This window comes from Microbacterium sp. H83, from assembly GCF_001650405.1.
Taxonomy (GTDB): Bacteria; Actinomycetota; Actinomycetes; order Actinomycetales; family Microbacteriaceae; genus Microbacterium.
Window position 1 is genome coordinate 55259 of record NZ_LWCU01000056.1, and the last position, 55460, is coordinate 110718.

The window sequence follows — 55460 nt, forward strand, 5'->3', positions numbered from 1 at the left end:
GGGCGGGGCGTGGCTGGCCGGCATCCCGGGAGTGGGGGCGGCGCCGCTGCCCGTCGGCGGCATCCTCGGCATCCCGGGCAATCCGTTCCAGGAGGACGTCCGCCGCATCATCGGGTGGTCGGGCGTGTGGCGCGCGTATCTCGACCGCATCCGCCCGCCGCTCACCATCGGCCACAGCCACAGTCTGGGCAGGCTCGTCGCGTCGCGCATGGGGCCGAAGGTGCGGGACCGCCTGGTGGCTCCGGTGACGACGGGCGTCTACTCCGCCTCCCCGGACGACGTCGACGTGGACGTCGCCGCGCCGGGGCTGAACTCCGCGCTGACCAGCGTCGGCTCGCTGTCGGGTGCCGTGCAGGCCCTGCGCGAGGAGGGCGCGGCCCGCGCCGCCGAGGCCAAGGCGAAGGCGCTGTCCCCGGGCGCGGCGGTCGAGGGCCTCGACGGCGGCATGGCGGTGCTCGTGGAGGCGCTCGTCGCCGACATCGAGAAGCTCGGCGGCGTGGTGCGCACCGGGGTCGCCGTCAGCGCGCTGGCGACGGCCGGATCCGGATGGAGCGTCACGACGGATGCCCTGTCGTCCGACCACGTCGCGGAGGACGACGGGGACGACCGGAGCGAGCCGCGGACGGAGGATGAGGACCTCGCGGCGGACGGCGTCGTGCTCGCGACGTCCGAGGACGTCGCCAGGGAGCTGCTCGCCTCGGCGGTCCCCGCACTCGCGCGCACCGAGCGGGCGGACGCCCCGGAGATCGAGATCGTCACCCTGCTGCTGACGTCCTCGGCGCTGTCCGGAGCCCCGCGCGGGACGGGCGTGCTCACCGTGCCGGGCAGCCACGCCGCCAAGGCGCTGACCCACTCGACCGCGAAGTGGGAGTGGGTGCGCGCCGCCGCCGGAGGCCGCCATGTGGTGCGCGTCTCGTTCGGCGCCCAGGGCGAGCCCGCTGCGACGGCGGGGATGGACGACGCCACGGCCGCGCAGCTCGCTCTGCGCGAGGCATCCGCCCTTCTCGGCGTGCCGCTGGGCGAGGACGATCTCGTCGCGTCGCACCGGTCGCGCTTCGTGCAGTCGCAGCCCGCGTCGATCATCGGCTCCGGCGAGAGACGGGCCGCGGCGAGGGCCGCGGTGCAGGCCGTCCCCGGGCTCGCGGTCGTCGGCGCCTGGCTCGCGGGCACCGGTCTCGCGCAGGTCGTGCCCGACGCCCGCGAGGAGGCGGATCGGCTGCGCCGAGCGCTCCTCTGGGAGTGAGCGGCGGACCGCGACGGAACCCCAAACTCCTTCTCCTGTCAACCCTCTGCGGATCAGATGCCGAAATCGGCATACAGGGCTACGCTGGACACCTGGAGAGGCGGTGCCGAGCCGCCGGTTCGCCCTCGGGCGTTCACACCGGAACAACGTGAGGAGACCCCATGAAAGGGAAGATCGGACTCGTCGTAGGACTCGGCGTGGGATACGTCCTCGGATCACGCGCGGGTCGCGCGCGATACGAGCAGATCAAGACGCAGTGGTTGAAGGTCTGGAACCTCGACCCCGTGCAGGAGCAGGTCGAGAAGGCCAAGGGCTTCATCGGCGACAAGGCCGCGGCCGTCCCCGGCGCGGTGTGGACCGGCGTGCAGAAGGTCGTGAAGTCGGCGACGGGCAGCGGCACCGCCGGACAGCGCCTCGACTCCGCGGTCGCCGCGGGCAGGAAGGCCGCCGAGGACGTCGTCGACGCGACCGAGGATGCGGTCGACGAGGCGAAGGATGCCGCGAAGAAGGAAGCCGCGAAGAAGAGCGACGCCAAGAAGTCGACCTCCTCGGGCTCGACCTCCTCGAGCTCGGCCTCCGGCTCGGCGGCATCGAACGGCTCCGGCGCCTCGAACGGCTCCGGCACCGCGAAGACTGGCGACTGACATGCCCCGCGGATACCGCGATCGCGCCGAGGACAGCCTGCTGTCCCTCATCGGCGACCTCCCGGAGCTGATCGGGAACCTCGTCAAGGCGGAGATCGACCACGCCAAGAAGTGGGTGTCCAAGACCGCCAAGGATGCCGGCATCGGCTCGGTGTGGTTCCTGGTCGCCCTGTTCTTCCTGTTCTGGGCCGTCCCGGTGATCCTCGTCTTCGCGATCGCAGGACTCTCCTCGTGGTGGCCCGTCTGGCTGTCGGCGCTCGCCGTGCTCGGCATCCTGATCCTCGCCGTGCTGCTGTTCGCACTGCTCGGCATCCTGAAGTTCCGCAAGGTGCTCGCCCGCGAGAATCCGGCGCAGGCCGTGGGCGACGACATCCGCATCGTGAAGGAGGCCGGCGATGACCAGTTCTGACATCACGAGGTCGCTGCCGAAGACGGCGGTCCCGGCCGGGATCGTCGACGCCAGAGACTCCGCTCGTGCGGAGCTGAAGGCGGCGCTCGCCGCGATCGAGGTGAAGGGCAACTTCCCGCGACGGATCGACAAGGCGTCCAAGCGCGCGGCCGCCCGCGCGCGCGTCTTCGCAGACCGCAACCCGGTCGCCGCGACCGCCGCGGCGGTGGCCGTCGCCGCCACGATCGGCGGTGCGGTCTGGGTGATCGCCCGCGCCCTCTCGCGCTGATCGCGCGCGTTCGCGACCACTCGGCAAAGGGGGCAGACTGGACTCATGTCCGATGAGCGCGAAGAGAACCCGTCCGGCTTCACCCTCTGGGCCGTCTGGCGACGCAACCCCGACGTCCCCGTCACGGAGTCGGACTCCACGGAGCTCGAGACGATCGTGTCGTACATCGAGGACTCCGGCGTCACGGTGCGCGGCTTCTACGACGTCTCGGGCCTCAAGGCCGACGCCGACCTGATGGTCTGGCTGCACGGCGACACGGCGGAGGAGCTGCAGAAGGCGCTGCGTCGTCTGCGCCGCACCGAGCTGCTGCGCTCACTGCTGCCCGTGTGGAACGTCATGGGCGTCCACCGCGACGCGGAGTTCAACCGCTCGCACGTCCCCGGCTTCCTCCGCGGCGTCGCGCCGAAGGACTGGCTCTGCCTGTATCCGTTCGTCCGCACGCCCGAGTGGTACCTCGCCCCCGAGGCGGACCGTCGTGCGATGCTCGCCGACCACGGACGCAAGGGCGCGGCGTTCACGGGAGTGACCGCCAACACGGTCGCCGCGTTCGCGCTCGGCGACTACGAGTGGCTGCTGCCCCTCGAGGCCGACGACGTCACGGATCTCGTCGACATGATGCGCGACCTCCGCTACACCGAGGCGCGGCTGTTCGTGCAGGAGGAGGTCCCGTTCTACACGGGACGCCGGCTGCGGTTCGACGAGATCGCGGACGTGCTGCAGTAGGCCCGTCATGAGCTCTTCCATCAACCGGTCCACCCCGATCCGACTGGGCACGAGGCGCAGCGCACTCGCCCAGGCGCAGTCGGGCCATGTCGCCGCCGCCCTCGAGAAGATCTCCGGGCGCAGGGTCGAGCTCGTGCCGATCACGAGCGAGGGCGACACGAACCGCGCCTCCCTGTCGGAGATCGGCGGTCAGGGGATCTTCGCGACCCGGCTGCGAGACGCTCTGCTCGCCGGTGAGTGCGACTTCCTCGTCCACTCGCTCAAGGACCTCCCGACGGCGATCCCCGAGGGGCTCGTGATCGCGGCGACGCCGGTGCGCGAGGATGCCCGCGACGTGGTCATCACGCGCGGCGGCACTCCGCTGCACCAGCTGCGCTCCGGCAGCAAGGTGGGCACGGGATCCCCCCGGCGCATCGCGCAGGTGCGTCGCCGGGCGCCGCATGCGGAGGTCGTCGATCTCCGCGGCAACGTCGACTCACGACTGCAGCGCGTCGCATCGGGCGAGCTGGATGCCGTGATCCTCGCGGCCGCCGGGCTGTCGCGCCTCGGCTCCGACTCCCCGCTCCGACGGGAAGAGCTCGGTCTCGCCGAGTGGCCGACCGCTCCGGGGCAGGGATCGCTCGCCGTCGAGACGCGCGCGGATGCCCCGGAGGAGCTGCTCGCTGCCCTCGCCGAGCTCGACGACGCGGACACCCGCCTGGCGGTGACGGTCGAGCGCGCGGTGCTCGAGGGGCTGGATGCCGGATGCCAGGCGCCGATGGCGTCGCATGCCGCGCTCGAGGGCGACGACATCCGCGTCAGATCGGTCGTCTACGCCCCTGACGGGGAGCGGCGGATCGGCCTCGACGTCACCGAAGCCCTGAACGGGGAGTATATTCGTCGGAACGGCAGTGGCAATGGAGCGGATGCTGCCGATGGTGCGGACCCGATGCACGCAGCACGCGAGCTCGGGTTGAGTGTTGCCCGTCGGCTGCTCGAACAAGGGGCGGCTGACCTTGTTTCCCGAGAGCATTCCTCATGACGAATTCGAAGCAGGACCGGCCGCTGGACGGCTGGCGTATCCTCGTGCCCCGTGGCGGGCCGTGGGGCGACGGTGTCGCGGCGAGCCTGCGCGCCCAGGGCGCGGTTCCCGTGGTGGCACCGCTGATCAACTTCGCGCCGACCACCGACCAGGCCGCGCTCGACGTCGCGCTGGCCCAGCTGGCCGACGGCGCGTTCGACTGGCTGACCGTGACGAGCGCGACCACGGTCGACGTGATGTTCGCGCACCGTGCCGTCGTGCCGCGCACGACGAAGATCGCCGCCGTCGGCGAGACCACCGCCGCCGCACTGCAGGCGGTCGGGTACGAGGTCGCCCTCGTGCCCGACGAGGACAACTCCGCCGAGGGCATGGCGGAGCAGCTCATCGCGCTCGAGACCGAGCCTCGCCGCATCCTGGCCCTGCGCAGCGAGATCGCGAAGCCGGTGCTCAGCGTGCTCCTGCAGGAGGCCGGCCACGACGTCGACAGCGTCGTGGCATATCGCACCGTGGGTGTCCCCGTGACCGAGCGCATCAAGCGCGACGTCGAGAACGGCCGCATCAATGCGATCCTCATCACGAGCGGATCGGTCGCGGCCCAGGTGCGCGAGCAGTTCCCGGAGATCCCCGACGACACCCTGCTCGCGGCGATCGGTCCGCGCACGGCGAAGGATGCCGGCAAGGCCGGTCTCCCGATCACGGTCATCGCCGACCGGCAGACCGTCGACGCGCTCATCGAGGCGGTGTCGAGCTTCACGCTCCCGCACGCGGCGGACGAGCTGGCGCCGTGAGCTTCCCCGAGACCCGGCTGCGCCGGCTGCGTCAGTCCCCGGCCGTGCGCGGCCTGGTGCGCGAGACCTCGCTCGAACCGCGGCAGCTCGTCCTCCCGCTGTTCGTGCGCGAGGGCATCACCGAGTCCGCTCCGATCGGCTCGATGCCCGGGGTCGCGCAGCATTCGCTGGACTCGCTGCGCGCCGTCGCGACGGAGGCGGCGGAGGCCGGAGTGGGCGGCGTGATGCTGTTCGGCGTCCCCGCGGTGCGCGACGCGCAGGGCTCGGGAGCCGACGACCCGAAGGGCATTCTCAACGTCGCCACCGAGGCTCTCGCGGCCGAGGTCGGCGACGCTCTCGTCGTGCAGACCGACCTGTGCCTCGACGAGTTCACGGATCACGGTCACTGCGGCGTCCTCGCCGCCGACGGCTCGGTCGACAACGACGCGACGCTCGTGCGCTACGCCTCGATGGCTCTCGCCCAGGCGCGCGCGGGATCGCAGCTGCTGGGGCTGTCGGGCATGATGGACGGCCAGGTCGCCGTCATCCGTCAGGCGCTGGATGCCGAGGGCTTCACCGACACGCTGCTGCTCGCGTATGCGGCGAAGTACGCGAGCGCTTTCTACGGTCCGTTCCGCGAGGCCGTCGACTCTCAGTTGAAGGGCGACCGCCGCACGTACCAGCTCGATCCGGGCAACCGGCGGGAGGGCGTGCGCGAGGCCGTCGTCGACGAGCAGGAGGGCGCCGACATCGTGATGGTCAAGCCGGCGATGGCTTTCCTCGACGTGCTGCGCGAGGTGCGCGACACCGTCGACATCCCAGTATGGGCGTACCAGGTGTCCGGCGAGTACGCGATGATCGAGGCCGCCGCCGCGAACGGCTGGATCGATCGCCGCGCGTCGATCCTCGAATCGCTGCTCTCGATCCGTCGTGCGGGTGCCGACGTCGTGCTCACGTACTGGGCGACCGAGGCCGCTCGCTGGCTGCGCGGCTGACACGAAGACTCTGGAAGGACCCCTGATCTGTTGATGGATGCTGTGACCGACCGCAACGACGACCTGTTCTCCGTCGCACGCACGGTGATCCCCGGCGGGGTGAACTCGCCGGTGCGCGCCTATGGATCCGTGGGCGGCACGCCGCGGTTCCTCGCCTCCGCACGGGGTGCGACGGTGACGGATGCGGCGGGCGGCGAGTACGTCGACCTGGTCGCGTCCTGGGGCCCGGCGCTGCTCGGGCACGCGCACCCGGAGGTCGTCGCGGCCGTGCAGGAGGCGGCGACCCGAGGTCTGTCGTTCGGGGCGCCGACGGAGGGCGAGATCGAGCTCGCCGCGCTCATCGCGGATCGGGTGCGGGTCGGCGATGCGCGACCCGTCGAGCGCGTGCGCCTCGTGTCGACCGGCACCGAGGCGACCATGACCGCCATCCGCCTGGCGCGCGGCGCCACGGGCCGCGATCTGCTGGTGAAGTTCGCCGGCCACTATCACGGGCACTCCGACGGCCTGCTGGCCGCTGCGGGTTCGGGCGTCGCGACCCTCGCGCTGCCGGGCTCGGCGGGAGTTCCGGCGCCCATCGCGGCGCAGACCCTCGTGATCGACTACAACGACCGGGATGCCCTCGAGGCGGTCTTCGCCGAGCATGGCGACCGGATCGCCGCGGTCATCGTCGAGGCCGCGGCGGCGAACATGGGTGTCGTCGCGCCGCTTCCGGGATTCAATCGCTTCATCGCGGACACGGCGCACGCGCACGGTGCCCTGATGATCCTCGACGAGGTGCTCACGGGCTTCCGCGTGCATCCCGCCGGCTTCTGGGGGCTGCAGGCCGATGCGGGCGAGGAGTACCTGCCCGACATCATCACGTTCGGCAAGGTCGTCGGCGGGGGGATGCCGCTGGCCGCGCTCGGCGGTCGTGCTGAGGTCATGGACCTGCTGGCACCGGTGGGTCCCGTCTACCAGGCCGGCACACTGTCGGGGAACCCGCTCTCGGTCGCCGCGGGACTCGCGACTCTGCGCCTGGCGACCCCCGAGGTCTACGCGACGGTGGACGCGTCGGCGGCGCGCCTCGCGGGCGCTCTCGACCGTGCTCTGACGGAGGCCGGCGTCACCCACGCCGTGGCGAATGCCGGGAGCCTCTTCAACCCGTCGTTCCGTGCCTCCGCTCCCCGTGACTACATCGAGGCTCAGGCGCAGGAGACCTTCCGCTACGCGCCCTTCTTCCACTCGATGCGCGAGCAGGGGGTGGCCCTGCCCCCGAGCGTCTTCGAAGCGTGGTTCCTCACCGCCGCACACGGCGAGGACGAGCTGGAGCGGATCGAGGCCGCCCTGCCCGCCGCCGCGGCTGCCGCAGCTTCCGCCTCACCTGCGCTGTAGGCACGGGGTTCTCCCGACACGCGCGAGCTGTGTCTCAGAAGGCCGCCGGCTCCTGCGCTGACGCCGTCGCAAGGGGGTGCTCGACGAACATCACCCGGCGGCGAGGCGAGTCTCGATATGTCCGCCCCAACGGACTGAACCAGTCGATGGTGCCGTCGGGCCGCTGCTGAGCGGTCCAGCGGTGCTCGTCGGCGACGTCGGGATGCTTGAGCGCATGGTGCGTCGCACACAGGTGAGCGAGGTTCCCGGTCTCGGTCCTCCCGCCCTTCGCGTGGTCGAACGTGTGGTCGAGCTGACTCCGATGAACCGGCATCCGGCATCCGGGGAAGCGGCAGTGCTGATCGCGCGCCCGTAGGAAGCGGCGCATCGGCTCGGACGGGGTGTACGTATCGGTCTCTCTGACGAGCCCCGTCGGATCGAGGAAGAGTCGCGACCATCCGCTGTTGCGGCCGGCGAGGTCCCGCGCGATGTCAGGGTGCAGAGGGCCGTGCCCGTCGAGCTGCGCCGGCCGCTCGTCGCATTCCGCGAGCGTCGTGCCGGCGACCGTGACCTGGATCCGCGCCCGGATGTTGTCGAGCCCTGAGCCGTTCGCCGCGCTCGGATCGGAGGCGAGCAGCAGATCGATCAGGAGGTCGGTGCGCACCTGATCGATCGTGCGCGTGTCTGCCGGCACATGCTCGACGTCGGGGCTGTGCTCGGGATCGAGGAGAGGATCGAGGAGTGAGTCGAGGAGAGGGTCGCCAGAAGGGTCGGTCGTGAAGGTGCCGTCGCCGAAGATGGCGTAGTCATCGCGAGCCGGGTCGTCCTGCGCGATGTCTTCGGGATAGACGGGGTTCTCGCCGTCATCGATCGGCTCGAGGACGGGCTCGCGGTCACCGCGGCCGCCGATGACGGCGCGCGCGAGCTGAGTCAGGCGGTCCATGATCGCAGCGGCCAGGTGCTCGGGGAGCACGATCGTGATCACCGCGAGACCGTCTCCGGCGGGACGCATCGTCACCGTGCGCTCGGATGCCGCACGCGCATGCCGTTGCTCGATCGTCGCCCCGGCGAGGGTCGCGGCCAGCTCGCGCAGATGCGTGCGGGTGCGCGCCGGCGTCTCGTTCTGCGCGACGATGACGGCGACCGTGTCGTAGAGCGGCAGCACGTCGGCATCCGCCGTGCCGTCGTCGATCGCCTCGCGGACGACCCCGGCGGCCCGCACGATCTCGCGGACATGCGCGACCGTGATCGCGCCCTCGCGGAACGCCGCGCGCACCTGCGGGTGGTGCCTCGCGAGGAAAGCGGCGTCGGTGAACGCGTACTCCATGCTGCCCTGCGAGACGCGCCCTGCTGCCGCGTACTCGGCGACCATCGACCGGTGGATCGAGTCGCGGTGGTACGCGTGCTCGGCCGCATCCGCCTGACCGAGTTCCATCCGCTCGGCCAGCAGATCGCTCGCTTCAGCCTCCAGCTGAGCGATGCGCCGGCGGGTCTCCACCCACGATTCGAGCAGTGCGCGACGCTGCTCGAGGTCGGTGTCGATGGTCGATGTCATACTCCGAGTCTAGTAGATTTGTTCGAAACTCGAGCGGAACATCGATATGGAGGACGCGCGATGGAGAGACCCGACAACGGATCGTTGCCGTCCTGTGAGCAAGACGCAGACAACTGGCAGGGCGCCGCTGGCAGACTGGTCGCATGGTGACGTTGCTGCTGGACCAGACGCAACTGGAGGTCGTGCTCTCGCCGATCGAGCGTGCCGCGAGCTTCCACCGGCAGAATCTCCGCCTCACGCGGGAGACCATCACCAAGGTGCAGCTCATCGAGGACGCATGGACCTGGCTCCGCGGCGTCCCGAATCCCGGCACGCACATCCCCGGAGTCCTCGCGGCGGGAACGTGGAAGGCCGCGGGCAGCGTCGATTTCGTGCTGATCCGTCGTCGCCGCCCGAGTGTCGTCATCGACCTCGAGGGCGACGAGCAGTACCGCCGCCTGATCCTGACGACCCGGCACGGCCTCGCGCTGACGCAGGCGCTCCGCCTCGACGTGTCGGAGGAGCCGGCCGACGTCGAGGAGATCGTCGCGACCGCTCCGACCCCTGTGTCGAAGGGGAGCCGACGGCCGGTCATCCGCCCGCGCCCGGCCTGAGCGCACCCCCGGACGACAACGCCCTCCATCGCCTTTCGGCGCGGAGGGCGTTCGTCCGCAGGAGGACGGATCGGTCAGTGGTGGTGGCCGTCCTGGTGGTCGCCGTCGTGGTGGTCGCCGTCGTGGTGGTCGTCGTCCCGGTGCTCGCCCTCGCGATGCTCGTCGTCCCGGTGCTCGCCGTGCTGTTCGACCTGGTCGATGACGCCCGTGCTCGCGACGGCGAAGTGCGCACCGTCCTCGTCGTTCTGCCCAGTGCTCTCCGCCGGCGCCTCGCCGAGCGGGTAGTCCCTCGGCTCGTCGTCGTAGTAGGCGCGCGCCGCGGCGGCGAGCATGGAGCTGACGGCAGCGGATCGGGGATCCTCGTCCGCGCTCTCGCCGGCGTCTTCGCCCGCGCCGGCGTCTTCGCCCTCGCTCCGGCCTGCGTCCTCGCCCTCGTGCGAGTCGTCCGTCGTCGATGCTCCGGACGACTCGTCGCCCGCGCGCAGGCCGAAGAAGATGTCGACACCCGACGCCCCCTCGCGCTCATCGTCCGCGGATTCCTCGTCCGAGTCCGTCGCAGCGGCCCCGGTGCCGAACAGGATGTCGTCGAAGGATGCCGCGGCCGCAGCATCCGGCGACCGGTCGGCCTCCGGCGACGGATCGGCGTCCTGATCCTGTCCGTCGGACCCCTCCGCAGCGGAAGCGGCATCCGACGCCGCCGCGGCGTCGGAGACGTCGTCAGCCTCAGCATCAGCATCAGCATCAGCATCAGCATCAGCATCCGCAGCCGCATCCGTAGGGGCGTCGGCGACCGCATCCGCTTCGACCGCCGTCTCGGGCGCCGCTTCGACGGAAGCCGCGGCCTCGGGTGCCTCGATCGCCGCCGTCTCGGGCGCCGCCTCGACCGCCGGGGTGCCGCGCCTGCCGCTGCGGACGAGTTCGATGAAGACGTCCTCGAGCGTGGGGCCGCGCTGCACCAGCGTGCTCAGCGCGATGCCTGCGGATGCCGCGATGGCTCCCACCCTGCCGGCGTCGCCGCCGCGGACGGTGAGGCCCGATCGCAGCACCTCGATCTCGAAGCCTGCCGCCGAGAGCGCGGCCGTGAGGGCGGCCCTGTCGGCCGCGTCGACCACGACCGAGCCCGACGCCGGATCGGCGAGCGTCTCGATGCCGCTGGAGAGGACGAGCTGTCCCTTCGACAGCACCAGCACGTTGTCGGCGACCTGCTCGATCTCGCTCAGGACGTGCGAGGACACCAGCACGGTGCGCCCCTCGTCGGCGAGACGGCGCATCAGGAGGCGCATCCAGCGGATGCCCTCGGGGTCGAGCCCGTTCGCCGGCTCGTCGAACACGAGCGCGCCGGGGTCGCCGAGCAGGGCGTGCGCGACGCTCAGCCGCTGACGCATCCCGAGCGAGAAGCTGCCGATGCGTCCTTCGCTCTCGTGCTCGAGGCCGACGAGCGCCAGGACCTCGTCGACGCGGGCGAGGGGGATGCCGTTCGCCTTGGCGGCGATCGTGAGCTGGCGGGCGGCGGTGCGACGCGGCCGGTACACGGTCTCCTCGAGCACGGAGCCGATCGTCCGCAGCGGGTTCCGCAGCTCGGAGTAGGCGACGCCGCCGATCGTCGCCGTGCCGCTCGTCGCGCGCACCTGCCCGAGCAGGATGCGCAGCGTGGTCGTCTTCCCGGCGCCGTTGGGGCCGAGGAAGGCGGTCACGGCTCCCGGCTCGATCCGGGCGGTGAGGTCGGAAACCGCCGTCACGTCATTGAAGCGCTTCGTCACGCGCGTGAACTCGAGCACCTGTCCGTCGGGCATCTGCGACCTCTCATTGCAGTGGGCAGTTCTTCCTATCCTGCCGGAAAAGCCCTGTAATCGCGTATTTATCGCACAAACCCACTCGAAGGCAAGAGGCGGACGACGGGGTAGCCTGGCACGCGTGACCGATTCCGCGACCGCTGACCGCATCCTCGCCCGCACCGAGGGAGCCCTCGGTCGGGTGACGCTGAATCGGCCGGAGGCGATCAACGCCCTCGACGTCGACATGATCCGGCGCCTCACCGAGGTGTTCGAGTCCTGGCGCCACGACAGCGACGTGCAGATCGTGCTCATCGACGGTGCGGGCGACCGCGGCATGTGCGCAGGAGGCGACGTCCGGGCGCTGCACGCGCAGATCGTGTCGGGCCGCGCAGAGGAGACCGCGGAGTTCTTCCGTGCCGAGTACGCGCTGAACGCCCTGATCGCCGAGTTCCCGAAGCCCGTCGTGGCCGTGGCGGACGGCATCACGATGGGCGGCGGCATCGGGCTCGCCGGGCATGCGCACATCCGCATCGTCACCGAGCGCTCGAAGCTCGCGATGCCGGAGACCCGCATCGGCTTCACCCCCGACGTCGGCGGCACCTGGCTGCTCGGCCGCGCGCCGGGTCGTCTCGGCGAGTACTTCGGACTCACCGGAGGCACCATGAGCGGTGCGGATGCCGTGCTGCTCGGCTTCGCCGACCACTTCGTCCCCTCCGACCGCCTCGAGGCGCTGCGCGAGGCGCTCGCGTACCGGGCGGATCCGACGGGGCCCGCCGAGATCGTGCTCCTCTTCGACGAGACGCCGGAGCCGTCCGCGCTGCCGCAGTCCCGCGCCTGGATCGATGCGGCGTTCTCGGCGGAGACCGTCGGGGAGATCGTGGACCGGCTGCGGGCGGACGGGTCGACGGATGCCGTGGCGACGGCCGACCTGCTCGAGAGCCTCGGACCCACGGCGCTCGCGGTCACCCTCGACGCCGTGCGCGAAGCCCGCGGGATGCCGCATCTCCGCGCCGCCCTGGAGGGGGAGTACCGCCGCGTGATGTGGTTCGTGATGCAGCATCCGGATCTCGTCGAGGGCATCCGGGCGCAGCTGGTCGACAAGGACCGCACCCCGCACTGGGATCCGCCGACCATCGCCGAGCTGGGGCCGGACGCCGGCGGACCGGCGCGGGCGTTCGTTCCGGAGCGCCCCCTCTTCTGACCCCCGGACGCCGTGCCCGGTTGTTCGCCGAAGTGCAGAAAGCGCTGGTGGGAACGCTTTCGTTTCGCTGTGAGCGAAGGTCCACCCACAGGGGGATACGAATGTCGGCGGATCGTGGCACTCTTGCTTGTGCGTGATCGTCGGCCCGCATTCGCCTGTCGGGAGATCCGCCGCTCCATCCTTCCTAGAAAGTCCGCCTGTGCTGGGAAAAATCCTCTTCCGCTATCTCTCCCGATATAAGTGGTTGCTCGTCGGAGTCCTGATCTTCCAGTTCGCCAGCGCTGCTGCGACCCTCTACCTGCCGCGCCTCAACGCCGACATCATCGACGAAGGCGTCGCGCAGGGCGACACCGACTACATCTGGCGCACCGGGGTGTTCATGCTCGCGGTGTCGCTGGGGCAGATCGTCGCCTCCGTCATCGCCACCTACTTCGCCGCACGCGCCGCGATGGGCGCCGGGCGCGACATCCGCGCCGACGTCTTCGGCAAGGTGAGCGGCTTCTCCGAGCGCGAGGTGTCGCAGTTCGGCGCCGGCTCGCTCATCACCCGCAACACCAACGACGTGCAGCAGGTGCAGATGCTCGCGATGATGGGCGCCACGATGCTCGTCACCGCGCCGCTCCTCGCCATCGGCGGCATCATCTTCGCGGTCCAGACCAACGCCGGCCTCAGCTGGCTCATCGCCGTCTCGGTGCCGGTGCTGCTGCTGCTCGCCGCGCTCGTGATCGGCCGCATGGTGCCGCTGTTCCGCAGCTATCAGAGCAGGCTCGACAACGTGAACCGCATCATGCGCGAGCAGCTCACCGGCGTGCGCGTGGTGCGCGCGTTCGTGCGCGAGCGCATCGAGGAGGAGCGCTTCCGCGGAGCCAACACCGACATCATGGTCGTCGGCCGCAAGGTGGGCTCGCTCTTCGTGCTGCTGTTCCCGCTGTTCATGCTCATCCTCAACGTCACCGTCGTCGCCGTCATCTGGTTCGGCGGCATCGAGGTCAACAACGGCACCGTGCAGGTGGGCACCCTGTTCGCCTTCATGCAGTACATCGGGCAGATCATGGGCGGCGTCATCATGGCCAGCTTCATGGCGATGATGATCCCGCGCGCCGCGGTCTCGGCCGAGCGCATCGGCGAGGTGCTCGACACCGCGTCGAGCATGGAGCGTCCGGCGAACGGCGTGACCGCGTTCGCGGCCCCCGGCGCCGTCGCCTTCGACGACGTCGAGTTCACCTACCCGGGTGCGGACTCGCCCGTGCTCCAGGGCATCAGCTTCGCCGCGCAGCCCGGCGAGACCGTCGCCATCGTCGGATCGACCGGAGCGGGCAAGACGACCCTGGTGTCGCTGATCCCGCGCCTGTTCGACGTCTCCGGAGGCCGCGTCCTCGTCGGAGGCACCGACGTCCGCGAGGCGGATGTCGAGTCGCTCTGGGCGTCGATCGGCCTCGTGCCGCAGCGTCCGTTCCTGTTCACCGGGACGGTCGCGTCCAACCTGCGCTACGGCAGGGAGGACGCGACGGACGAGGAGCTCTGGCACGCGCTGGAGATCGCCCAGGGCCGCGACTTCGTCGAGGAGATGCCCGAGGGCCTCGAGTCGCGCATCGCGCAGGGCGGCACGAACGTGTCCGGCGGGCAGCGTCAGCGCCTGGCCATCGCCCGGGCGATCGTCCGCCAGCCGCAGGTGCTGGTGTTCGACGACTCCTTCTCGGCGCTCGACCTCACGACCGACGCCCGACTGCGTCAGGCGCTGTGGCGCGAGCTGCCGCACGTCACGAAGATCGTCGTCGCGCAGCGCGTCTCCACGATCACGGATGCCGACCGCATCGTCGTGCTCGAGGGCGGCACGATGGTGGGCGTCGGCACGCACGAGGAGCTGCTCGAGACGAGCACCACCTATCGGGAGATCGTCGAGTCGCAGCTGGGGGTGGACGCATGAGCGAGCAGAACGCACCGCAGAGCCGTCGTCGGCGGGGAGCATCGGCCACGGCCGCGCCGGCCGTCGAGCCGGAGCTGACCGAGGAGGAGAAGTACGAGGCCGAGCTGGCCGAGCAGGCGCGTCAGAACGGCGGCGGCTGGGACAGCGTCGCCCCGGGCAAGGCCGACGACTTCGGCAAGAGCTTCGCGCGGATGATCGGGCTGCTCAAGCCCTCGGCCGTCTGGTTCGTGTTCGTGTCGATCATGGGCGCGATCGGCGTCGTCCTCACCGTGGCAGCCCCCAAGGTGCTCGGCGAGGCGACCAACCTCATCTACAAGGGCTTCATCTCGAACCAGCTCGGACAGCCGCAGGGCGACTTCCCCGGCTTCCCGGAAGGCACTCCCCAGGACCAGATCGTCGACCAGCTCCGGGCGGCCGGACAGGACGACTTCGCCAACCAGGTCGGTGCGCTGGGCGACTTCCGCGTCGGCGACGGCATCGACTTCGACGCGCTGCGCTGGATCATCGCCGCAGTGCTCGCGATCTACGTCGTCGCGGCCTTCCTCAGCTGGCTGCAGGGCTACGTCATCAACGTCATCATGGTGCGCACCATGTGGCGGCTGCGCGAGCAGGTCGAGGCGAAGATCAACCGGCTGCCGCTGTCGTACTTCGACAAGGTGCAGCGCGGAGAGCTGATCTCGCGCGTCACCAACGACATCGACAACATCACCCAGACCATGCAGCAGTCGCTGTCGGGCGCTCTGACCGCGGTGCTGACCGTCGTCGGCGTGCTCGTGCTGATGTTCTCCATCTCCTGGCAGCTGGCCCTGGTCGCACTCGTCGCGCTCCCGCTCATGGCGGTCATCTTCGGCGTGATCGGCCCGCGGTCGCAGAAGGCGTTCGGAACCCAGTGGCGCAAGGTGGGCCGGCTCAACGCCCGCGTCGAGGAGGCCTTCTCCGGCCACGCGCTCGTCAAGGTCTTCGGTCGCGAGCAGGACGCCCTCGATCGGTTCAAGGACGAGAACGAGGAGCTCTACCAGGCGAGCTTCAAGGCGCAGTTCCTCTCCGGCATCATCATGCCCGCGATGACCTTCGTCGGAAGCCTCACCTACGTGGGCATCGCCGTGCTCGGAGGGCTCATGGTCGCGAGCGGCCAGCTCCGGCTCGGAGACGTCCAGGCGTTCATCCAGTACTCGCAGCAGTTCACGCAGCCGCTGTCGGAGCTGGGCGGCATGGCCGCGGTCGTGCAGTCCGGCACCGCTTCGGCCGAGCGGGTGTTCGACCTCCTCGACGCCGACGAGCAGGAGGTCGACACGACCGACGCTCCGGCGCTCGAAGACGGCAAGGGCGTGATCGAGTTCGAGAACGTGCAGTTCTCCTACACCCCGGAGCGACCGCTCATCACGGACCTGTCGTTCCGAGTCGAGCCCGGACAGACGGTCGCGATCGTCGGTCCGACCGGCGCCGGCAAGACGACCCTCGTCAACCTGATCATGCGCTTCTACGAGCTCAGCGGCGGACGCATCACCCTCGACGGGCAGGACATCTCGGAGATCACCCGCGACGACCTGCGCTCGCGCACCGGCATGGTGCTGCAGGACCCGTGGCTGTTCGCCGGCACGATCCGCGAGAACATCCGCTACGGCCGATCGACGGCCACCGACGAGGACGTCCTCGAGGCGGCCAAGGCGACGTACGTCGACCGATTCGTGCACGCACTGCCCGAAGGGTACGACACCGTCCTCGACGAGGACGCCTCGAACGTCTCGGCCGGGGAGCGCCAGCTCATCACGATCGCCCGCGCCTTCGTGGCCCAGCCGTCGATCCTCATCCTCGACGAGGCGACGTCGGCGGTCGACACGCGCACCGAGCTGCTGCTGCAGCACGCGATGGCGGCCCTGCGACAGGGGCGCACGTCGTTCGTGATCGCGCACCGGCTGTCGACCATCCGCGACGCGGACCTCATCCTCGTCATGGAGCACGGCGACATCGTCGAGAAGGGCACGCACGACGAGCTCATCGCCGCGCAGGGCGCGTACTGGCGGCTGTACCAGTCGCAGTTCGAGCAGGCCGCGACCGACATCGACGCCGAGGACGCGCTCACCGACTCCACGCCGGTGGTCGTCAGCGGAGAAGCGGACGAGGCGGCGACGGCACAGGTGGGCGCCGCGGTCGGCCCGCAGATCCCCACCGCGGAGGCGGCTGCCGCCGAAGCGGTGGTCGAGAGGCCGACTCCCGGCGACCGCAGCTGAGACGCTCCGCTCCGCCGGACGACACGATGCCCCGCCCCGACAGAGTTCGGGACGGGGCATCGTCGTCGGTGGGCGCGATCGGCGCGGACGGCGGCCTGGGTCCGGCGGGCGCGGTCGGCGCGCATGATCGGCGCGCGCGGCGACGGGTGCCGCTGGCAGGGAGCGCTCGGTCAGCGCTGGGCGTCCGTCACCCCGAACAGTTCCAGCGGGTGCGTCAGGCGCCACCACGGGCTGGGTCCGTCGACGTCCTCCGCCAGTGCCAGAGGGATCGTCACGGTGTTCAGGGGGCCGACGCTCGTGACCGTGCCGATCTCGTCGCCGGCCTCGCGGTGATCGCCGAGTTCGAACGTCGGCGTCACCTGCGCGTCGGCGCCGTTCCACAGGACGATCTCCGTGTCCTCGTCCGTGACGACGTCGACGCTGGTTCCCCAGATCGTCTCGACCGTGCCGATGACCGTGCCCTCGGGGATCGTCGGCTCCTGGGTCGTCAGGGCCGTCTCCACCTGGGCGAACAGCGCGCGCGTCTCGGCGAGGCGCTGCTCGTCGTCGCCCTGACCGAGCACGGCCGCGTACAGATGCACCGTCGTGTCGTCGACGGTGATGTCCTTCGCGGTGAGGAGATTCCAGCTCTCGTCGAGGGTGCCGGTCTTGACGCCGACGACGCCGGCATCCGCGAGCATCCCGTTCGTGTTCACGACGGTCCCGGCGCCGGGCAGATCGACCGCCGGCGTCCCCACGATCTGGGCGAAGACCGGGTTCTCCATCGCGCGCTCGGCGAGCGCGACCAGGGCCTCCGGCGTCGCGGTGTTGCGGGCGTCGAAACCTGACGGCGTGACGATCGTGATGCCGTCGAGGCCGCGCGAGTCCAGCCACGCCGCGGCGGCCTGGGTGAAGGCGGCCTCGGAGCCCCAGATCTCGCGCGCGAGGCGATCGATGTAGTTGTTCGCCGAACCCAGCAGGGTTCCCTGCAGCAGCTGATACTCGGAGAGCGTCCCGCCGACGGGCACGTCGAGTGCCGACTGATCGGAACGCCGATACTGCCAGTACGACAGGTTGTCGGCCCGGGTGAACGCGAACTCGGGCCCCTGCTCGCCGACCGCGAGGGGCATGCGATCCAGCACCATCAGGCTGGAGACGACCTTGGTCACGCTCGCGATCGCCGCCTGATCGAGTGACGACGTCGTCGTCCCGAGTCCTCGGACGCCGACAGCGGCGCTGCCCTGCGCGGGCCACAGGATCTCCGCGACGGGCGCGACCGGTGCCGCGATCTCGACGGCCTGCACCGTCGGCGCGACCTCGTGCAGCGGCCACAGCAGCGTGGCGCCGGAGTAGGCGCCGACGAGACCGATCAGGAGGCCGACCGGAACCAGGACGCCGGGACCGGCCGCGCGTGAGCGGAGCCTCGCGCCCTGCAGCACGGACGCCTCGCGCGGGCCGCGATCCGCGTCGTCGATCTCGGCGGTCGCCGACCGTCGGCCGATGTCGGCCGTCTCCACCCAGGTGAGCGCGGTCGCACCGCGACCGGCCTCGGCCCAGCGGGCATCCGGCTCGAGCGCGGCTGCACCGTCGAGCCCGAGGCTGCGAGCGGCATCCGACCCCGCCGACCCAGCCGACCGGTCCGACGCATCCGCCGCGTCCGACAGGGCCGTCGCATCCGACCCGTCCGACGGGTCCGACGCGTGCGCGGGCGAGGCGGCCTCGACGGAATCAGGAGCGGTCACCTCATCACGGTACCCAATGCGCGCCCAGAACCACGGCGTCTCCGCAGGAGCGCGCACGAGTGTCGGCACTGGGTAGAATCATCCGTACAACCACGGGAGTCCGGCGAGCCGGGCTGAGAGGGAGCGAATCGCGCTTCGACCGTCGAACCTGATCTGGGTCATGCCAGCGCAGGGAGGAGTCACTGATGAGCACATCCACGTCCGGATCCGCCACCGGATCCGCATCCGCCTCGACCACCCCGGCCGGAGGTCTCCGTCGCCCGGAGCTCTGGCGCTGGCGAGTGGTCGACATCGTCGTCGCGAGCGTCATCGCGGTCGCCTGCGCGATGATCTTCCTGCTCTGGAACGTCGGCTACGAGGTGCCGAGCAGCATCCTCAAGCCGCTGCTTCCCGGGGTGCAGGGCCTTCTCGCAGGTCCGTGGCTGATCGCGGGCGTGCTCGGAGCCCTCATCATCCGCAAGCCGGGCGCCGCGCTGTACACCGAGCTGGTGGCTGCGGTCATCTCCGCGCTCGTCGGCAATGCGTGGGGGCCGCTCACGATCGTCTCGGGCGTCGTCCAGGGCCTCGGCGCCGAGATCGTCTTCCTGCTGTTCCTCTACGGCGTCTGGCGTCTGCCCGTCGCGATGCTGGCCGGCGCCGGTGCGGGGCTCGCGTGCGGCATCAACGACCGCATCCTCTGGTACGCCGGAGCGGACACCCTCTTCACCTCCGTCTACATCGCCTCGACGACCATCTCCGGAGCGATCATCGCCGGCCTCGGCGCGTGGCTGATCGCACGCGGCCTGGCCGCGACGGGGGCGCTCAGCCGCTTCGCCGCCGGGCGCGAGGTCACCGCACGCGTGTGAGTCGCTCCACGACACCCGCCGCCCTCGACGCCCGCGGTTGGGGGTGGCGGTACGCGACGCGCCGGCGCTGGGCGGTGCGCGACATAGAGCTGCGCATCGAGCCGGGTGAGAGGGTGCTGCTGCTCGGGGCGTCCGGATCCGGCAAGTCCACGCTGCTGCAGGGGTTCGGAGGCGTGCTGGGCGGCGCGGACGAAGGCGAGTCCGAGGGCGCTCTGCTCGTCGACGGGCAGGCGCCGACGCAGGCGCGCGGTCGCGTCGGGATGGTGCTGCAGGACCCCGACACGCAGACGATCCTCGCTCGCGTCGGCGACGACGTGGCGTTCGGATGCGAGAACCTCGGCGTGCCGCGCGACGAGATCTGGCCGCGGGTGCGCGCCGCGCTCGACGCGGTCGAGCTCGACGTCGACCTGGACCGATCGACCGCGGCCCTGTCGGGCGGGCAGAAGCAGCGCCTCGCGCTCGCCGGGGTCCTTGCGATGCGTCCCGGCGCCCTCCTGCTCGATGAGCCGACCGCGAATCTCGACCCTGAGGGAGTGCGGGAGGTGCGGAATGCGGTCGGTGCGGCGCTCGACGCCACCGGAGCGACCCTCGTCGTGATCGAGCACCGCATCGACGTCTGGCTGCCGCTCGTGACCCGCGTGGTCGTGCTGGGCGCCGGCGCGACCGGGACCGTCGTGCTCGCGGACGGGACCCCGGACGCCGTCCTGGGCGCGCGCGGCGACGAGCTCGCGGCATCCGGGGTGTGGGTGCCGGGGCATCCGCCGTCCGTGCCCCCTCCGCCCGCGCACGCACCGGGGGAGCTGCTGCTGCACGCCGACGCGCTGACCGTCGCGCGGCGCCGCGGGCTGCCGGTCGCCGGGCCCCTCGACGTGGAGGTGCGCGCGGGCGAGGCGCTGGGGATCACCGGGGTGAACGGAGCGGGCAAGTCGACGCTCGGTCTCACGCTCGCCGGTCTGCTCCCCGCGGAGAGCGGACGCGTCAGGGCGACGACCGCGCTCGCCGGAGCGGACGGCCCCGATCCCTTCCGCTGGTCGTCGCGGGCGCTGCTCACCCGCATCGCCACCGTCATGCAGACTCCCGAGCACCAGCTGCTCGCCACGACTGTGCGGGACGAGCTCGCCGTCGGCCCGCGCGCGCTCGGACTGCCGGAGGCCGAGGTGACGACCCGCATCGACGAGCTGCTCGACCGCCTGCGGCTGCGACCCCTGGCCGACGCGAACCCGTACACGCTGTCCGGCGGAGAGAAGCGGCGCCTCACCGTGGCATCCGCGCTCGCCACCAGGCCCCGGATGCTGGTGCTCGACGAGCCGACGTTCGGGCAGGACGCGACGACCTGGGCGGAGCTCGTCGCGCTCATCGCCCGCCTCCGCGACGAGGGCACCGCGATCGTGGCGATCAGCCACGATCAGGCGGTGCTGCACGCCCTGCACGCCCGCCGGGTGGAGGTCGGTCGATGATCGATCCGCTCACTGCGCGCGTCGAGCGGTCCGGGCCGATCGCCCCCCGTTCCGCCCTCGCGAAGCTCGCGGCCGCGCTGCTCATCGCCCTGCCTCTCGTGCTCACGATCGACGTCGTGTCGGCATCCGTCGCGCTGCTCCTCGAGATCCCGCTGCTGCTGTTCGCCGGTGTGCGCGCGCGGGAGTTCTGGACGAGGACGGCGGTGCTGTGGATCGCGGCTCCGCTGAGCGCGGTGACCATCGCCCTCTACGGCGCGACGAGCGGCGCCGTCCACTTCGAGTGGCTGGTGATGCGGGTGAGCGACGGGTCGCTGGCGCTCGCCGCCGCGACGGCCGTGCGCGTGCTCGCGATCGGCCTTCCCGCAGTGGTGCTCTTCCTCACCGTCGACCCGACCGACCTCGCCGACGACCTGGCGCAGCGTCTGCGACTGCCGTCGCGCTTCGTCGTCGGCGCCCTCGCCGGGATGCGGATGCTCGGGCTGCTCGCCGACGACTGGCGCGCGCTCGGGCTCGCGCGGCGCGCGCGGGGCGTCGCCGACGTGGGGCGGATCCGGCGCGCGTTCGGCATGGCGTTCGCCCTCTTCGTCCTCGCGATCCGTCGCGGATCGTCGCTCGCCACCGCGATGGAGGCGCGCGGCTTCGGGGGCACCGGCGACCGGTCGTGGGCGCGCGAGTCCCGCTGGGATGCGAGGGACACGACGCTCGTCGCGCTCGCAGCCCTCATCCCCGCGCTCGCGATCGCGAGCGCGGTCGTGACCGGAGCGTGGAACTTCATCCTGGGCCCGTCGGTCTGACAGGGCATCTTCAGCTTTCTCATAGCTGGAATGCCGATGTATTCGGTAGCATCGAGTGAACCCAAGGGGAGTACTCCACCACGGGCGGCTCGTCATTACGGATGTCCCTGCATCCCGGGTCCCCGGTCCTCGTCCACGAGGATGGAGAAGACCTTGACGTCGACATCGTCACGCCATCGTCTCGGAGCACCCAGTGAACATCACCCCCCTCGTGTGGATCATCACGATCGCCGTCACCATCGCGTTCTTCGTGTACGAGTTCTTCGCGCACGTCCGCAAGCCGCATGAGCCGACCATCGGCGAGTCCGCGCGCTGGTCGGCCTTCTACATCGGCCTCGCCCTGCTGTTCGGCGTCGGCGTCGGCGCCGTGTCCGGGTGGACGTACGGCGGCGAGTACTTCGCCGGCTATCTCACCGAGAAGGCGCTGTCCATCGACAACCTCTTCGTCTTCCTCATCGTGATGGCGGGCTTCGCGGTGCCGCGGATCTATCAGCAGAAGGTGCTGATGATCGGCATCGTCATCGCGCTCATCATGCGCGGTGGATTCATCGCACTCGGCGCGACGCTCATCGAGAACTTCTCCTGGATCTTCTACCTCTTCGGCGCGCTGCTGCTGTTCCTCGCCTACCGCCAGGCCTTCGCGGAGGGTGACCACAACCCCGCCAACGGCCGCTTCATGCGCTTCGTGCGCCGCATCCTGCCGATCAGCGACGACTACAACGGCGACCGTCTCACCGTCAAGCGTGACGGCAAGCGCTTCTTCACGCCGATGTTCCTCGTGATCATCGCGATCGGCTTCGTCGACCTCATCTTCGCCGTCGACTCGATCCCCGCGATCTACGGACTCACCGAGGAGGCGTACATCGTCTTCACGGCCAACGCCTTCGCGCTCATGGGTCTGCGCCAGCTGTACTTCCTCATCGGCGGTCTGCTCGAGCGCCTCGTGTACCTGGCTCAGGGCCTCGCCGTGATCCTCGCCTTCATCGGCGTCAAGCTCGTGCTCCACGCGATGCACGTCAACGAGCTCCCGTTCATCAATGGCGGCGAGCCGATGCTGTGGGCCCCGGAGATCCCGATCTGGTTCTCCCTCGTGTTCATCGGCGCCACGATCGCCGTGGCCACGATCGCGAGCCTCGCGAAGACCCGCAAGGACGACCGCCGCGCGGCCCTCGACTCCACCTCCGGCACCCTCACCACCGACACAGAGAAGGAACACTCGTGAACCAGTCGCGCCGCTCCGACGCGTCCGCAGACCCCGATAGACCCGGCGCCCGAACGACCTCGGGCACCACTCCTCCCTGCGAGGTGACCCGCTGATGGGCGACCTCGTCTGGAACATCGCTCTCGTCATCGTGTTCGTGCTCGTCGGCGGCGTCTTCGCCGCCACGGAGATGGCGCTCGTCACGCTGCGCGAGAGCCAGATCAACGCGATCGCCGCCCGCGGCCGCCGCGGCCAGAAGGTCGCGGGGCTCGCACGGAACCCCAACACCTTCCTCTCGGCCGTGCAGATCGGCGTCACGGTGGCGGGCTTCGCCTCCGCCGCCTACGGCGCGACGTCGATCGCCCCGTCGGTCGCGCCGCTGTTCACGCAGCTCGGCGTCGCCGAGCCGCTGGCGCTGACGCTCGCCACCGTGCTGCTGACGCTCGTGATCGCGTACCTGTCCCTGGTGCTCGGCGAGCTCGTGCCGAAGCGCCTCGCGATCCAGCGCAACGCGCAGTTCGCCTATGCGGTCGCGCCGGTGCTCGACGGCTTCGCCACCGTGATGCGGCCGGTGATCTGGCTGCTGTCGGTGTCGACCAACGCGCTCGTGCGCCTGCTCGGCGGCGATCCGCACAAGACCGCCGACGAGCTCAGCGAGGAGGAGCTCCGCGACATCGTCGCGACGCACCAGAGCCTCCCCGACGACGAACGGCGCATCCTCGACGACGTGCTGTCGCTGCGCGACCGTCAGGTCAGCGAGGTCATGCGGCCACGGCCCGAGGTCGTCGCGCTCGACGGCGCGGCGACCCTTGCTGAGGCGATGGCGCAGGCCAGGGAGCTGCCCTTCTCGCGGTACCCCGTGGTCGACAAGTCGCTCGACGACATCGTGGGCTTCGTCCACGTGCGCGATCTCTTCGAGGCCGCCGTCGAGGACTCGGGCCGCCCGGTGTCGCAGCTCATGCGCCCGGTCGAGTACCTGCCCTCCACCGCCCGCGTGCTGCCGACGCTGACGCGCCTGCGCGCCGAGGGGCATCACATCGCCGTGGTCGTCGACGAGTACGGCGGCACCGACGGCATCGTCACCCTCGAGGACCTCGTGGAGGAGGTCGTCGGCGAGATCTTCGACGAGTACGACGCGGAGGAGCGGATGCCGGATGCCGGCGGCGCTCTCGACGGCCGTCTCAACCTGCAGGACTTCGCCGAGATCACCGGCATCGCCCTGCCCCGAGGAGCCTCCGACACCGTCGCCGGGTTCGTCACCGAGATGCTCGGTCGCCTCGCCGTCGTCGGCGACGCGGTCGATGTGCCCGGAGCGACGATCCACGTGACCGCGGTCGACCGGCGACGGATCGCCGAGATCCGCGTCACGGTGCACGAGGAGTCGGACGCCGGCGGCGGGGCCGCCGCGGCGGCAGCCGTCGGCGACTGACCCGAGGCTCAGGTCTCGTTCCAGAGCCGGCGATAGTACGCGAGGCGCTCGCGGTCGGGCTCGACGCCGTACGCCTCGATGAGCAGATCCTCCCACCCGGGACCGTGGTTCCACACGGTGCTCATCGAGGCGACGGCGATGTCGGCCCACCGGTCGGCAGCGCCGAGCGCGGCGAGATCGACGTGCGCGACGGGCCGCCCGTCGTCGTCGAGCAGGGTGTTGGGCATGCAGGCGTCGCCGTGGCACACCACCAGCCGATCGATCGGCGGCGGCGCGCGGAGGTCGTCGGGCACGTCGATGCCGCGGACGGCGGCGTTCGCGATGCGGGACGCCGGGTCCCAGGTCCAGCGGCACTCGTCGACGGGCAGGGCGTCGTGCAGTGCGCGCAGCCCTGCCCCCACCGCCCGCACGGCCGTCTCCGGGTGATCGCGCCACCGCGGATCGACCGCGCTGAGTGCGGGGACGGCCGCGGTGACGAGCCACTCGTGCGCGGCATCCTCGCCCTGGTCCCTGACCTCGGGCACCGCGATCCAGCGCCCGGCCCACCGCATCCGCTCGGCCTCGTCGCGCATGTTCGCCTCGGCGTCGCGCGGGCCCCACTTGATGAAGCGGCCGTCGTCGGTGCGGAACGTGAGGCCGCCGATGCCGTTGCGCCAGACCGGGGTCAGTCCAGCCCCGGCCGCGAGAGAGCGCACCACCGGCGGCACCGCTGTCGAGGCCAGGGGGATGCTCATGCCTCCAGCCAACACCGTCGGGAGATGTCGCACCAGCGAACGTATATCGGAATGCGAATATTCTCTCGGTTCCGCCTGCTCGTCTGCGGTTAGTGTCGGTCCCGGTCGCCGTCGGCGGCCGCCTTCCATCACATCGACACACCAGAGGTATCCGTGCGCGTTTCGTCCCGGTCCCCGTGGTGGCGACGACACGGCAGCGATGCCGATGCCGCGTCGTCCACCGCCGAGGATCCGGATCTCGTCCAGTTCGAGCAGTGGATCCGGGCCGAGGCCGACCCGGAGTCCGGGGCCGCCGGGTATCCGACCGAGGAGCCGGTCGAGGACCCCGTCGAGGAGCCGGTCGAGGATCCCGTCGAGGCGCGCACGACCACAGAGGAGTACCAGGACATGAGCTCACTTGACGACGCGCTGCAGCAGCTTCTCGCGATCGAGGGCGCGACCGGCGCCGCCATCGTCGACTACGCCAGCGGCATGGCGCTCGCCCAGGGCGGCAATCCGTCGTTCGACCTCGGCATCGCGGCCGCCGGCAACTCCAACGTCGTGCGCGCCAAGCTCACCACGATGCGCGACCTCGGGGTCACGGACGAGATCGACGACATCCTCATCACGCTGACCTCGCAGTACCACCTGATCAACGTGCTCGACGCGCAGAGCGCCAGCGGGCTGTTCATCTACCTCGTGCTGAACAAGAGCGGCGCCAACCTCGCGCTGGCCCGTCACAAGCTCAAGGCGATCGCCGCGCAGATCACGATCTGAGCGCAGCGCCCGACAGGACGACGCGTCCACCCGATACGCGTCACATCGAAGGGGGAGGGGCCACCACCCTCCCCCTTCGGTGCGCCTGCGGTGCGCCTGCGGTGCGCCTGACGATGCGTCCGGCGGTGTCGTAGGCTCGGACCGAGCTCCGCGCCGACCACCGCGCGGTGCCTGGAACTCGGAATCAGATACGCTGGGACTGAGTCGCACACGTTCGAAGGGGAACCGCATGCAGATCCAGGGCTCCAGCGCTCTCATCACCGGAGGCGCCTCCGGTCTCGGCCTCGCCACCGCGCGAGCGCTCGCCGCAGCGGGCGCCGTCGTGACCATCCTCGATCTCCCCACGTCGTCCGGCGCATCGATCGCCGAGGAGCTCGGGGGCGTGTTCGCCGCGGGCGACGTCACGAGTCCCGAGGACGCGGCGGCCGCCGTCACCGCCGCGCAGGCCGCCGCCCCGCTGCGCATCGTCGTCAACTGCGCGGGCATCGCCCCGCCCGCGAAAGTCCTCGACCGCGAGGGGAACCCGGCGGTGCTCGCCGACTTCGAGCGCATCGTCCGCATCAACCTCGTCGGCACCTTCAACGTGCTGTCCCAGGCGTCCGCCGTGATCGCGAAGAACGATCCGACCGGCAGCGGCGATCGCGGCGTCATCGTGAACACCGCCAGCGTGGCGGCCTTCGACGGCCAGATCGGCCAGCCCGCCTACTCGGCGTCGAAGGGCGGCGTGCACGCGATGACGCTGCCGGTGGCGCGCGAGCTCGCCCGCTACGGCATCCGCGTGTGCACCATCGCCCCGGGCATCATGGAGACGCCGATGCTCATGGGGCTGCCGCAGGCGGCGCAGGACTCGCTCGGCCAGCAGGTGCCGTTCCCGTCGCGACTCGGCCGCCCCGACGAGTACGCCTCGCTCGTGCGTCAGATCGTCGAGAACGACTACCTCAACGGCGAGACGATCCGCCTCGACGGCGCGATCCGCATGGCGCCGAGATGACCGAAGGAGAACCCATGTCCCTGGCAGGCAAGACCATCCTCATGTCCGGCGGCAGCCGCGGCATCGGACTCGCGATCGCGCTGCGCGCTGCGGCCGACGGCGCGAACATCGCGATGCTCGCGAAGACCGACACCCCGCACCCGAAGCTCGAGGGCACCGTGCACTCCGCCGCCGAGCAGATCCGCGCCGCAGGCGGTCAGGCCCTGCCCATCGTCGGCGATGTGCGCGACGACGACGACATCACCGAGGCGGTGCTGAAGACCCAGGGCGAGTTCGGGGGCATCGACATCGTCATCAACAACGCCAGCGTCATCGACCTGTCGCGCTCGCTCGACCTGAACGCCAAGAAGTACGACCTCATGCAGGACGTCAACGTCCGAGGCACCTTCATGCTCTCGCGGGCGGCCGTGCCGATCCTCAAGGACGCCGAGAACCCGCACATCCTGTCGCTGTCCCCGCCCCTGAACCCCACGCCGAAGTGGCTCGGCGCGCACACCGGATACACCCTCGCGAAGTTCGGCATGACGATGGTCACGCTGGGTCTCGCGGCGGAGTTCGCGCGCGACGGCATCGCGGCCAACACGCTCTGGCCGCGCACCACGATCGCGACCGCCGCGGTGCAGAACCTGCTCGGCGGCGACAAGGTCATGGCTGCCAGCCGCACCGCCGACATCTACGCCGACGCCGCCTACGCGGTGCTGCGCAAGCCCGCCGCGGAGTACACCGGCCAGTCGCTGATCGTCGAGGACGTGCTCGAGGCCGACGGGGTCACGGACTTCTCGGGATACGCCGCCGTGCCGGGCACGCCCGACGACCGGCTGTTCCCCGACATCTTCCTGGACTGACGCCCGCGCCGCGGCTCAGAACAGCAGGTAGAGAGCGCCCGCGATCGTCAGCGCGATCACGATCCGGTCGAACAGACGCTGGTCGAGGCGCCTCGCGACCGCGAGACCGACGAGCGCGCCGACCACGACGAGCGGCGCGAGCACGGCATCCATGAGAAGCACTGTCCCCGGGAACAGACCGAGCCCGGCGAGGAACGGCACCTTCACGACGTTGATGATCGCGAAGAACCACGCCGACGTGCCGAGGAACACCTGCACCGGCGTCCGCGTCGCGAGGAAGTACATCGACATGACGGGCCCGCCGGCGTTCGCGACCATCGTCGTGAACCCGCCGAGCGTGCCGTAGGTGCTCGAGAGCAGGATGCCGCCGCGCGGTGCGTCGACGCCATCCGCCCTCTCCTGTCGCCGGCGCCGCCACAGCGTGATCGCGATCATCACGAGCAGGATCACGCCGATCGCACGGCGGACGATGCCGTCGCCGGCCAGCGCGAGGAACGCGAACCCGGCGATCAGCCCGGCGACCACCGCCGGGGCGAGTCGCAGCAGTGTCGGCCAGTGCGCGTGCCGGCGGTAGGCGATGAGCGCGAACACGTCGCCGACCATGAGCAGCAGGAGCATCGCTGCGGTCGAGGTGCGGGCGGGCAGCACGGCCGCGAACAGGGCGATCGCGAGGATGCTGCCGCCGGGCAGCGCCGTCTTCGAGATGCCGATGGTGACCGCGGCGAGGCCGAGCGCGGCCCACGCCCAGAGGTCGAGTGCGATCATCCTTCGAGCAGGGCGGCGATCGCGTCGTAGCCGCGTGACGCGGCGAGGTCGTGCGGCAGCACGCCGTCGCCGTCGCGGATCGAGATGTCGGCGCCGCCGTCGATCAGAGCCTGCACGACCGCGACGTACGCGTCGGAGCCGTCGCCGAGCACGATCGCCTCGTGCAGAGCGGTCCAGTTCAGGTTGTTGACGTGGTTCGGGTCGACCCCCGCGTCGAGCAGGATCTCGACGGTCGACAGCAGTCCGCGCTCGGATGCCGGGATCAGCGCCGTGCCGCCGAAGCGGTTGGTGCTGCGCAGGTCGGCGCCGTGATCGAGCGTCCGGCGCAGGATCTCGTCGTGTCCTCGGGCGCCGGCGTACAGGTAGGCCGAGTCCTGGAGGTCGTCCTTCGCGTTCACGTCGGCGCCGGCCTCGATCAGCACGCGTGCCGCGTCGACGTGGTTCGCCTTCGTGGCGGCGACGAGCGCCGTCATGCCGCCGTCGCCCCGCGCCTCGATCTCGGCTCCGGCGTCGAGGGCGACGCGCACGGCATCGGCGTCCCCTGCGGCGGCGGCGGCGAGCAGGTCACGGGTGGCGACGGTCATGGCTGACTCCTTGGTGGTCGTGGGGTGAGAGGCGGGCCGGGTGGCTACGAGCGGTGCGACGTCGGGTGCGCATGCGGTGAGCCCGAGCAGGACGAGTCCCAGCGCGGCGGTCGACGCCGCCGCTCTCATCATCGAACGCTCCATGCCTCTGGTATACCAAAATACCGGGGGTGGCCGCGCTGGGGGCGGTGTTCACAATTCAGCATGGATGGCCGCGATCGGCCCGAAAGGATGCAATCGGGCGTGCGCGCGGAGAACCGTGCTGAATTGTGAACCGCGTCCGAGGGAGAGGCCGCGACGCCGGGCCGAACCGAACCGGTCGCGACCGGTCGCGACCGGCCCTCAGCCGCGGGCCGCGGCCAGAGCTGCGGCGAAGCGCTCCGAGCGCTGCTCGATGTCGGCCCAGTCGCCGTTCGCGATCGAGGTGCCGTTCGCGAGGTCGCCGCCCGCCCCTACGGCCACCGCTCCGGCGCGGAACCAGTCGGCGAGGTTGTCGGGGTTCACGCCGCCGGTCGGCATGAGCGGCGCATCCGGGAACGGGCCGCGCAGCGCGCCGAGGTACGAGGGGCCGCCGAGCGAGGCGGGGAAGATCTTGACCACGTCGACACCGAGCTCGAGGGCGCCCATGACCTCGGTCGGGGTCATGGCTCCGGTCATCACGACGCGTCCGGTGTCGAGCATCGTGCGGGTGAGGGCCGGCAGGGTCCCGGGGCTCACGAGGAACTCCGCGCCCGCGTCGGCGGCGAGCGCGGCCTGCTCGGCGGTCGTGACCGTGCCGGCGCCGATGTACGCGGCGTCGCCGTGGCGGGCGATGAGCTCGCGGATCACGGAGGGGGCGTCAGGAGTCGAGAACGTGACCTCGATGCCCGTGATCCCGCCACGGATGATCGCCTCGGAGGCGTCGAGCGCGAGCTCGGGGGAGGGGGCGCGGAGGACGGCGAGCACTCCGGTGGCGCGGGCGCGGTCGAGACGGTCGGGCATCGGGGCTCCTTCGGTGGGGGATGCGTCCATTGTCGCGGACGACAACCTGTAATTACAAGCTGCGGCCGCCTCAGAGCGGATCGCGTCGCCCCGGCATCGGCCAGTCGTCGATCAGATCCTTCGACGCCTTGAGTCCCAGCCCGGTGTGCTCGCGCAGTAGTTTGATCGCGGCGATGGGCTGTGCCTCGGCGACCAGGCGATCGATCTCGGCGACGGCGTCGGCGGGAAGCGTCGAGCGCACCGCTTCGGCGTCGTGCGGCTGCGGCGGGACGACCGGGATCGCGGTCGTCCCCGGCGCGAGGCCGACCGTCCAGTGGTCGATGCGCCGCTTCGCCGACGCCAGGCTCTCGCCCGTGTGATCGCGAAGGACCTTGATCGCCGCGATCCTGTTCTCCCGGCGCACCAGATCGTCGATCTCGGCCACCGCGTGCGGGTCGAGGGTCGCCGGTGCTGCGCCGTTCGCGTAGGTCTCGGCGACGTCGGGGACCTTCGGGCGCATGCTGCGCAGGGCGGCGGAGAGCAGAGCGATCAGGATGATCGCGCCGATGACGATGCCGATGATCCACACGAGGTCCATGGGCGACAGTCTAGAGACGGAGGTGGGCCCTCCAGCCGTCTCCCATCCGCTCGCCGGTACCCTGGTAGGTATGACCGAGAACCCCCGTACGCGCGAGACGCGCCCCCAGGCGGCATCCGCGTCCCGTTCGGGGGCCGTCCGATCCACCAAGACGCCGCAGGTGCGCCCCGCGACCGAGGGCTGGACGCAGCAGAAGGATGCCGAGGGGCGCCCGCTCCTGCAGTTCGCGAGCCCCAAGCGCGGCAAGCCGCCGGTGCACCTCGCCGACCTGACCCCTGAGGAGCGCGTCGAGAAGGTGAAGGAGCTCGGTCTCCCCGGCTTCCGTGCGAAGCAGCTGTCGACCCACTACTTCCGTCACTACACGTCCGACCCCGCCGAGATGACCGACCTGCCGGCCGGCATCCGCGACGAGCTCGTCGCCGGCCTCCTGCCGCCGCTGCTCACCGAGGTGCGCCGACTCGAGACCGACCGCGGCGACACGATCAAGTTCCTCTGGCGGCTGCACGACGGCGCGCTCGTCGAGTCGGTGCTCATGCGCTATCCCGGCCGCATCACGCTGTGCGTCTCGTCGCAGGCAGGCTGCGGCATGAACTGCCCGTTCTGCGCCACCGGCCAGGCCGGACTCACGCGCAACATGTCGACCGCCGAGATCGTCGAGCAGATCGTGCGCGCCAACCGTCTGATCGCCGAGGGCGGCCTCGGAGGCAAGAAGTCCGACGACCACTCGATGGAGCGCGTCTCGAACATCGTCTTCATGGGCATGGGCGAGCCGCTCGCCAACTACAAGCGGGTGATGGACGCCGTGCGCTCGATGGTCGCCCCGCAGCCCGACGGCCTCGGCATGAGCGCCCGCGGAATCACGGTGTCGACGGTCGGCCTCGTGCCGGCGATCAAGAAGCTCGCCGACGAGAACATCCCGGTCACGTTCGCCCTCTCGCTGCATGCGCCCGACGACCACCTGCGCGACGAGCTCATCCCGGTGAACTCGCGGTGGAAGGTCGACGAGGCCCTCGACGCCGCGTACGACTACTACGCGAAGACCGGTCGTCGGGTCTCGATCGAGTACGCGCTGATCAAGGACATGAACGACCACGCGTGGCGCGCCGATCTGCTGGCGGAGAAGCTCAACGCCCGCGGCCGGGGCTGGGTGCACGTGAACCCGATCCCGCTCAACCCGACGCCCGGCTCGATCTGGACCTCGTCCGAGAAGGACGTGACGAACGAGTTCGTGCGCCGCCTCAACGACGCCGGCATCCCGACGACCCTCCGCGACACCCGCGGCAAGGAGATCGACGGCGCGTGCGGTCAGCTCGTCGCGACGACCGAGGACGAGGCCGCGTCCGCGGCCATGGCCTGACCGGTCACCGTCGCCCGAGCAGGGCGTCGCGCACCTCCGCGAGGCGTTCCTGCAGAGCATCGAGGAAGGCCGCGACCGCTCGCTGCTGCAGGGCGTCCGGCCGGGCGACGAGCCAGTACGGGAGCCGCTGCTCGATCTGATCGGGAAGCACGCGCACGAGGTCGTCGTGCTGGTCGGCGAGGAACGCGGGAAGCAGGCCGAACCCGGCGCCGCCGCGCGTCGCATCGACGTGCACGTAGACGTTCGTGCTCGCCACCGAGTCGGTCATGCCGGGCACCAGCCGCCGCGCCTCGTCGAGCACATCGACGTGGAGCATGGATTCGATGAAGTACACGAGCGGTCGGCCGGCGAGATCCGACGGGTCGGCGGGCGCGGGATGCCGCCGCAGGAAGTCCCTGCTCGCATAGAGCCCGAGCGCGTAGTCGGCGAGATGGACGGCCCGCGCCCTGTGCACCTGCGGGCGCCCGACGACCACCTCGAGGTCGGCCGCACCCCGCTGCTGTGCGGCCTGTCGCGTGCCGGTGACGATCTCCAGAGCGACTCCCGGGTGCCGCCGACGCACGGCCGCCATGGCGGGAGCGGCGATGAACCCGCTGAACCCGTCGGTGGCCGACAGGCGGATGAGCCCTTCGACGCGCTCGGCGTCGCCGTCGTCGAGGCCGCTGAGCGCCTGCTCCACCGCCTCCGCGGCCGCGAGCGCGCGCGTGCCGAGCGGAGTGAGCTCCCACGCGCCGCCGTCGCGCGAGAGCACCCGCCCGCCGAGCTGGCTCTCGAGCGCGGCGATGCGCCGAGCGACGGTGGTGTGGTTGAGCCCGAGGTGCTGCGCGGCGGAGGTGAAGCGGCCGCTGCGCGCCACGGCCAGGAGGACGAGCAGGTCGTCGGCGCTCGTCGGCGGTGCAGGGAAATGCGATGCCACGTGTGCATCTTTGCATATTCGGGTGCCTATCGCGCCTGCGCGAAGCTGAACTACTCTGCAGGGGTGGTAGTACGACGGGGGACGGCGCACGGCACCGATCTGAGGGGCAGGACCGCTCTGGTCACTGGGGCAGCGAGCGGTATCGGTGCCGCGTGCGCGTCCGCGCTGGCCGAGGCGGGAGCACGCGTCCTCGTCGTCGACCGCGACGCCGAGGGCGCGGAACGGGTCGCCGCGGAGATCGGCGGTCAGCCGCTCGCGATCGACCTCGGTGATCTCGACGCCCTCGCGACGCGGACCTTCGACGCCGACATCCTCGTCAACAACGCCGGCATCCAGACCGTCGCGCCGATCGTCGACTTCGAGCCCGCCACCTTCCGTCGGATGCTGGACATCATGGTGACCGCTCCCTTCCTGCTCACCCGCGCGGTGCTGCCGGGGATGTCGGAGCGGGGATGGGGCCGCATCGTCAACATCAGCTCGGTGCACGGCATCCGGGCCAGCCCGTACAAGTCGGCCTATGTGACCGCCAAGCACGCTCTCGAGGGTCTCTCGAAGGTGACCGCCCTGGAGGGGGCGGAGCACGGCATCACCAGCAACTGCCTCAACCCGGGATACGTGCGCACCGCGCTCGTGGAGGCGCAGATCGCCGACCAGGCGCGCACCCACGGAATCCCCGAATCGGAGGTCGTCGAGAGGGTGATGCTCTCGGAGGCGGCGATCAAACGACTGCTCGAGCCCTCGGAGGTCGCCGACCTCGCGCTCTGGCTCTGCGGCGAGACGGCTCGGTCCGTCACGGGCGCCTCGTACACGATGGACGGCGGATGGAGCGCTCGATGAGCGAGCTCGCCGTCACGACCTACGGGCCCGCCGCCGAGAGTGCGGCCGTCCTGGCGGTGCACGGCATCACGGCGAACGGCCGGTCATGGCGCACGGTCGCCGAGCGGATGCCGGAGCGCCGGCTCCTCGCACCCGACCTCCGCGGTCGTGGCCGCAGCAACCGTCTCCCCGCACCGTACGGGCTGCGCACGCACGCGGCCGACCTCGCCGCGCTGCTCGACGCCGACGGCGGCGAACCGCGCACCGTGCTCGGACATTCGATGGGCGCCTTCGTCGTGGTCGCGCTCGCAGACCTCCGGCCGGATCTCGTCGAGAGGCTCGTGCTCGTCGACGGGGGACTCCCGCTGAGCCTGCCCGCCGGCATCCGCTCGGCCGAGGATCTCGACATCGCCACCCTCCTCGGACCCGCCGCCGAGCGTCTGGGCATGCACTTCGCGGACGACGAGGGGTACCTCGACTTCTGGCGTCGGCATCCCGCCTTCGCGCGCGACTGGTCGGATGCCGTGGCGGAGTACGCCCGCTACGACCTCGACGGCACGCGCGCCTCGACGCTCGCCGACGCGATGATCGCCGACGGCGCCGAGCTCTACGGGGCCGACTGGTACCTCGACGCGCTCCGCGGTCTGCGGATGCCGGTGACCGTGCTCCGGGCGCCGCGCGGCCTCACCGACGCCGAGCCGCTGTACGCGCCCGGCGTCCTCGACGGGTTCCGCACGCTCGTCCCGCAGCTCGACGTCGTCGAGGTCGAGGACGTCAACCACTACACGATCCTCTTCGCCGAGCGCGGCGCGTCGCGGGTCGCCGCCGCCGCATCCGCCCCCTGACCGCCCCGGACGCCCAGACACCCGACCCTGAAGGAGCAGACGATGACGACCGCACTCTTCGACGGCATCACCGCCCACCGCGTGCAGACCCCGCGCTACCTCGCCAACGTGATCGAGCGGCCCGGCTCGGATGCCGGGCCGGTCGTCGTGTTCGTGCACGGCAACGTGTCCTCCTCGCACTTCTACCAGCCGACGATGCTCGCGCTGCCGCCGCACGTGCGTGCACTCGCCGTCGATCTCCGCGGGTTCGGCGACAGCGAGACCAGGCCGGTCGACGCGACCAGGGGCCTGCGCGACTTCGCCGACGACGTGCGCGCCGTGCTCGACGCGCTGGGCCTCGAGGCCGTGCATCTCGTCGGCTGGAGCATGGGCGGAGGCGTCGTACTGCAGGTCGCCCTCGACGCTCCCGAGCGCGTGCTGTCGCTCACCCTCGAGTCGCCGGTATCGCCCTACGGCTTCGGCGGCACGCACGGCGCGGACGGGACGCGCAACGACGACGACGGAGCGGGCACGGGAGGCGGCGGTGCGAACCCGGACTTCGTCTCCCGCCTGCGATCCGGGGACACGGGGGACGAGGCGCCGACGTCGCCGCGCACCGTCTACCGCACGGCCTACGTCGCTCGCCCCGAGCTGCAGCAGGCGCACGAGGACGCCTGGGTCGCGTCGATGCTCAGCACCAGGACCGGCATCGACAACTACCCCGGGGATGCGGTCGAGTCGCCGCACTGGCCGGGCTTCGCGGCGGGAGGGAAGGGCGTGCTCAACACGATGGCTCCGCAGCACCTCGACCTGTCCGGCATCGTCGACCTCGCCGTGAAGCCGCCCGTGCTCTGGATCCGCGGCGAGAAGGACGCGATCGTCTCGGATGCGTCGTTCTTCGACCTCAACCAGCTCGGGCTGCTCGGCGTGGTCCCGGGCTGGCCCGGTGCCGACGTCGCACCGCCGCAGCCGATGATCCTGCAGACCCGCGCCGTGCTCGACCGCTACGTCGCGAACGGCGGCAGCTACCGCGAGGTCGCCCTGCCCGACGCCGGGCACGCCCCGCATCTCGACGAGGCGGAGGTGTTCGACGCCGAACTCGCGCGGCACCTCGGCCTCTGACGTCGGGCGGCGGACCCGGCGACTCTCTGCGCGCTGGGCTGGCGCCCAGGATTCATCCACGTTCTCCACAGCCGATATTCCGTAGATTGTGCGGATGCCCTATTCCGCCCACCGCCCCGGACGGTTCGACTCGCAAGGTCGGATCATCGTCGACAGCGACCCGAACGCCGACACGGACGACCTCGACTTCCTGCGCGCGTACGAGCCCGCCGGCTCCCACGATCAGGTGACCGAGCCGATCGACCGGGCGCCGCGGAACCGGGCCGATGGGGATCAGCCGACCGACGTCCCTCCGGTGCGGGAGCCGAAGCCGCGCCGACAGCCCCGGGAGCGCAAGCCCCGCGTCCCGGGGTCACGCCTGCGCACGCTCGCGATCCTCGGCGGAGCGGACGGGGAGATCCTCGACCGGGTGCCCGGCGAGACCCCGCGCTTCGTGCAGATGTTCTTCGTGCTGGTGGGCACGGCTCTCGTCTCGGCGATCTCGATGCTGTTCGCGCTGACGACCGGCGTGCAGGCCGTGATCTGGATCGCCGTGCCGCTCGCCATCGTGTGGGCGCTCATCATCTTCAACCTCGACCGGTTCCTCACCTCGACCATGACGTCGACTCGCAACGTGTGGAAGCTGATCGGCCTCGCCATCCCGCGGGTGGTCATGGCGGCCGTCATCGGCTTCGTCGTCGCTGAGCCGCTCGTCCTGCAGATCTTCCACAACGACATCGCGCGCGAGGTCGCATCGACCAACATCACCCAGGCGCAGTCCGATCAGGAGGCGCTGGAGACCGGCCCCGAGAAGAAGGCCCTCGATGCGGCATCCGACCGCGTCGCCGAGCTCGAGAACCAGGCCGCGACGGGCATCGTGGCCGGCACGGATTCGTCGTCGGCGAGCGAGTCCGCCGCGCAGGCCACGGTCGACGACCTCACGGCGAAGATGACCGACCAGCAGGCCGTGATCGATCAGGCGCGCATCCTCTACCAGTGCGAGCTCACCGGCGAGGGCGCAGGGAGCGTCCCCGGCTGCACCGGCGTGAACGGCGAGGGCGCGAGCTCGGATGCCGCGCAGGCCCAGCTGGCCGAGGCGCAGCAGACCTACGACGCGCTGGCCGCTCAGCTGCGCACCGCGAACGAGGAGCTCGCGGCTGCAGGCACCGCCGCCAAGGAGAGCACCAGCACGTCGGAGGCGCAGAACCGCGCAGAGGCGCAGTCGCAGCTGCCGGCCGCGCGCGACTCCTACGACACCGCCCTCGCCGCCTACAACGCGCGCGCCGAGTCGGTGGCCTCCGGCAACGCCGGGGCGATCGGGCTGCTGAGCCAGATCAGCGGTCTGAACCGGCTCAGCGAGAAGGAGCCGACGATCCTGTTGGCGCACATGCTGATCGCGGCGCTGTTCTTCATGCTCGAGCTGCTCCCGGTGCTGGTGAAGGTGCTCACCTCGTACGGCGATCCGTCGCTGTACGAGAAGGCGGCCGCGATTCGCAAGCAGGTCGCGCTCGACAAGGTGACGGCCGAGGGCTTCCGCGACCGGGCGGCGATCGTCAACGTGCAGTCGCAGGGGATCCAGGCGGATGCCGGGACCGGCGAACCGCAGACACGCGCCGAGCGCAAGGAGGCGGCGCAGATCGCGGAGGAGCGCGGGAGGTCCGCGGAGCGCGAGCTTGCGGAGAAGCGAGCCCAGGCGCAGACTCTCGCCGAGCAGGAGCAGCTCGTTCCGTAGGTCGTCTGTCGGAGTCGGCTGAGACCGGTCACGGACATCCGGCCCGGATGTCCGCCACGGCCGGTAGCGTTGCATCATGGTCAACTATCGCTATCTCGGCAACAGCGGTCTCAAGGTCTCTGAGATCACCTACGGCAACTGGGTCACGCACGCCTCGCAGGTCGGTGACGACGCGGCCGTGAAGACCGTGCACGCGGCGCTCGACGCCGGCATCACCACGTTCGACACGGCCGACACCTACGCCAACACGGCCGCGGAGGTCATCCTCGGCAAGGCCCTCGAGGGCCAGCGCCGTGAGAGCCTGGAGATCTTCACCAAGGTCTACTTCCCGACCGGTCCGAAGGGCCCGAACGACACCGGGCTGAGCCGCAAGCACATCCTCGAGTCGATCAACGGCTCGCTGAAGCGCCTCGGCACCGACTACGTCGACCTCTACCAGGCGCACCGCTTCGACTACGAGACCCCGCTCGAGGAGACCTTCCAGGCCTTCGCCGACGTCGTCCGCCAGGGCAAGGCGCTGTACATCGGCGTCTCCGAATGGACGGCGGAGCAGCTGCGCGAGGGCCACGCGCTCGCCAAGCAGGTCGGCGTGCAGCTGATCTCGAACCAGCCGCAGTACTCGATGCTGTGGCGCGTCATCGAGGGCAAGGTCGTCCCCGCGTCGGAGGAGCTCGGCATCTCGCAGATCGTCTGGTCGCCCATGGCACAGGGCGTGCTGAGCGGCAAGTACCTGCCCGGTCAGCCGGTGCCGGAGGGGTCGCGCGCGACCGACCCGCACAGCGGCGCGGACTTCATCAAGAACTTCCTGCAGGACGACATCCTCACCGCGGTGCAGAGGCTCAAGCCGATCGCCGAGGAGGCGGGGCTCACCATGCCGCAGCTCGCGATCGCGTGGGTGCTGCAGAACCCGAACATCGCCGCCGCGCTGGTCGGAGCGTCCCGCCCCGAGCAGCTCGCCGACACGGTCAAGGCCTCGGGCGTGAAGCTCGACGCCGACACCCTCGCCGCGATCGACGCGGCGCTGGGCGACACGGTCAACCGCGACGCCGAGCACACGTACTCGACCTCGCCGAAGGCGCGACTGGTCTGAGTCGCGACGAACACGAAGGCCGCCGTCCCCGGGGACGGCGGCCTTCTTCGCGCACGGATGCGGGCTACTCCTTCACGGCGCCGGCGGTCAGGCCCTGCACGATCCAGCGGCTCGCGAGCGCGAACATCGCCATGGTCGGCAGGATCGTGAGGACAGCGGCGGCGCTCATGGATCCCCAGTCGATGTTGAACGTCGAGATGAAGCCGTTCAGCGCCGAGGGCACCGTGCGGTTCTCATCGGTGTTCATGAGCACGACCGACAGGAACAACTCGTTCCAGCAGTTGACGAAGTTGAAGATGAACGCCGCGATGATGCCGGGCGTCATCACCGGCACGAGCACCCGGAACAGGGCGCCGAAGCGCGAGCATCCGTCGATCATCGCCGCCTCTTCGAGAGCGTCGGGGACGTTCTCGAAGAAGCCGCGCAGCATGACCGTGGAGAACGGGATGCAGATCGCGATGTACACGAGGATCAGGCCGGGCTTCGTGTCGACGAGGCCGAGGTCCGTCATCATCGAGTACAGCGGTCCGAGCGCGATGAACGCCGGGATCATCTGCGTCAGCAGGAAGGCGACGAGCACCGTCCCCTTGCCGCGGAACTCGAACCGGGCGATCACGTAGGCGCTCAGCAGGGCGATGAGGGTCGCGACGGCGCCGGCGACGAGGGCGACCAGGGCGGAGTTGCCGAGGAACACCCCGAACGAGCTCTGCTGGAACAGGCTGATGTAGTTGTCCAGCGACGGCTCGCTCGGCCAGTACTCGATCGGGAACCGGTTGATCGTGCCGGGCGACTTGAACGACGTCAGCGCGATCCAGTACAGCGGGAACAGCGTGATGATCAGCCAGATGAGCAGGCCGACCACGCGCACGACGCCGCCGACCGTGACCTTGCGCTGCGTGCGCGGAGCCCGGTGCGCATCCGGCACCGTGATCCGCCGGGTCTCGGTGATGGTGGTGCCGGTGGGAGTGGTGATGGTCATCGCTGGGCCCTCCGCATCGCCATCAGGTAGAACGCGCAGAACACGAACAGGAACGCCACGACGATGAGGCCGATCGCGCTCGCGATGCCGTAGTTGCCCTGTTGGGTGTAGTTGATCATCCAGGTCGTGATGATGTGCGTCTGGTTCGCCGGTCCTCCGTTGGTCATCGCGTAGATGATGTCCGGGAAGTTGAAGATCCAGATGATGCGCAGCAGGATCGTCAGCAGAAGCGTCATCGAGATGTACGGGATGATGATCGAGAACAGCTGCCGCACCTTGCCGGCGCCGTCGAGGCTCGCGGCCTCGAGCATCTCGTCGGGTACCGACTGCAGAGCCGCCAGGATCATGATCGCGAAGAAGGTCACGCCGTACCAGATGTTCGCGACGATGACCGCGAACATCGCCAGCTTCGGGTCGGCCAGCCACGGCAGCGGGGCGTCGATGAGCCCGGCCTTCATGAGCAGGTCGTTGACGACGCCGAACTCGGCGTTGAACATCCAGCGGAACAGCATCCCGATGAGGAAGCCGGAGACCGCCCAGGGGAAGAACACGAGCGCCTGGTAGAGGCCGCGGAATCGGAAGCGCTTGCGCAGTGCGAGCGCGATCAGGAAGCCGATCACGAGCTGGGGCACGAGCGAGCCCACGACCCAGAGGATCGAGTTCCACGCCACCGTCGGGAACGCCGGGTCCTGGAACACGGCGACGAAGTTGTCGAAGCCGACCCAGGGAGTCGACGTCAGGTCCCACAGGTTCCAGTCGTGGAACGCCATGCGGGCGCCCTGCAGCATCGGCCAGTACGTGAACCAGCACACGAAGACGATCGCCGGCGCCATGAAGGCCAGCAGCGTCAGCGCGTGGCGTCCGCGGAAGGGCCGGCGGCGGGGGCCGGGGGAGGCCCCGCCGGCAGTGCCGGCGGAGCCTCGTCCACGAAGAGCGGATGACATGGGCTCAGCCCTTCTCCGCGGCGTACTTCTCCGTCCAGAAGGCGTCCCACGACTCCAGCAGCTCGCTGGTCGACATGTTGCCCAGCAGCACGTTCTGCACGTCCTGGTCGGACTTCTGGATCCACTCCGTCCACCAGCTGACACCGCGCGGCTGACGCACGTTGACGTACGTCTCCGGGTCTTCCGTCATGGTGACGTAGCTGGTCCACGGGCCCGAGGAGTAGAAATCGTCGTCGGCCGCGGCCTCGATGATCGGGACGAGGCTGTTCGCCTGCGCGAACTCGGTCGCAGGCTCCGCCGACGAGAGGAACTCGACCAGCTTGACGGCCTCCTCGCGGTTCTCGCCCTTCTCGGCGACGCCCCAACCGGCGACGGCCAGCGGCTGCGCCGCCTTGCCCGACGGGCCGACGAGCAGCGGAGCCGTGTCCCACTGGTCCTCAGTGAGGCCGGAGTCCTGCACGGTCGCGATGACCTCGGGGTCCTGCAGCAGGAACGCAGTGGTGCCGTTGGTGAAGCCGGCGACCATCTCGGGGTAGCCCCACGACACGGCCGAGGGCGGTGACGCCTTCTCGAAGAGGTCGAAGTAGTCATCGACGGCATCCTGCGCCTCGGGCGCGGCGAAGATCGTCGAGCCGTCCTCCATGAGGAACGCGTCCTCGGTGTCGAGGCCGTCGATCACGTACGCCTCGATCGCTGCGACCACGTTGCTGTTGGCGTTCTGTCCGCCGCGGAACGCGTATCCGTAGATGTTGTTCGACGGGTCCTGGATCGCCTCGGCCTGCTCGAGCAGATCCTTCCAGCTGCGCGGGGGTCCGTCGAAGCCGGCCGCCTCGACGAGGTCGGTGCGGTAGAAGAGCGACAGGCCGTAGAAGCCGTAGGGCACGAAGTAGCTCTTGCCGTCCTCGGCGACGGACGCGGACTGCGCGTTGTCGGTCAGCGCATCCCAGCCGTCCCACTTCTCCAGATCGGCGCCGAGGTCGTACAGCCAGCCGTTGTTGGCGAACGGTCCGACCGTGATGTCGCGCACCTCGAGCACGTCGACGCCCTTGCCGGACTGCAGCATCTGCTGGATCTTCTGGTCGGCCTGCTCGGTGGGAGGCGACACGAGGTTGACCTTGATGTCGGGGTTCTCCTCCTCGAACTGATCGAGGAGACCGCGGATCAGATCGGTGCGGGCGGGGTTGGTCAGGCTCTCGACCATCTGCAGCGTGACGGTGCCGTCGGCGGATTCGCCGCCGCCTGCGGAACAGCCGGCGAGGGCGAGAACGGCGACGGTGCCGATTCCTGCGGCGGTCGTCAAGATCTTGTTCTTCACGGGGTGCCTCTCAATGCGTGGTGGGTGATTCGGGTGGTGGGTGACTCGGGTGGTGGGTGATTCGGGTGGTGGGTGGTGAGGTGGCGGTCAGGAGACGACGACCGAGTCGGCGGTGCGGATGCCGGCGCGACGCAGGATCTGCGGGATGCAGCGCTCGACGAAGGCCTCGAAGTCGGAGGCCTCGGTGTAGAGGTGCGCCGAGAGACGGAAGTAGCCGATGCCGCGGAAGCTGGTGAACGCGGTCTCGACGCCGGTCTCGTCGAGCAGGTCCATGCGCAGCGCGTCGGCCTCCTCGCGCGTGGAGCCGAGTCCTAGGGGCAGGCGCACGAGGCGCATCGACGGCACGGGGGACGGCAGCGGGGTGAGCGGGTCGACGTCGGCGAAGGGGCGGAACCCCTCGGCGATGATCTCGGCACCGGCATCCGCCATCTGCGCCATGGCGACGCGCGCGGCGTCCCAGCCGAACTCGGACTCGATGAAGTCGATCGCGGCAGGGGTGGCGAGGTACGTCGTGGCGTCGATCGTCCCCTGCGTGTCGAAGCGCTGCGGGTACGGCTCGTTCGCGGCCCACGAGTCGATGAGCGGCCAGAGCTCCTCGCGGTCGGGAGCCTGGGTCACCAGCAGCGCCGAGCCGCGCGGGGCGCACGGCCACTTGTGCAGGTTGCCGAACCACCAGTCACCGCCGGCCGCGGCGGCCGCGTCGGCGATGAGTCCGGGCGCGTGGGCGCCGTCGACGAGGGTGCGCACCCCGTACTCGGTCGCGAGCTCGGCGATGCGGCGGGTGGGCAGCAGTCGGGCGGTGGGAGAGGTGATCTGGTCGACGACGATCAGGCGGGTGCGGGTCGAGATCGCGTCGGCGAAGCGCTGCACCACCTCGTCGTCCGAGGCGAGCAGCGGCAGCTCGACGGCGCGGACGGATGCTCCGAAGCGGCGGGCCAGGCGCTGCGCGCCCATCGTGATCGCGCCGTAGCCCTGATCGGTGACGAGGATCTCGTCGCCGCTCTCGAGGCGCATCGCGTTGTAGACGACGGTGGCGGCGGCGGAGGCGTTGGGGACGAAGACGCTGTCCTCCGCGCGGGCGCCGACGAACGGAGCCGTGCGCTCGCGGGCGGCGCCGACGCGCTCGGCGATGCGCGGGAACCACTCGACCGGGCTCAGGTCCGCGCGCCGGCGCAGGGCATCCTGCTGCTCCACGACAGCCGTGGGCACGGCGCCGAACGATCCGTGGTTGAGGTGGATCACCTCGGGGTCCAAGGGCCAGGCGTCGCGCGCTCTGACGCCGGAGTTCAGCGTGAGCGGTGCGGGGAACAACGGTGCGGGCATCGGTCCTCATCGGTGAGTGTCGGGGGAGTTGTTGCACAACTTTGCCACACGGGTTTCGAAATAGCCACGAAACCTCGAAGATGAAACATAGTTGTCATACGAATTTGCCGACATGTCTGCATCCGTCAGACTCACAGGTGGGGTGGGGGATGTCAGAGAGGATGACGATGAGCGCCTTGGACACGGCTCTGCACGGCCTGCGCGCGCTGATCGCCGACGGGGCGCTGCGCCCGGGGGACCGGCTGCCCAGCGAGGGCGAGCTGTGCGAGACGCTCGGCGTCTCCCGCGGATCCCTGCGGGAGGCGATCCGGATGCTGGCCGCCCTCGGCGTGCTCGAGACGCGCCACGGATCGGGCAGCTACGTCGGCGAGCTGCGGGCGGCCGACCTCATCGGGAGCCTCTCGCTCACGGTCGGGCTGCTGCCGATGGCCGGGGTGCTCGAGCTCACCGAGCTGCGCCGCGTGCTCGAGCCGCACGCGGCTGCGCTCGCCGCCGCGCGCATCGGCGCCGACACGATCGAGGAGCTCGGCCGTGTGCTCGACGAGATCGAGGGAAGCGACGACTTCGAACTGCACTCGCGGCTCGACCACCAGTTCCACATGACGATCTCTGAGGTCGCGGGCAACGACGCCCTCACGAGCCTGATCGACGTGCTGCGCTCACGGTCGCGCGCGTACCGGATCCCGGATGCCGGCGACGCGGCGGAGCTCAAGCTCCACTCGGATGCCGGGCACCGGGCGATCCTGCGCGGTCTCGCGGCGGCTGATCCCGTGGCGGCATCGGCTGCGGCATCCGCCCACGTCGCCTACACCGAGTACTGGGTTCGCCGGTACTCGGACGACGCCGAACCGGTCACCGGACAGGACTGAACCGGGCTCCGACGCCCCTTCCGCGCACGTCGCCCCGGTCAGGCCAGAGTGATGTCGACCTGGACCTCGGTGGCGATGCGCTCGAGGTCGCGGCGCAGGGCCTCGAGGTCGACGGACGAGGGGACACGGGCGACGACGGATGCCTCGAACAGGCGTCCCCCGGCCATCGCGGCATCCCGTGTCTCGGTCGCGAGCTCCTCGATGCTGAGGTCGTGGGCGTTCAGCACGCCAGACACCTCGCGCACGATGCCGGGGCGGTCGTTGCCCAGCACCTGGATCTCGAGCACGCGCTCCTCGGCGTCCGGGGCGGTCGTCGCTCCCGTGCGCACCGCGAGGGTGAGCAGGCCCTGACCCTGGAGCTCCCGGAGCGCGGTCTGCAGTCCGTCCGAGTGCTCGGGCGGCACGGAGACCTCGATCACGCCGGCGAAGGTCCCGGCGAGCTCGGCGAGAGAGCTGTTCTCCCAGTTGCCGCCATGGGCGTCGACGACATCGGCGACCGCCGCGACGAGTCCGGGACGATCGGCACCCGCGACAGTGAGGATGAGAGTAGTCATGCGGCCAGCGTAGCCGGGGGCTCGGGGCGGATGGTCGTTGCGATCACTCGACGCGCGAGGTCAGCGAGCGGTGACGCCATGCGAACCAGGAGACCAGGAGCGGGATCACGGCGATCAGCCACGATGCCGGTCCGCTGAAGGCGATGGCGAGGATGCCTCCGCCCGCCGCGCTGAGTCCCGCGCACAACGACTTGGCGAGCAGCTCGCCGAAGCCGGAGAGCACGGCAGGTCGCGTGATCGACACCCCCTGCAGCGAGGCGCGGAGGAGGAAGACGAGCGCCACCATGGGGTAGAACGGCGCCGATGCGTGCAGGTACGTCGCCGCGGTGTCGAGAACCGTGGGGTCGGCATCGGTCACGAAGCCGGCCGCGAAGCGCTCGGCGAAGGCGACGACCACCACGCTCTCCAGGGACGCGAGCGCCACGCACAGGATGCTCGCCTGACGCACTCCCTGTCGCACGCGAGCCGGCGCCTGCGCCCCGGCGTTCTGCGCGCAGTAGACGACCATGCAGATGCCGAACGCCGCGAGCGGGGCCAGGGCGAAGCCTTCGATGCGCATCCCGATGGAGACGCCCGCGATGGTGGCCGCGCCGAGCGAGTTCGCGGCGACCTGAAGCAGCACGTTCCCGACGCCGATGCCCGCGGACTGGAACGCCATCGCGGCGCCCTGTCGACCCTGGACACCTGCTCCTCGGAGACGCGGCCACGCCTGCGGGCGCAGGTGGGGATGGGAGCGGAGCAGGACGAGGAGGCTCGCCGCGGCCGTGCACAATCCGGCACTCTGGGTCGCGAGGGCCGCACCGAGCACGCCCATTCCCGCGCCGGCGACGAGCCACAGGGCGGCGAGGGCGTTCACCGCGCCGCTGAAGAGCATGATCACGGTCGGGCGGGTGCTGTCGCCCAGACCGCGGATCGCGTGGGTGCAGAAGTTGCCGAACGCCGTGAGCGGCAGGCCGATGCAGAACACGAGATAGAAGATCGTGGCATCGGGGAGGATCTCCGCGGGCACCCTGATGAGCGCCAGCACCGGCGGAGCAGCGAGGGCGAGTGCCGCCCCGAGCATCCCCGAGACCGCGACGGCGACGAGCGCACCGGTCCAGAAGCGCCGCGACGATTCGCCGTCGTCGCCGGCGCCATGCGCCTGGGCGAGCGCGATCGCCAGTCCCGCCGTGAACGCGAAGACGGTTCCGAACAGGAAGGAGATGAGACCGAACGATGCTCCCACGGCTGCGAGTCCGTCTTCCCCGACGAACCGGCCGAGGATCAGAGCGTCGATCGTGAAGTACGACTGCTGGATGACGTTGCCGATCCAGATCGGCACGATGAACCGAAGGATGCCGCGCCAGGGGGCGCCCTCCAGAAGGGGGCGGCTTCTCGGCGGTCGTTCTCGGGTGCGGGGCATCGGATCCAGCGATCGCGGGCGGTGACGGCGCCGTCATGCGCCGTCACCGAGGATATTCAGCCGAGACCGATGTTCCGATATGGGATCAGCGCCGACCCCCGCATCGGCGGGTAGCCGTCAGTCGGCCCATTCCCCGGACTCGAGGAAGTGCTCCAGGCGGGCGCGGTGCGGGGCGAGGTCCCAGCCCTGCTCGGCGACCCAGTCGTCGGAGTAGTAGGTGCCTGCGTAGCGCACGCCGCTGTCGCAGATCAGGGTCACCACGCTCCCGGTCTCGCCGGCTGCCCGCATCCGCGCGATGAGCTGGAAGGCGCCGTACAGGTTCGTGCCGGTCGACCCGCCCGTCCAGTGCAGAGTGCGCTCCCGCAGCAGCCGGATGGCCGCGACCGACCCGGCATCCGGCACCTGGATCATCTCGTGGATGACCGTGGGCACGAACGACGGCTCGACCTGCGGGCGACCGATGCCCTCGATGCGGCTCGGGCGCCCGGGCGCGGGGTCGACCGTACCGGCCCATCCGTCGTAGAAGGCGGAGCCCTCGGGGTCGACGACCGCGATCTGCGTGTCGTGGCGGCGATACTTCACATAGCGCCCGAAGGTCGCGCTGGTGCCGCCGGTGCCGGCGCCGACGACGATCCACCGGGGGATCGGATGCCGCTCCTGCGCCAGCTGGCTGAAGACGCTCTCGGCGATGTTGTTGTTGCCGCGCCAGTCGGTCGCGCGCTCCGCGTACGTGAACTGGTCGAGGTAGTGGCCGTGGCAGTCGGCGGCCAGGCGCCGGGCTTCGGGCGACATGTCCTCGGCGCGGTCCACGAAGTGGCAGGTGCCGCCGTAGAACTCGATGAGGTCGATCTTCTCCTGGCTGGTCGACCGGGGGACCACGGTCACGAACGGCAGCCCCAGCATCCGCGCGAAGTAGGCCTCGGAGACCGCCGTCGATCCGCTCGACGACTCGACGAGCGTCGAGTGCTCGGTGATGCGGCCGTTCACGAGACCGTAGAGGATGAGCGAGCGCGCGAGCCGGTGCTTCAGCGACCCCGTGGGGTGCACGGACTCGTCCTTCAGGTACAGGTCGATGCCCCACTCGGACGGCAGCGGGAACAGGTGCAGATGCGTGTCGGCGCTGCGGTTGGCGTCGGCTTCCAGCAGGGCGATCGCGGTGCTGGTCCAGTCGCTCATCCTTCGAGCGTATCGCCCGCTCACCTCGGGGTGTAGCCGCCTTCGCCGGTGTCTCCGTCGTAGGTGAACACCTCGTTCTCGAGCGTGATCCGGATGTCGTCGCCGAGCGGCTGCTGCGCGAGCAGGCGCTCCTCGAGCATCAGCATCCGCTCCTCGTACTCCTGCGCCTGCGCGGCGTCGACGCCCCAGATCGTGGCGACCTTCATGTCGGTGAGGAAATAGAGGAAGGCCGAGACGGCGGTGCGGTTGAAGTCGTTGTCGGGGATGCTCTGCCAGAGCGCGCCGCTGTCGCGGAGCCGCTTGTACTCGTCGGCCTTGGCCTCGAGGAGATCGGCGATCTCCGCCCCGGCCGCGGCATCCGGACCGTCGGCGTCGTCGGACGGAGCATCGGACGGCTCGCTCGACGGGGCGTCGGTCGGGTCGTCGCTCGGCGGCTGGACGAGGGGCGTCGGGGTCGCGACCGGCGAGGCGGACCCCGGCCCGGATGCCGCGACGAGGCCGATGATCAGGCCGATGGCGACGACGGAGAGGGCGACCAGCCCGCCGACGATGCCGAGGATCAGACCGACGTTGCGGGAGCCCGACCGCGCAGGCGGAGGAGCGACGCTCGACAGCGGGTATGCCGCGGCTCCGTACGGAGGCTGCTGCGGGTAGCCGGGCTGCTGCGGGTAGGCGGGCTGCTGCGGGTAGCCGGGCTGCTGCGGGTAGCCGGCATAGGGCGGCACGGATGCCGGGTACGACGGCGTGGCGCCCGCGGGCTGCGGCGGGATCACATGCTCGGGCGGTACGACGTGCTCCGGCTGCTGTCCGGCGTCCTGGTCCTGCGTCATCGTGACGGCTCCCCCCGAAGTCCTGCCGCGATCCGCGGCACGGGGACCAGAGTAGCCGAGCCCCGGGTCAGCCGACGGTGCCGGCGCGGGACGTGCTGCCGTCGTCGTCGACGTGCAGCAGCGACGCCTGGGACTGCTCCTGCTGCAGCTGGAACTCGAAGCGCGAGCGATCGCCGCGGTGGTGCGCCACGAAGTACTCGATCGGGATGCCGTCGGCGCCGCGGCTCACGCTGCGCAGCCGCAGCAGCGCCGACCCGGCGCTCACCCCGAGGTGCTGCGCCTGATCGTGCGTCGCGACGGTCGCCTCCGCGGAGCGGACGCCGTTCGTGGCGACGACGCCGTGCTCGCCGAGCAGCCGGTACAGCGACGCCTCCGACAGGTCGACGCCCAGGGTGACGACGCCGACCGATTCCGGCATCCAGGTGGTGGAGAGCGACCAGGGCTCGCCGTCGACGTGGCGGAGGCGCTCGAGCACCACGACCGGGGATCCCGGCTCGATGGCGAGGGCGGCGGCCACCTCCTCGTCGGCGAGCGCCGGCTCGTGCCGCAGCACGTCGCTGTGCACGTGGCCGCCGCGACGCTCGACGTCGTCGTACAGACCGACCAGCGTGTGCACGAGACTCTCGCTCGTGCGGGGGCGCGACACGAAGGTGCCCTTGCCCTTGACGCGTTCGACCAGGCCCTCGTGCTCGAGCTGTGCGAGCGCCTGACGCACGACCGTGCGCGAGATGCCGTATCGCTCGCAGAGCCGGTGCTCGCCCGGCAGCGGGTCGCCCGGCTGCAGCCCGTCCCGCGAGATCCCGTCGATGATCAGCTGACGCAGCTGGTCGTACATCGGAGCGGCGGAATGACGGTCGATCGCGTCGTTCATGTCAGTACGCCACTCCCGCGTGCAGGATCACGTTCGCGTAGGGGGTGAACTCGCCCGAGCGCACGAACGCCCTGGCCGACTGCGTGAGCTTCTTGAACTCGACGTGCGGGATGAGCTCGATCTCGAAGTCCTGATCGGCGAAGCGCTCGCGCAGGGCCTCGAGCACCTCGGGACTCTTCTCGGCGACCTCCGCCGAGACGGTCGCCCCTTCGACGACCAGCTCGGCGAGCACGGTGTCGAGCACATCGAGGAACGCGGGTGCGCCGGGGCGGTAGGCGAGGTCGATGCGCTCCGAACCGGGCGGGATGGGCAGACCGGCGTCGGTCACGACCAGGAGGTCGGTGTGCCCCGTCTCGCTGATGACCCGGGACAGCGCGGGGTTGATGGTGGTGGCGGTCTTGCGCATGATGCTCCTCGAGGATGCGGCGGTGCGGGCGCGGCGGTGCGGATGCCGGTTGGTCAGGCGGCTTCGCGCTCCGCCAGGAACGCGTCGACCTCGGCGCGCAGCGGCAGGCTCGGCGACGCGCCCTGCTTGGTCACGGCGAGGGCGCCGGCGGCGGTCGCCAGTCGGACGGCGTCGGAGAGCGTGCTCCCGTTCGCGAGCGCCGCGCCGAGATATCCGGCGTACGCGTCGCCCGCGGCCGTGGTGTCGACGGCCTCGACGGGGAAGGGCGCGATCACGGTCGAGCCCTCGGCCGTCACGACGCACGATCCCTGACCGGCGAGCGTGATCACGGCCGCGCCGACGCCTCGGTCGAGGAACCAGCGCCCGGCCTCGGCGGCACTCGCCGCGTCGGTGACCTCGATGCCGCTGAGCAGCGACGCCTCGGTCTCGTTGGGGGTGACGATGTCGATGCTCCGCCACACCTCGTCGGGCAGCGGGGCGGCGGGGGCGGGGTCGAGGATCACGGTCATGCCGTGCTCGCGGCCCCGTGCGGTGATGTGGGCGGTCAGGGCCGACGGGGTCTCGAGCTGGGTGAGCAGCACCGACGTGGTCGGGGCGAGCGCGGCGAGGGCGGCGTCGATCTGCTCGGCGCTGAGCGCGGCGTTGGCGAGCGGCACCATGACGATGTCGTTCTGGGCGGAGGCGTCGACGCGGATGTGCGCGATGCCCGTGGGGCCCGGCACCGTGCGCAGGTGCTCGAGGTCGACGCCGGCGTCGCCGAGGCCGTCGACGACGAGGTCGTGGAAGAGGTCGTCGCCCACGCATCCGACGAAGCTCGTGCGTGCACCCGAGCGCCCGGCGGCGACCGCCTGGTTCGCTCCCTTGCCGCCGAGCATGAGGGTGAACTGATCGCCGAGGATCGTCTCGCCGCGTGCCGGCAGGCGGGTGGAGAACGTCGTGACGTCGGCGGTCACGCTGCCGACGATGACCACGCCGCTGCGATCCGTCGAGCTGGTCGGGGTCATGGCGCTCCTGATCGTCGTCGACCCGCGGCGCTTTGACTTCGGCCCGCGGCTGTCATTACATTAGCCGAATCCGAACCTGTAACGACAGGTTGTCCCCGAGGAGACCCGATGACGTCGCTCGCCCCCCGCCTGTACGTCGACAGCGCTGACGTCGACCGGATCTCGCCGCTGCTCGCCGCCGGCGTGGTGCACGGCGTCACGACCAACCCGACGATCCTCGAGCGCGGCGGCCGCACCGCCGCCGAGATCCCCGACCTCTACGCGCGGTGGTCCGACGAGGGCGCGCGCGAGATCTTCTTCCAGACCTGGGGCGGCGACACCGCATCGTTCCTCCGCAATGCAGAGGGCATCCGCGCGCTCGGCGACCGCGTCGCGGTGAAGGTCCCGGCGACGCGCGACGGCTTCGCCGCGGCATCCGCCCTCGTCCGTGACGGGGCGACCGTGCTCGTGACCGCCGTCTACTCGGTCGCGCAGGCGCTCGCCTGCGCGACGATCGGGGCGCACTACATCGCCCCGTACCTCGGACGCATGCGCGACGCGGGACTCGACGGCGACGCGGTCATCGCGCGGATGCAGGAGGTCTGCGCCGGCAGCGCCTCGAACGTGCTGGCCGCGAGCCTGCGCTCGCCCGACGACATCACGGGGCTCCGCCTCGCCGGCATCCCCTACTTCACGGCGGCTCCCGACGTGATCGAGCGCACCCTGTCGCATGACGTCAGCGACAGCTCGGCGGCCGAGTTCGACGCCGCGATGGTGCGTCTCGGGGCCTGACCCGGGAACGGCGGATGCCGTCAGGCGGTCGCCGCCTGGCGCAGCCACCGCTCGACGCCGGCGATGTGCGCCGTCGCGAGGGACGTCGCGAGCGACGGGTCGCGCTGCGCGATGGCATCCGCGATCGCTCGATGCTCGGAGAGCGTGCGCTCGGCGGCGCCGCCCTCGGTGAGCCCGCGCCACACCCGCGCGCGCACGGTCTGGCTGCTCAGGTGCTCGATCAGGCTCGCGAGATAGGCGTTCCCCGACATCGCGACGATCGCGCGGTGGAAGCGGATGTCGTGCTCGACGAGATCCTCGATCGTGACCGAGGCGTCGATCGCGTCGATCTCGCGCGCGAGCTCGACGATCTGCTCGTCGGAGCCGAGGGTCGCCGCGAGGCCGGTGGCCTGCGACTCCAGCATCCGCCGCACCGCGAAGATCTCGAGCATCGAGTCGTCGTCGTGCATGTCGACGACGAAGGAGATGGCCTCCAGCAGCAGATGCGGCTCGAGGCTCGTGACGTAGGTGCCGTCGCCGCGACGCACGTCGAGCACCCGGATCACCTCGAGCGCCTTGACCGCCTCGCGCATGGAGTTGCGCGACAGGCCGAGCCTCTCGGACAGCTCCTTCTCGGGAGGGAGGCGGTCGCCGGGCGAGAGCTCGCCGGACACGATCATCGCCTTGATCTTCTCGATCGCCTCGTCGGTCACAGCCATGGCGTCATCCTAGCGATTGATCGGATGTCTGAGGCAGGATGGGGGCATGCGCGTACTCGATTCGCACCTGCACCTCTGGGATCCCGAGCTCCTGCACTACGAATGGCTCGAGGGGCCGCTCGCCTGGCTCTTCGGCGAGACCGAGATCGGGCAGGCTCGACTCGCGCGCGCGACCGACGAGAAGGCCGTGTTCGTGCAGGCCGAGACGGTCGAGGACGACTTCCTCGAGGAGGTGCGGTGGGTCGCCGGTCTCGCGCCGCGCATCGCGGTCGTCGGGATCGTCGCCGGAGCACGACTCGACCGCGGCACCGACACCACCGCGCACCTGGAGGGGCTCGAGGCCGAGCGCCTCGTCGTCGGGGTGCGCCACAATCTGCAGGGCGAACCCGACGGCACGGCCGTCTCGGCGGCGTTCGTCACGGGCGCGCGCGAGGTCGCGGCGCGGGGATGGACGTTCGACGCCTGCATCCGCTCGTCGCAGCTGCCGGAGATCTCGCGCCTGGCCGGAGCCGTGCCCGAGCTCCGCATCGTGCTCGACCACCTGGGCAAGCCAGAGGTGGGCACCGCCGAGGCCCCGCTGGTGCCGACCGCGGAATGGGTGCGCGACCTCGACGACCTCGCGCGTCGGTCGAACGCCTGGTGCAAGCTCTCCGGGCTGCCGGGCGAGGCCGGGGGCGACTGGTCGCCCGAGCAGCTCGAGCCGTTCCTCGACGCGGCGGCCGACGCGTTCGGCGCGGATCGCCTGATGTGGGGGAGCGACTGGCCGGTGTCGGTCATCGGTCCCGCCGAGGAGGGCGACCCGCACGCCCCGGCGGACGGATCGGCGACGTACCAGCCGACGGCGCGAAGCCGGTGGGCGGATGCGGTCGCCGACTGGGCCGAGCGCCGCGGACACGACCTCGACGCCCTGTTCCGCACCAACGCCGAGCAGTTCTATCGGATCGGGGAGCGACCGCATCCCGTCGAGGAGGCTCGTCCGCGGCGGGGGCTGTTCGGCTGGCTGCGGGGCTGAGTCCGGTCCGGGTCGTCTCCGACCCGGGTGCGTGACCGCAGACCGGGCCCCGGGGCGGTCAGCTGCCGACGGGACGGAGGCGCAGCTGCGCCATGCCGCCGTCGACCTCGATGAACGTGCCGGTCGTCGATCCGGCATCCGGCGAGACCAGGTACGCGACCGCGGCGGCGACCTCGTCGGGCGAGACCAGGCGCCCGTGCGGCTGCCGCGCCTCCAGCGCCGCGCGCTCGGCGGCGGGGTCGTCGGCCGAGTCGAGCAGGCGCCCGACCCAGGGGGTGTCCGCCGTCCCGGGATTGACGGCGTTGACGCGGATGCCTTCGCGCAGGTGGTCGGCGGCCATCGCGCGGGTCAGCGCCGAGACGGCGCCCTTCGACGCGCTGTAGAGCGCGCGCTGCGGGAGTCCGGTGGTGGAGGCGATGGATGCCGTGTTGCAGACGGCCGCGCTGGGCGACTTCCGCAGCCACGGCAGCGCCGCCGAGGTCACGCGGGCGATGCCGGTCACGTTGATCGAGAGCACGCGGGCCCACTCGGCGTCGTCGTTGGCCGAGATGTCGCCCTGGGCGCCGACGCCGGCGTTGTTCACCACGATGTCGATGCGGCCGAAGCGCTCGGCGACGGCATCCACCGCGGCGTCCACCGATGCCCTGTCCGACACGTCGGCCGTGAACGCCGCGAACGCGGCATCCGCCCCCGTCGTGTCGCGGTCGAGCACGGCGATCTGCGCGCCGTCGGTGTGGAGGCGGGCCGCGATGGCCGCGCCGATGCCGGATGCGCCGCCGGTCACGATCGCGACGAGTCCGTCCAGTGCGCCGCTCATCGGGTCGCCTCCCATGCCACGAACTCCTGTCGCTGCCGGCCGAGTCCGTCGATCTCGACCTCGACCACGTCGCCCGGCGCGATGTAGGGGAAGTCGCCCGACAGGGCGACGCCCTGCGGGGTGCCGGTGAGGATGAGGTCGCCGGGCTCGAGCGTCACGTACTGCGACAGGTGGTGCACGATGTGCTCCACGGTGAAGATCATGTCGCTCGTGTCCGAGTCCTGGCGCGGTTCGCCGTTCACGAAGCTGCGCAGACCCAGCGCGCGGTGGTCGATCTCGTCGGGCGTGACGAGCCACGGACCGGTCGGGTTGAATCCGGCCGCGATCTTGCCCTTCGACCACTGGCCCCCGGACACCGCCATCTGGAAGTCGCGCTCGGAGACGTCGTTCGCGAGCACGAAGCCGGCGACGTGCGCCAGCGACTCGTCGGGGGAGTCGAGGTAGGCGGTGCGGGTGCCGATGACGATGCCGAGCTCGACCTCCCAGTCGGTCTTCACGCTGCCGCGCGGGATCGTGACGGTGTCGTTCGGTCCGACGACGGTGTTCGGCGTCTTCAGGAAGAGGATCGGGATCTTCGGCGGCTCGGACCCGGACTCGGCCGCGTGCGCCGCGTAGTTCATGCCGATGCAGATGACCGCGCTCGGGCGTGCGATCGGCGCGCCGATGCGCAGCGCGGACGCGTTCCCGAGCTCGGGGAGCTCGCCGGCGTCTCGTGCGGCGGTGACCCGTGCGCGGAAGTCGGAGGCGAGGAAGTCGCCGTTGACATCGGATGTCAGCGAACGGAGATCGAGGTGGCGATCGCCCTCGACGAGGACGGGGATCTCAGCGCCGACGGCGCCTAGACGTGCGAACTTCATGTCTCTCCTGATCGGTGGGGTGATCGTGATTGCGGATCCAGAGCTGGGGGCCCGGTCTCGTTGACAGTATAGACATCCGATGTTTACACTCCAAGGGATCCGCACGAATCCCCGACTCGTGCCCGAGAGGAACCCGTGAGCCGCATCGTCGCCCTCGACACGACCGACATCCGCTTCCCCACGTCGCTGAGTCTCGACGGGTCGGATGCCATGAACCCCGACCCCGACTACTCGGCGGCATACGTCATCGTGCGGACGGATGCCGGCGACGGCGTCGAGGGGCACGCCTTCGTGTTCACGATCGGGCGCGGCAACGACGTGCAGGTCGCCGCGATCGACGCGCTCGCGGGTCATCTCGTCGGCCGGGAGGTCGAGCCGCTGCTCGACGACATGGGCGGGACGTTCCGCGACATCATCGGCGACTCGCAGCTGCGCTGGCTCGGCCCGGAGAAGGGCGTCATGCACATGGCGATCGGCGCCGTGATCAACGCCCTGTGGGACATCAAGGCCAAGCGCGCCGGCCTCCCGCTCTGGCAGCTGCTCGCCCGGATGACGCCCGAGGAGATCGTCGGCCTGGTCGACTTCCGCTACCTCACCAATGCACTCACGCCGGAGGAGGCGCTGGAGATCCTGCGCGCGGCGGAGCCCGGCCGTCTCGACCGCGAGGCCGAGCTGCTCGCGACCGGCTACCCCGGATACACGACGAGCCCCGGATGGCTGGGCTACTCCGATGAGAAGCTCGAGCGCCTTGCCCGCGAGGCCATGGCCGACGGCTTCACGCAGATCAAGCTCAAGGTCGGCGCCGACCTCGACGACGACATCCGGCGGTTCCGCAAGGCCCGCGAGGTCTGCGGTCCCGACTTCCCCATCGCGATCGACGCCAACCAGCGATGGGAGGTGTCGGAGGCGATCGAGTGGGTGAACGCGCTCGCCGAGTTCCACCCCGCCTGGATCGAAGAGCCGACGAGCCCCGACGATGTGCTGGGGCACGCGGAGATCGCCCGCGGCGTGGCGCCCATCCGGGTCGCGACCGGCGAGCACGCGCAGAACCGGGTGATCTTCAAGCAGCTGCTCCAGGCCGAGGCGATCTCGGTCATGCAGATCGACGCCGTCCGCGTCGCCGGCGTCAACGAGAACATCGCCAACCTCCTGCTCGCGGCCAAGTTCGGCGTGCCCGTCTGCCCGCACGCCGGTGGCGTCGGCCTGTGCGAGGCCGTGCAGCACCTGTCGATGTTCGACTTCGTCGCGGTCACCGGCACGCGCGAGGGTCGCATGATCGAGTTCGTCGATCACCTGCACGAGCACTTCGTCGTGCCGACCGACATCCGCGGCGGGTCGTACATGGCCCCCACCGAGCCCGGCGCCGGTATGGAGATGAAGGCCGACAGCGTCGCGACCTACACGTGGACGGGCG

The 55460-nt window shown here is 70.7% G+C and carries 54 protein-coding genes and 1 riboswitch (2 of these 55 running past the window's edge); of the genes, 31 read left to right on the forward strand and 23 right to left on the reverse strand.

Features of this window, described 5'->3' with window-relative positions:
* The 9 genes from A4X16_RS17015 to A4X16_RS17055 all read left to right on the forward strand — a co-directional run.
* A protein-coding gene (locus A4X16_RS17015) for a protoporphyrinogen/coproporphyrinogen oxidase (protein ID WP_197491872.1) crosses the window boundary here: on the forward strand, positions 1 to 1243 show its 3' portion. 341 nt of this gene lie to the left of the window's left edge; only the last 1243 of its 1584 coding nucleotides appear in the window; its start codon lies off the left edge, out of view; the stop codon is at positions 1241 to 1243.
* 161 nt (positions 1244 to 1404) lie between these two features.
* Positions 1405 to 1887 (forward strand): hypothetical protein, encoded by a 483-nt coding sequence (locus A4X16_RS17020; protein ID WP_067123125.1) that lies wholly within the window; start codon positions 1405 to 1407, stop codon positions 1885 to 1887.
* 1 nt (position 1888) lies between these two features.
* Positions 1889 to 2296, forward strand: a complete 408-nt coding sequence (locus A4X16_RS17025; RefSeq protein WP_067123128.1) for a phage holin family protein — start codon at positions 1889 to 1891, stop codon at positions 2294 to 2296.
* A complete protein-coding gene (locus A4X16_RS17030) occupies positions 2283 to 2564 on the forward strand; it encodes a hypothetical protein (protein ID WP_082914542.1) in 282 nt (93 codons plus the stop codon). Before A4X16_RS17025 ends, A4X16_RS17030 begins: the two co-directional genes overlap by 14 nt.
* A 45-nt stretch (positions 2565 to 2609) precedes the next feature.
* Positions 2610 to 3287, forward strand: a complete 678-nt coding sequence (gene hemQ / locus A4X16_RS17035; protein WP_067123131.1) for a hydrogen peroxide-dependent heme synthase — start codon at positions 2610 to 2612, stop codon at positions 3285 to 3287.
* A 7-nt stretch (positions 3288 to 3294) separates the two neighbouring features.
* Positions 3295 to 4308: a hydroxymethylbilane synthase gene (gene hemC, locus A4X16_RS17040; RefSeq protein WP_067123133.1), complete on the forward strand. Its 1014-nt coding sequence runs from the start codon at positions 3295 to 3297 to the stop codon at positions 4306 to 4308.
* Complete coding sequence (locus A4X16_RS17045) at positions 4305 to 5096, forward strand: uroporphyrinogen-III synthase (RefSeq protein ID WP_067123136.1); 792 nt, start codon at positions 4305 to 4307, stop codon at positions 5094 to 5096. Before hemC ends, A4X16_RS17045 begins: the two co-directional genes overlap by 4 nt.
* The gene (gene hemB, locus A4X16_RS17050) at positions 5093 to 6070 is read left to right on the forward strand and encodes a porphobilinogen synthase (RefSeq protein WP_067123139.1); all 978 of its coding nucleotides are present in this window, start codon (positions 5093 to 5095) and stop codon (positions 6068 to 6070) included. The genes A4X16_RS17045 and hemB overlap by 4 nt, the downstream gene beginning before the upstream one ends.
* Positions 6071 to 6103: 33 nt before the next feature.
* Entirely contained in the window at positions 6104 to 7441 is a 1338-nt protein-coding gene (locus A4X16_RS17055) for a glutamate-1-semialdehyde 2,1-aminomutase (RefSeq protein ID WP_067123141.1), read from the forward strand.
* 34 nt (positions 7442 to 7475) lie between these two features.
* Here the strand turns inward: A4X16_RS17055 and A4X16_RS17060 are convergent, their stop codons facing one another.
* The gene (locus A4X16_RS17060) at positions 7476 to 8975 is read right to left on the reverse strand and encodes an HNH endonuclease signature motif containing protein (protein ID WP_067123144.1); all 1500 of its coding nucleotides are present in this window, start codon (positions 8973 to 8975) and stop codon (positions 7476 to 7478) included.
* A gap of 143 nt (positions 8976 to 9118) precedes the next feature.
* Between A4X16_RS17060 and A4X16_RS17065 the strand changes: the two genes are divergently transcribed.
* Positions 9119 to 9568 carry a hypothetical protein gene (locus A4X16_RS17065; protein ID WP_067123146.1) on the forward strand — a complete coding sequence of 150 codons (450 nt, stop codon included), beginning with the start codon at positions 9119 to 9121 and terminating at the stop codon, positions 9566 to 9568.
* A gap of 74 nt (positions 9569 to 9642) precedes the next feature.
* On the opposite strand, the gene A4X16_RS18380 is transcribed toward A4X16_RS17065, so the two are convergent.
* The gene (locus A4X16_RS18380; RefSeq protein WP_067123149.1) at positions 9643 to 11361 is read right to left on the reverse strand and encodes an ATP-binding cassette domain-containing protein; all 1719 of its coding nucleotides are present in this window, start codon (positions 11359 to 11361) and stop codon (positions 9643 to 9645) included.
* 121 nt (positions 11362 to 11482) lie between these two features.
* Here A4X16_RS18380 and A4X16_RS17075 point away from each other — a divergent pair, with 121 nt between their 5' ends.
* The 3 genes from A4X16_RS17075 to A4X16_RS17085 all read left to right on the forward strand — a co-directional run bounded on the left by A4X16_RS17075 (position 11483) and on the right by A4X16_RS17085 (position 16702).
* Positions 11483 to 12544 (forward strand): enoyl-CoA hydratase/isomerase family protein, encoded by a 1062-nt coding sequence (locus tag A4X16_RS17075; protein ID WP_067123152.1) that lies wholly within the window; start codon positions 11483 to 11485, stop codon positions 12542 to 12544.
* Between the two features lie 199 nt (positions 12545 to 12743).
* Positions 12744 to 14471, forward strand: coding sequence for an ABC transporter ATP-binding protein (locus A4X16_RS17080; RefSeq protein ID WP_067123156.1), 1728 nt, complete (start codon positions 12744 to 12746; stop codon positions 14469 to 14471).
* Positions 14468 to 16702, forward strand: coding sequence for an ABC transporter ATP-binding protein (locus A4X16_RS17085; RefSeq protein ID WP_067123159.1), 2235 nt, complete (start codon positions 14468 to 14470; stop codon positions 16700 to 16702). Before A4X16_RS17080 ends, A4X16_RS17085 begins: the two co-directional genes overlap by 4 nt.
* 170 nt (positions 16703 to 16872) lie before the next feature.
* Here the strand turns inward: A4X16_RS17085 and A4X16_RS18445 are convergent, their stop codons facing one another.
* The gene (locus A4X16_RS18445) at positions 16873 to 18423 is read right to left on the reverse strand and encodes a hypothetical protein (RefSeq protein WP_067123162.1); all 1551 of its coding nucleotides are present in this window, start codon (positions 18421 to 18423) and stop codon (positions 16873 to 16875) included.
* A gap of 82 nt (positions 18424 to 18505) precedes the next feature.
* Positions 18506 to 18615, forward strand: a riboswitch (TPP riboswitch).
* Here A4X16_RS18445 and A4X16_RS17095 point away from each other — a divergent pair.
* The 5 genes from A4X16_RS17095 to A4X16_RS17115 all read left to right on the forward strand — a co-directional run bounded on the left by A4X16_RS17095 (position 18609) and on the right by A4X16_RS17115 (position 24149).
* Positions 18609 to 19268: an ECF transporter S component gene (locus A4X16_RS17095; protein WP_067123165.1), complete on the forward strand. Its 660-nt coding sequence runs from the start codon at positions 18609 to 18611 to the stop codon at positions 19266 to 19268. It overlaps the preceding riboswitch by 7 nt.
* A complete protein-coding gene (locus A4X16_RS17100) occupies positions 19265 to 20725 on the forward strand; it encodes an ABC transporter ATP-binding protein (protein WP_231880413.1) in 1461 nt (486 codons plus the stop codon). The genes A4X16_RS17095 and A4X16_RS17100 overlap by 4 nt, the downstream gene beginning before the upstream one ends.
* Positions 20722 to 21519: an energy-coupling factor transporter transmembrane component T family protein gene (locus A4X16_RS17105; protein WP_067123171.1), complete on the forward strand. Its 798-nt coding sequence runs from the start codon at positions 20722 to 20724 to the stop codon at positions 21517 to 21519. The genes A4X16_RS17100 and A4X16_RS17105 overlap by 4 nt, the downstream gene beginning before the upstream one ends.
* A 193-nt stretch (positions 21520 to 21712) precedes the next feature.
* Complete coding sequence (locus A4X16_RS17110) at positions 21713 to 22741, forward strand: TerC family protein (RefSeq protein ID WP_067123174.1); 1029 nt, start codon at positions 21713 to 21715, stop codon at positions 22739 to 22741.
* Between the two features lie 94 nt (positions 22742 to 22835).
* Positions 22836 to 24149 (forward strand): hemolysin family protein, encoded by a 1314-nt coding sequence (locus A4X16_RS17115; RefSeq protein WP_067123177.1) that lies wholly within the window; start codon positions 22836 to 22838, stop codon positions 24147 to 24149.
* A gap of 8 nt (positions 24150 to 24157) precedes the next feature.
* Here A4X16_RS17115 and A4X16_RS17120 read toward each other — a convergent pair whose 3' ends face one another.
* Positions 24158 to 24883 carry an aminoglycoside 3'-phosphotransferase gene (locus A4X16_RS17120; protein WP_067123180.1) on the reverse strand — a complete coding sequence of 242 codons (726 nt, stop codon included), beginning with the start codon at positions 24881 to 24883 and terminating at the stop codon, positions 24158 to 24160.
* A 153-nt stretch (positions 24884 to 25036) separates the two neighbouring features.
* Between A4X16_RS17120 and A4X16_RS18385 the strand changes: the two genes are divergently transcribed.
* The 3 genes from A4X16_RS18385 (at position 25037) to A4X16_RS17135 (ending at position 27475) form a co-directional block, all read left to right on the forward strand.
* A complete protein-coding gene (locus A4X16_RS18385; RefSeq protein ID WP_231880414.1) occupies positions 25037 to 25639 on the forward strand; it encodes a hypothetical protein in 603 nt (200 codons plus the stop codon).
* 229 nt (positions 25640 to 25868) lie between these two features.
* On the forward strand, positions 25869 to 26630 hold the full coding sequence (locus A4X16_RS17130) for an SDR family NAD(P)-dependent oxidoreductase (protein ID WP_067123183.1): 762 nt from the start codon (positions 25869 to 25871) through the stop codon (positions 26628 to 26630).
* A gap of 14 nt (positions 26631 to 26644) precedes the next feature.
* Positions 26645 to 27475 (forward strand): SDR family oxidoreductase, encoded by an 831-nt coding sequence (locus A4X16_RS17135; RefSeq protein ID WP_067123186.1) that lies wholly within the window; start codon positions 26645 to 26647, stop codon positions 27473 to 27475.
* Between the two features lie 15 nt (positions 27476 to 27490).
* Here A4X16_RS17135 and A4X16_RS17140 read toward each other — a convergent pair whose 3' ends face one another.
* From A4X16_RS17140 to A4X16_RS17155, 4 genes are all read right to left on the reverse strand, one after another.
* On the reverse strand, positions 27491 to 28240 hold the full coding sequence (locus tag A4X16_RS17140; RefSeq protein WP_067123189.1) for a sulfite exporter TauE/SafE family protein: 750 nt from the start codon (positions 28238 to 28240) through the stop codon (positions 27491 to 27493).
* Entirely contained in the window at positions 28237 to 28956 is a 720-nt protein-coding gene (locus A4X16_RS17145) for an ankyrin repeat domain-containing protein (RefSeq protein WP_082914543.1), read from the reverse strand. Before A4X16_RS17145 ends, A4X16_RS17140 begins: the two co-directional genes overlap by 4 nt.
* A gap of 210 nt (positions 28957 to 29166) precedes the next feature.
* The gene (locus A4X16_RS17150; protein WP_067123195.1) at positions 29167 to 29805 is read right to left on the reverse strand and encodes a bifunctional 4-hydroxy-2-oxoglutarate aldolase/2-dehydro-3-deoxy-phosphogluconate aldolase; all 639 of its coding nucleotides are present in this window, start codon (positions 29803 to 29805) and stop codon (positions 29167 to 29169) included.
* 70 nt (positions 29806 to 29875) lie between these two features.
* Positions 29876 to 30382: a hypothetical protein gene (locus A4X16_RS17155; protein ID WP_067123197.1), complete on the reverse strand. Its 507-nt coding sequence runs from the start codon at positions 30380 to 30382 to the stop codon at positions 29876 to 29878.
* Between the two features lie 70 nt (positions 30383 to 30452).
* On the opposite strand from A4X16_RS17155, the gene rlmN reads away from it, so the two are divergent.
* Positions 30453 to 31739: a 23S rRNA (adenine(2503)-C(2))-methyltransferase RlmN gene (gene rlmN / locus A4X16_RS17160; protein WP_231880415.1), complete on the forward strand. Its 1287-nt coding sequence runs from the start codon at positions 30453 to 30455 to the stop codon at positions 31737 to 31739.
* A 4-nt stretch (positions 31740 to 31743) separates the two neighbouring features.
* On the opposite strand, the gene A4X16_RS17165 is transcribed toward rlmN, so the two are convergent.
* Positions 31744 to 32655 carry a LysR family transcriptional regulator gene (locus A4X16_RS17165; RefSeq protein WP_231880416.1) on the reverse strand — a complete coding sequence of 304 codons (912 nt, stop codon included), beginning with the start codon at positions 32653 to 32655 and terminating at the stop codon, positions 31744 to 31746.
* 63 nt (positions 32656 to 32718) lie between these two features.
* Between A4X16_RS17165 and A4X16_RS17170 the strand changes: the two genes are divergently transcribed.
* The 5 genes from A4X16_RS17170 to A4X16_RS17190 all read left to right on the forward strand — a co-directional run bounded on the left by A4X16_RS17170 (position 32719) and on the right by A4X16_RS17190 (position 38218).
* Complete coding sequence (locus A4X16_RS17170; protein ID WP_067123199.1) at positions 32719 to 33492, forward strand: 3-hydroxybutyrate dehydrogenase; 774 nt, start codon at positions 32719 to 32721, stop codon at positions 33490 to 33492.
* Positions 33489 to 34316 carry an alpha/beta fold hydrolase gene (locus A4X16_RS17175; protein WP_197491873.1) on the forward strand — a complete coding sequence of 276 codons (828 nt, stop codon included), beginning with the start codon at positions 33489 to 33491 and terminating at the stop codon, positions 34314 to 34316. The genes A4X16_RS17170 and A4X16_RS17175 overlap by 4 nt, the downstream gene beginning before the upstream one ends.
* Positions 34317 to 34358: 42 nt before the next feature.
* Complete coding sequence (locus tag A4X16_RS17180; protein ID WP_067123205.1) at positions 34359 to 35417, forward strand: alpha/beta fold hydrolase; 1059 nt, start codon at positions 34359 to 34361, stop codon at positions 35415 to 35417.
* 94 nt (positions 35418 to 35511) lie between these two features.
* Positions 35512 to 37128 carry a DUF4407 domain-containing protein gene (locus A4X16_RS17185; RefSeq protein ID WP_067123208.1) on the forward strand — a complete coding sequence of 539 codons (1617 nt, stop codon included), beginning with the start codon at positions 35512 to 35514 and terminating at the stop codon, positions 37126 to 37128.
* Positions 37129 to 37204: 76 nt separating this feature from the next.
* The gene (locus A4X16_RS17190) at positions 37205 to 38218 is read left to right on the forward strand and encodes an aldo/keto reductase family protein (RefSeq protein WP_067123211.1); all 1014 of its coding nucleotides are present in this window, start codon (positions 37205 to 37207) and stop codon (positions 38216 to 38218) included.
* Positions 38219 to 38282: 64 nt separating this feature from the next.
* Here A4X16_RS17190 and A4X16_RS17195 read toward each other — a convergent pair whose 3' ends face one another.
* The 4 genes from A4X16_RS17195 to A4X16_RS17210 all read right to left on the reverse strand — a co-directional run bounded on the left by A4X16_RS17195 (position 38283) and on the right by A4X16_RS17210 (position 42779).
* On the reverse strand, positions 38283 to 39197 hold the full coding sequence (locus A4X16_RS17195; RefSeq protein ID WP_197491874.1) for a carbohydrate ABC transporter permease: 915 nt from the start codon (positions 39195 to 39197) through the stop codon (positions 38283 to 38285).
* Complete coding sequence (locus A4X16_RS17200; RefSeq protein ID WP_067123214.1) at positions 39194 to 40141, reverse strand: carbohydrate ABC transporter permease; 948 nt, start codon at positions 40139 to 40141, stop codon at positions 39194 to 39196. The genes A4X16_RS17195 and A4X16_RS17200 overlap by 4 nt, the downstream gene beginning before the upstream one ends.
* 4 nt (positions 40142 to 40145) lie before the next feature.
* Positions 40146 to 41456, reverse strand: a complete 1311-nt coding sequence (locus A4X16_RS17205) for an ABC transporter substrate-binding protein (RefSeq protein WP_067123217.1) — start codon at positions 41454 to 41456, stop codon at positions 40146 to 40148.
* An 87-nt stretch (positions 41457 to 41543) separates the two neighbouring features.
* Complete coding sequence (locus tag A4X16_RS17210; protein ID WP_067123220.1) at positions 41544 to 42779, reverse strand: aminotransferase class V-fold PLP-dependent enzyme; 1236 nt, start codon at positions 42777 to 42779, stop codon at positions 41544 to 41546.
* 167 nt (positions 42780 to 42946) lie between these two features.
* On the opposite strand from A4X16_RS17210, the gene A4X16_RS17215 reads away from it, so the two are divergent.
* On the forward strand, positions 42947 to 43648 hold the full coding sequence (locus tag A4X16_RS17215; protein ID WP_067123223.1) for a FadR/GntR family transcriptional regulator: 702 nt from the start codon (positions 42947 to 42949) through the stop codon (positions 43646 to 43648).
* Positions 43649 to 43686: 38 nt separating this feature from the next.
* On the opposite strand, the gene A4X16_RS17220 is transcribed toward A4X16_RS17215, so the two are convergent.
* The 7 genes from A4X16_RS17220 to A4X16_RS17250 all read right to left on the reverse strand — a co-directional run bounded on the left by A4X16_RS17220 (position 43687) and on the right by A4X16_RS17250 (position 49891).
* On the reverse strand, positions 43687 to 44202 hold the full coding sequence (locus A4X16_RS17220; RefSeq protein ID WP_067123226.1) for a glycine cleavage system protein R: 516 nt from the start codon (positions 44200 to 44202) through the stop codon (positions 43687 to 43689).
* Positions 44203 to 44245: 43 nt separating this feature from the next.
* Entirely contained in the window at positions 44246 to 45523 is a 1278-nt protein-coding gene (locus tag A4X16_RS17225) for an MATE family efflux transporter (protein ID WP_067123229.1), read from the reverse strand.
* Between the two features lie 198 nt (positions 45524 to 45721).
* Entirely contained in the window at positions 45722 to 46780 is a 1059-nt protein-coding gene (locus A4X16_RS17230; protein ID WP_067123232.1) for a PLP-dependent cysteine synthase family protein, read from the reverse strand.
* A 20-nt stretch (positions 46781 to 46800) separates the two neighbouring features.
* Complete coding sequence (locus A4X16_RS17235; RefSeq protein WP_067123235.1) at positions 46801 to 47610, reverse strand: hypothetical protein; 810 nt, start codon at positions 47608 to 47610, stop codon at positions 46801 to 46803.
* Positions 47611 to 47677: 67 nt separating this feature from the next.
* Positions 47678 to 48481, reverse strand: a complete 804-nt coding sequence (locus A4X16_RS17240; RefSeq protein ID WP_067123239.1) for a GntR family transcriptional regulator — start codon at positions 48479 to 48481, stop codon at positions 47678 to 47680.
* Position 48482: 1 nt separating this feature from the next.
* Complete coding sequence (gene rbsD / locus A4X16_RS17245) at positions 48483 to 48887, reverse strand: D-ribose pyranase (RefSeq protein WP_067123241.1); 405 nt, start codon at positions 48885 to 48887, stop codon at positions 48483 to 48485.
* Between the two features lie 53 nt (positions 48888 to 48940).
* Complete coding sequence (locus A4X16_RS17250; RefSeq protein WP_067123244.1) at positions 48941 to 49891, reverse strand: ribokinase; 951 nt, start codon at positions 49889 to 49891, stop codon at positions 48941 to 48943.
* A 108-nt stretch (positions 49892 to 49999) separates the two neighbouring features.
* Between A4X16_RS17250 and A4X16_RS17255 the strand changes: the two genes are divergently transcribed.
* Positions 50000 to 50662, forward strand: coding sequence for a transaldolase family protein (locus tag A4X16_RS17255; RefSeq protein WP_067123246.1), 663 nt, complete (start codon positions 50000 to 50002; stop codon positions 50660 to 50662).
* Positions 50663 to 50682: 20 nt separating this feature from the next.
* On the opposite strand, the gene A4X16_RS17260 is transcribed toward A4X16_RS17255, so the two are convergent.
* Positions 50683 to 51360: a FadR/GntR family transcriptional regulator gene (locus A4X16_RS17260; RefSeq protein WP_067123248.1), complete on the reverse strand. Its 678-nt coding sequence runs from the start codon at positions 51358 to 51360 to the stop codon at positions 50683 to 50685.
* A 46-nt stretch (positions 51361 to 51406) separates the two neighbouring features.
* On the opposite strand from A4X16_RS17260, the gene A4X16_RS17265 reads away from it, so the two are divergent.
* The gene (locus tag A4X16_RS17265) at positions 51407 to 52372 is read left to right on the forward strand and encodes an amidohydrolase family protein (protein ID WP_067123251.1); all 966 of its coding nucleotides are present in this window, start codon (positions 51407 to 51409) and stop codon (positions 52370 to 52372) included.
* A gap of 58 nt (positions 52373 to 52430) precedes the next feature.
* Here the strand turns inward: A4X16_RS17265 and A4X16_RS17270 are convergent, their stop codons facing one another.
* Positions 52431 to 53189, reverse strand: a complete 759-nt coding sequence (locus A4X16_RS17270) for an SDR family NAD(P)-dependent oxidoreductase (RefSeq protein ID WP_067123300.1) — start codon at positions 53187 to 53189, stop codon at positions 52431 to 52433.
* A complete protein-coding gene (locus A4X16_RS17275) occupies positions 53186 to 54046 on the reverse strand; it encodes a fumarylacetoacetate hydrolase family protein (RefSeq protein WP_067123254.1) in 861 nt (286 codons plus the stop codon). Before A4X16_RS17275 ends, A4X16_RS17270 begins: the two co-directional genes overlap by 4 nt.
* A 135-nt stretch (positions 54047 to 54181) precedes the next feature.
* Here A4X16_RS17275 and A4X16_RS17280 point away from each other — a divergent pair, with 135 nt between their 5' ends.
* Positions 54182 to 55460: the 5' portion of an L-fuconate dehydratase gene (locus tag A4X16_RS17280; RefSeq protein WP_067123257.1), read on the forward strand. Its footprint extends 17 nt past the window's final position; only the first 1279 of its 1296 coding nucleotides appear in the window; its start codon is at positions 54182 to 54184; its stop codon lies beyond the right edge, outside the window.

Bases quoted from the DNA above. Each gene is read 5' to 3' on its own strand.
- A4X16_RS17020 (WP_067123125.1), top strand. From the start codon at position 1,405: ATGAAAGGGAAGATCGGACTCGTCGTAGGACTCGGCGTGGGATACGTC.
- A4X16_RS17025 (WP_067123128.1), top strand. From the start codon at position 1,889: ATGCCCCGCGGATACCGCGATCGCGCCGAGGACAGCCTGCTGTCCCTC.
- A4X16_RS17030 (WP_082914542.1), top strand. From the start codon at position 2,283: ATGACCAGTTCTGACATCACGAGGTCGCTGCCGAAGACGGCGGTCCCG.
- hemQ (WP_067123131.1), top strand. From the start codon at position 2,610: ATGTCCGATGAGCGCGAAGAGAACCCGTCCGGCTTCACCCTCTGGGCC.
- hemC (WP_067123133.1), top strand. From the start codon at position 3,295: ATGAGCTCTTCCATCAACCGGTCCACCCCGATCCGACTGGGCACGAGG.
- A4X16_RS17045 (WP_067123136.1), top strand. From the start codon at position 4,305: ATGACGAATTCGAAGCAGGACCGGCCGCTGGACGGCTGGCGTATCCTC.
- A4X16_RS17055 (WP_067123141.1), top strand. From the start codon at position 6,104: ATGGATGCTGTGACCGACCGCAACGACGACCTGTTCTCCGTCGCACGC.
- A4X16_RS17060 (WP_067123144.1), bottom strand. From the start codon at position 8,975: ATGACATCGACCATCGACACCGACCTCGAGCAGCGTCGCGCACTGCTC.
- A4X16_RS17065 (WP_067123146.1), top strand. From the start codon at position 9,119: ATGGTGACGTTGCTGCTGGACCAGACGCAACTGGAGGTCGTGCTCTCG.
- A4X16_RS18380 (WP_067123149.1), bottom strand. From the start codon at position 11,361: ATGCCCGACGGACAGGTGCTCGAGTTCACGCGCGTGACGAAGCGCTTC.
- A4X16_RS17085 (WP_067123159.1), top strand. From the start codon at position 14,468: ATGAGCGAGCAGAACGCACCGCAGAGCCGTCGTCGGCGGGGAGCATCG.
- A4X16_RS17095 (WP_067123165.1), top strand. From the start codon at position 18,609: ATGAGCACATCCACGTCCGGATCCGCCACCGGATCCGCATCCGCCTCG.
- A4X16_RS17105 (WP_067123171.1), top strand. From the start codon at position 20,722: ATGATCGATCCGCTCACTGCGCGCGTCGAGCGGTCCGGGCCGATCGCC.
- A4X16_RS17115 (WP_067123177.1), top strand. From the start codon at position 22,836: ATGGGCGACCTCGTCTGGAACATCGCTCTCGTCATCGTGTTCGTGCTC.
- A4X16_RS17120 (WP_067123180.1), bottom strand. From the start codon at position 24,883: ATGAGCATCCCCCTGGCCTCGACAGCGGTGCCGCCGGTGGTGCGCTCT.
- A4X16_RS17130 (WP_067123183.1), top strand. From the start codon at position 25,869: ATGCAGATCCAGGGCTCCAGCGCTCTCATCACCGGAGGCGCCTCCGGT.
- A4X16_RS17135 (WP_067123186.1), top strand. From the start codon at position 26,645: ATGTCCCTGGCAGGCAAGACCATCCTCATGTCCGGCGGCAGCCGCGGC.
- A4X16_RS17140 (WP_067123189.1), bottom strand. From the start codon at position 28,240: ATGATCGCACTCGACCTCTGGGCGTGGGCCGCGCTCGGCCTCGCCGCG.
- A4X16_RS17145 (WP_082914543.1), bottom strand. From the start codon at position 28,956: ATGATGAGAGCGGCGGCGTCGACCGCCGCGCTGGGACTCGTCCTGCTC.
- A4X16_RS17150 (WP_067123195.1), bottom strand. From the start codon at position 29,805: ATGCCCGACCGTCTCGACCGCGCCCGCGCCACCGGAGTGCTCGCCGTC.
- A4X16_RS17155 (WP_067123197.1), bottom strand. From the start codon at position 30,382: ATGGACCTCGTGTGGATCATCGGCATCGTCATCGGCGCGATCATCCTG.
- rlmN (WP_231880415.1), top strand. From the start codon at position 30,453: ATGACCGAGAACCCCCGTACGCGCGAGACGCGCCCCCAGGCGGCATCC.
- A4X16_RS17175 (WP_197491873.1), top strand. From the start codon at position 33,489: ATGAGCGAGCTCGCCGTCACGACCTACGGGCCCGCCGCCGAGAGTGCG.
- A4X16_RS17180 (WP_067123205.1), top strand. From the start codon at position 34,359: ATGACGACCGCACTCTTCGACGGCATCACCGCCCACCGCGTGCAGACC.
- A4X16_RS17185 (WP_067123208.1), top strand. From the start codon at position 35,512: ATGCCCTATTCCGCCCACCGCCCCGGACGGTTCGACTCGCAAGGTCGG.
- A4X16_RS17190 (WP_067123211.1), top strand. From the start codon at position 37,205: ATGGTCAACTATCGCTATCTCGGCAACAGCGGTCTCAAGGTCTCTGAG.
- A4X16_RS17195 (WP_197491874.1), bottom strand. From the start codon at position 39,197: ATGACCATCACCACTCCCACCGGCACCACCATCACCGAGACCCGGCGG.
- A4X16_RS17200 (WP_067123214.1), bottom strand. From the start codon at position 40,141: ATGTCATCCGCTCTTCGTGGACGAGGCTCCGCCGGCACTGCCGGCGGG.
- A4X16_RS17210 (WP_067123220.1), bottom strand. From the start codon at position 42,779: ATGCCCGCACCGTTGTTCCCCGCACCGCTCACGCTGAACTCCGGCGTC.
- A4X16_RS17215 (WP_067123223.1), top strand. From the start codon at position 42,947: ATGAGCGCCTTGGACACGGCTCTGCACGGCCTGCGCGCGCTGATCGCC.
- A4X16_RS17220 (WP_067123226.1), bottom strand. From the start codon at position 44,202: ATGACTACTCTCATCCTCACTGTCGCGGGTGCCGATCGTCCCGGACTC.
- A4X16_RS17230 (WP_067123232.1), bottom strand. From the start codon at position 46,780: ATGAGCGACTGGACCAGCACCGCGATCGCCCTGCTGGAAGCCGACGCC.
- A4X16_RS17235 (WP_067123235.1), bottom strand. From the start codon at position 47,610: ATGACGCAGGACCAGGACGCCGGACAGCAGCCGGAGCACGTCGTACCG.
- A4X16_RS17240 (WP_067123239.1), bottom strand. From the start codon at position 48,481: ATGAACGACGCGATCGACCGTCATTCCGCCGCTCCGATGTACGACCAG.
- rbsD (WP_067123241.1), bottom strand. From the start codon at position 48,887: ATGCGCAAGACCGCCACCACCATCAACCCCGCGCTGTCCCGGGTCATC.
- A4X16_RS17250 (WP_067123244.1), bottom strand. From the start codon at position 49,891: ATGACCCCGACCAGCTCGACGGATCGCAGCGGCGTGGTCATCGTCGGC.
- A4X16_RS17255 (WP_067123246.1), top strand. From the start codon at position 50,000: ATGACGTCGCTCGCCCCCCGCCTGTACGTCGACAGCGCTGACGTCGAC.
- A4X16_RS17260 (WP_067123248.1), bottom strand. From the start codon at position 51,360: ATGGCTGTGACCGACGAGGCGATCGAGAAGATCAAGGCGATGATCGTG.
- A4X16_RS17265 (WP_067123251.1), top strand. From the start codon at position 51,407: ATGCGCGTACTCGATTCGCACCTGCACCTCTGGGATCCCGAGCTCCTG.
- A4X16_RS17270 (WP_067123300.1), bottom strand. From the start codon at position 53,189: ATGAGCGGCGCACTGGACGGACTCGTCGCGATCGTGACCGGCGGCGCA.
- A4X16_RS17275 (WP_067123254.1), bottom strand. From the start codon at position 54,046: ATGAAGTTCGCACGTCTAGGCGCCGTCGGCGCTGAGATCCCCGTCCTC.